Source organism: Reichenbachiella sp. 5M10, assembly GCF_002742335.1.
Classification (GTDB): Bacteria; Bacteroidota; Bacteroidia; order Cytophagales; family Cyclobacteriaceae; genus Reichenbachiella.
Genome location: NZ_MDGR01000007.1, coordinates 1,542,915 through 1,600,585, shown reverse-complemented (window position 1 = coordinate 1,600,585; position 57,671 = coordinate 1,542,915). Strand labels below are relative to the sequence as shown.

General features: G+C 44.4%; 43 protein-coding genes (2 of these 43 cut by a window edge). 17 read left to right on the top strand and 26 right to left on the bottom strand.

Annotated features, from left to right (window positions below; all coding sequences use genetic code 11):
- Positions 1 to 1,225, top strand: partial view of an efflux RND transporter permease subunit gene (locus BFP72_RS06415; RefSeq protein WP_099598350.1) — the final stretch only. Its footprint begins 1,943 nt before the window's first position; only the last 1,225 of its 3,168 coding nucleotides appear in the window; the start codon falls outside the window, past its left edge; the stop codon is at positions 1,223 to 1,225.
- Positions 1,218 to 2,675, top strand: a complete 1,458-nt coding sequence (locus BFP72_RS06410; RefSeq protein ID WP_099598349.1) for a TolC family protein — start codon at positions 1,218 to 1,220, stop codon at positions 2,673 to 2,675. The genes BFP72_RS06415 and BFP72_RS06410 overlap by 8 nt, the downstream gene beginning before the upstream one ends.
- 175 nt (positions 2,676 to 2,850) lie before the next feature.
- Here the strand turns inward: BFP72_RS06410 and BFP72_RS06405 are convergent, their stop codons facing one another.
- The 3 genes from BFP72_RS06405 to BFP72_RS06395 form a co-directional block, all read right to left on the bottom strand.
- A complete protein-coding gene (locus BFP72_RS06405; protein WP_099598348.1) occupies positions 2,851 to 5,538 on the bottom strand; it encodes a CHAT domain-containing protein in 2,688 nt (895 codons plus the stop codon).
- Entirely contained in the window at positions 5,522 to 6,526 is a 1,005-nt protein-coding gene (locus BFP72_RS06400) for a hypothetical protein (protein WP_099598347.1), read from the bottom strand. The genes BFP72_RS06405 and BFP72_RS06400 overlap by 17 nt, the downstream gene beginning before the upstream one ends.
- Positions 6,527 to 6,676: 150 nt before the next feature.
- Complete coding sequence (locus tag BFP72_RS06395) at positions 6,677 to 6,985, bottom strand: hypothetical protein (RefSeq protein WP_099598346.1); 309 nt, start codon at positions 6,983 to 6,985, stop codon at positions 6,677 to 6,679.
- Positions 6,986 to 7,199: 214 nt separating this feature from the next.
- Between BFP72_RS06395 and dnaX the strand changes: the two genes are divergently transcribed.
- Entirely contained in the window at positions 7,200 to 8,321 is a 1,122-nt protein-coding gene (gene dnaX, locus BFP72_RS06390; RefSeq protein ID WP_099598345.1) for a DNA polymerase III subunit gamma/tau, read from the top strand.
- Here dnaX and BFP72_RS06385 read toward each other — a convergent pair.
- Complete coding sequence (locus tag BFP72_RS06385; protein ID WP_143519962.1) at positions 8,272 to 8,670, bottom strand: hypothetical protein; 399 nt, start codon at positions 8,668 to 8,670, stop codon at positions 8,272 to 8,274. The two genes, dnaX and BFP72_RS06385, sit on opposite strands and share 50 nt — an antisense overlap.
- Between BFP72_RS06385 and BFP72_RS06380 the strand changes: the two genes are divergently transcribed.
- Entirely contained in the window at positions 8,657 to 8,896 is a 240-nt protein-coding gene (locus BFP72_RS06380; protein WP_099598343.1) for a hypothetical protein, read from the top strand. The genes BFP72_RS06385 and BFP72_RS06380 overlap by 14 nt on opposite strands.
- Positions 8,897 to 8,964: 68 nt before the next feature.
- Here BFP72_RS06380 and BFP72_RS06375 read toward each other — a convergent pair whose 3' ends face one another.
- The 3 genes from BFP72_RS06375 to BFP72_RS06365 are packed head-to-tail and all read right to left on the bottom strand — an operon-like array spanning position 8,965 to position 11,906.
- Positions 8,965 to 9,360 (bottom strand): response regulator, encoded by a 396-nt coding sequence (locus BFP72_RS06375; RefSeq protein WP_099598342.1) that lies wholly within the window; start codon positions 9,358 to 9,360, stop codon positions 8,965 to 8,967.
- 6 nt (positions 9,361 to 9,366) lie between these two features.
- A complete protein-coding gene (locus BFP72_RS06370) occupies positions 9,367 to 11,268 on the bottom strand; it encodes a LysM peptidoglycan-binding domain-containing protein (protein WP_099598341.1) in 1,902 nt (633 codons plus the stop codon).
- Entirely contained in the window at positions 11,265 to 11,906 is a 642-nt protein-coding gene (locus BFP72_RS06365; protein ID WP_099598340.1) for an O-methyltransferase, read from the bottom strand. Before BFP72_RS06365 ends, BFP72_RS06370 begins: the two co-directional genes overlap by 4 nt.
- Before the next feature lie 142 nt (positions 11,907 to 12,048).
- Between BFP72_RS06365 and BFP72_RS06360 the strand changes: the two genes are divergently transcribed.
- Together BFP72_RS06360 and BFP72_RS06355 are read left to right on the top strand one after the other, a co-directional pair.
- Entirely contained in the window at positions 12,049 to 12,672 is a 624-nt protein-coding gene (locus tag BFP72_RS06360) for a deoxynucleoside kinase (RefSeq protein WP_099598339.1), read from the top strand.
- 65 nt (positions 12,673 to 12,737) lie between these two features.
- Positions 12,738 to 14,744, top strand: coding sequence for a dihydrofolate reductase (locus BFP72_RS06355; RefSeq protein WP_099598338.1), 2,007 nt, complete (start codon positions 12,738 to 12,740; stop codon positions 14,742 to 14,744).
- Between the two features lie 68 nt (positions 14,745 to 14,812).
- On the opposite strand, the gene BFP72_RS06350 is transcribed toward BFP72_RS06355, so the two are convergent.
- Complete coding sequence (locus BFP72_RS06350; protein ID WP_099598337.1) at positions 14,813 to 15,454, bottom strand: peroxiredoxin; 642 nt, start codon at positions 15,452 to 15,454, stop codon at positions 14,813 to 14,815.
- Between the two features lie 467 nt (positions 15,455 to 15,921).
- On the opposite strand from BFP72_RS06350, the gene BFP72_RS06345 reads away from it, so the two are divergent.
- The 5 genes from BFP72_RS06345 (at position 15,922) to BFP72_RS06325 (ending at position 24,149) form a co-directional block, all read left to right on the top strand.
- Positions 15,922 to 19,986, top strand: a complete 4,065-nt coding sequence (locus BFP72_RS06345; protein ID WP_099598336.1) for a pectinesterase family protein — start codon at positions 15,922 to 15,924, stop codon at positions 19,984 to 19,986.
- Between the two features lie 256 nt (positions 19,987 to 20,242).
- The gene (locus BFP72_RS06340) at positions 20,243 to 20,863 is read left to right on the top strand and encodes an AhpC/TSA family protein (RefSeq protein WP_099598335.1); all 621 of its coding nucleotides are present in this window, start codon (positions 20,243 to 20,245) and stop codon (positions 20,861 to 20,863) included.
- A 7-nt stretch (positions 20,864 to 20,870) separates the two neighbouring features.
- Positions 20,871 to 21,647, top strand: a complete 777-nt coding sequence (locus tag BFP72_RS06335; RefSeq protein WP_099598334.1) for a hypothetical protein — start codon at positions 20,871 to 20,873, stop codon at positions 21,645 to 21,647.
- 224 nt (positions 21,648 to 21,871) lie between these two features.
- A complete protein-coding gene (gene mltB / locus BFP72_RS06330; RefSeq protein WP_099598333.1) occupies positions 21,872 to 22,870 on the top strand; it encodes a lytic murein transglycosylase B in 999 nt (332 codons plus the stop codon).
- Between the two features lie 37 nt (positions 22,871 to 22,907).
- On the top strand, positions 22,908 to 24,149 hold the full coding sequence (locus BFP72_RS06325; RefSeq protein WP_099598332.1) for a M28 family metallopeptidase: 1,242 nt from the start codon (positions 22,908 to 22,910) through the stop codon (positions 24,147 to 24,149).
- A gap of 227 nt (positions 24,150 to 24,376) precedes the next feature.
- Here the strand turns inward: BFP72_RS06325 and BFP72_RS06315 are convergent, their stop codons facing one another.
- Positions 24,377 to 25,792, bottom strand: coding sequence for an ATP-binding protein (locus BFP72_RS06315; RefSeq protein ID WP_099598331.1), 1,416 nt, complete (start codon positions 25,790 to 25,792; stop codon positions 24,377 to 24,379).
- A gap of 150 nt (positions 25,793 to 25,942) precedes the next feature.
- Between BFP72_RS06315 and BFP72_RS06310 the strand changes: the two genes are divergently transcribed.
- Positions 25,943 to 26,596 (top strand): hypothetical protein, encoded by a 654-nt coding sequence (locus BFP72_RS06310; protein WP_143519961.1) that lies wholly within the window; start codon positions 25,943 to 25,945, stop codon positions 26,594 to 26,596.
- A 120-nt stretch (positions 26,597 to 26,716) separates the two neighbouring features.
- Here BFP72_RS06310 and BFP72_RS06305 read toward each other — a convergent pair whose 3' ends face one another.
- The 16 genes from BFP72_RS06305 to BFP72_RS06240 are packed head-to-tail and all read right to left on the bottom strand — an operon-like array spanning position 26,717 to position 46,424.
- The gene (locus BFP72_RS06305; RefSeq protein ID WP_099598329.1) at positions 26,717 to 29,728 is read right to left on the bottom strand and encodes a contractile injection system tape measure protein; all 3,012 of its coding nucleotides are present in this window, start codon (positions 29,726 to 29,728) and stop codon (positions 26,717 to 26,719) included.
- Positions 29,729 to 29,731: 3 nt separating this feature from the next.
- On the bottom strand, positions 29,732 to 32,581 hold the full coding sequence (locus BFP72_RS06300) for a hypothetical protein (protein WP_099598328.1): 2,850 nt from the start codon (positions 32,579 to 32,581) through the stop codon (positions 29,732 to 29,734).
- Between the two features lie 8 nt (positions 32,582 to 32,589).
- Positions 32,590 to 32,733, bottom strand: coding sequence for a hypothetical protein (locus BFP72_RS19265; protein WP_185123720.1), 144 nt, complete (start codon positions 32,731 to 32,733; stop codon positions 32,590 to 32,592).
- A 2-nt stretch (positions 32,734 to 32,735) separates the two neighbouring features.
- Positions 32,736 to 33,482, bottom strand: coding sequence for a hypothetical protein (locus BFP72_RS06295; RefSeq protein WP_143519960.1), 747 nt, complete (start codon positions 33,480 to 33,482; stop codon positions 32,736 to 32,738).
- A 10-nt stretch (positions 33,483 to 33,492) separates the two neighbouring features.
- Positions 33,493 to 37,215, bottom strand: a complete 3,723-nt coding sequence (locus BFP72_RS06290; RefSeq protein WP_099598326.1) for a baseplate J/gp47 family protein — start codon at positions 37,213 to 37,215, stop codon at positions 33,493 to 33,495.
- 2 nt (positions 37,216 to 37,217) lie between these two features.
- The gene (locus tag BFP72_RS06285; protein WP_099598325.1) at positions 37,218 to 37,643 is read right to left on the bottom strand and encodes a GPW/gp25 family protein; all 426 of its coding nucleotides are present in this window, start codon (positions 37,641 to 37,643) and stop codon (positions 37,218 to 37,220) included.
- 19 nt (positions 37,644 to 37,662) lie between these two features.
- On the bottom strand, positions 37,663 to 37,956 hold the full coding sequence (locus BFP72_RS06280) for a PAAR domain-containing protein (protein ID WP_099598324.1): 294 nt from the start codon (positions 37,954 to 37,956) through the stop codon (positions 37,663 to 37,665).
- A gap of 3 nt (positions 37,957 to 37,959) precedes the next feature.
- On the bottom strand, positions 37,960 to 39,747 hold the full coding sequence (gene vgrG / locus BFP72_RS06275; protein WP_099598323.1) for a type VI secretion system tip protein VgrG: 1,788 nt from the start codon (positions 39,745 to 39,747) through the stop codon (positions 37,960 to 37,962).
- On the bottom strand, positions 39,744 to 40,412 hold the full coding sequence (locus BFP72_RS06270) for a peptidoglycan-binding protein (RefSeq protein ID WP_143519959.1): 669 nt from the start codon (positions 40,410 to 40,412) through the stop codon (positions 39,744 to 39,746). The genes vgrG and BFP72_RS06270 overlap by 4 nt, the downstream gene beginning before the upstream one ends.
- A 14-nt stretch (positions 40,413 to 40,426) precedes the next feature.
- A complete protein-coding gene (locus BFP72_RS19140) occupies positions 40,427 to 40,591 on the bottom strand; it encodes a DUF5908 family protein (RefSeq protein ID WP_158233313.1) in 165 nt (54 codons plus the stop codon).
- A gap of 2 nt (positions 40,592 to 40,593) precedes the next feature.
- Entirely contained in the window at positions 40,594 to 41,091 is a 498-nt protein-coding gene (locus BFP72_RS06265; protein WP_099598321.1) for a phage tail protein, read from the bottom strand.
- Between the two features lie 15 nt (positions 41,092 to 41,106).
- On the bottom strand, positions 41,107 to 41,544 hold the full coding sequence (locus BFP72_RS06260) for a phage tail protein (protein ID WP_099598320.1): 438 nt from the start codon (positions 41,542 to 41,544) through the stop codon (positions 41,107 to 41,109).
- A gap of 33 nt (positions 41,545 to 41,577) precedes the next feature.
- Complete coding sequence (locus BFP72_RS06255) at positions 41,578 to 43,161, bottom strand: phage tail sheath C-terminal domain-containing protein (RefSeq protein WP_099598319.1); 1,584 nt, start codon at positions 43,159 to 43,161, stop codon at positions 41,578 to 41,580.
- 25 nt (positions 43,162 to 43,186) lie between these two features.
- Positions 43,187 to 44,167, bottom strand: a complete 981-nt coding sequence (locus BFP72_RS06250) for a hypothetical protein (RefSeq protein WP_099598318.1) — start codon at positions 44,165 to 44,167, stop codon at positions 43,187 to 43,189.
- Positions 44,167 to 44,703, bottom strand: a complete 537-nt coding sequence (locus tag BFP72_RS06245) for a DUF4255 domain-containing protein (protein ID WP_099598317.1) — start codon at positions 44,701 to 44,703, stop codon at positions 44,167 to 44,169. Before BFP72_RS06245 ends, BFP72_RS06250 begins: the two co-directional genes overlap by 1 nt.
- Before the next feature lie 2 nt (positions 44,704 to 44,705).
- Complete coding sequence (locus tag BFP72_RS06240; RefSeq protein WP_143519958.1) at positions 44,706 to 46,424, bottom strand: glycosyl hydrolase family 18 protein; 1,719 nt, start codon at positions 46,422 to 46,424, stop codon at positions 44,706 to 44,708.
- Between the two features lie 803 nt (positions 46,425 to 47,227).
- On the opposite strand from BFP72_RS06240, the gene BFP72_RS06235 reads away from it, so the two are divergent.
- The 4 genes from BFP72_RS06235 to BFP72_RS06220 are packed head-to-tail and all read left to right on the top strand — an operon-like array spanning position 47,228 to position 55,295.
- Positions 47,228 to 49,990 carry a HEAT repeat domain-containing protein gene (locus BFP72_RS06235; RefSeq protein ID WP_143519957.1) on the top strand — a complete coding sequence of 921 codons (2,763 nt, stop codon included), beginning with the start codon at positions 47,228 to 47,230 and terminating at the stop codon, positions 49,988 to 49,990.
- A 19-nt stretch (positions 49,991 to 50,009) separates the two neighbouring features.
- Positions 50,010 to 52,964, top strand: coding sequence for a WD40 repeat domain-containing protein (locus tag BFP72_RS06230; protein WP_158233312.1), 2,955 nt, complete (start codon positions 50,010 to 50,012; stop codon positions 52,962 to 52,964).
- Positions 52,965 to 52,980: 16 nt separating this feature from the next.
- Complete coding sequence (locus BFP72_RS06225; protein ID WP_158233311.1) at positions 52,981 to 54,081, top strand: porin family protein; 1,101 nt, start codon at positions 52,981 to 52,983, stop codon at positions 54,079 to 54,081.
- A 23-nt stretch (positions 54,082 to 54,104) separates the two neighbouring features.
- The gene (locus tag BFP72_RS06220; RefSeq protein WP_099598312.1) at positions 54,105 to 55,295 is read left to right on the top strand and encodes a hypothetical protein; all 1,191 of its coding nucleotides are present in this window, start codon (positions 54,105 to 54,107) and stop codon (positions 55,293 to 55,295) included.
- An 8-nt stretch (positions 55,296 to 55,303) separates the two neighbouring features.
- Here BFP72_RS06220 and BFP72_RS06215 read toward each other — a convergent pair whose 3' ends face one another.
- Positions 55,304 to 56,731: an ATP-binding protein gene (locus tag BFP72_RS06215; RefSeq protein ID WP_143519956.1), complete on the bottom strand. Its 1,428-nt coding sequence runs from the start codon at positions 56,729 to 56,731 to the stop codon at positions 55,304 to 55,306.
- Positions 56,732 to 56,848: 117 nt separating this feature from the next.
- On the opposite strand from BFP72_RS06215, the gene BFP72_RS06210 reads away from it, so the two are divergent.
- Positions 56,849 to 57,671, top strand: the 5' portion of a protein-coding gene (locus tag BFP72_RS06210; protein ID WP_158233310.1) for a glycosyl hydrolase 108 family protein. 398 nt of this gene lie beyond the right edge of the window; the window shows 823 of its 1,221 coding nt (coding positions 1–823); its start codon is at positions 56,849 to 56,851; the stop codon falls past the right edge of the window.

Genomic DNA, 57,671 nt, shown 5'->3' with positions numbered 1-57,671 from the left:
CGAAGAGTTGGAAGAAAAAGCCAAAAACATCCCTGGAGCAAAAATCGAGTTCTTTGACCCTCCAGCTGTACCTGGATATGGTGCCGCAGGCGGTATCGCCTTGCAGTTGCTAGACAAGAACACCGACATCAACTACGAGCGCCTAGGCAAAGTCAACGAAGACTTCATGGCAGAGCTGGAAAAACGAAAAGAACTAACTTCCCTCTTTACGTTTTACCGTACAGATTATCCACAGTATGAGCTGGAAATCGACAATGAACTCGCCATGCAAAAAGGTGTCTCCATAGGCAAGGCTATGGACAACCTCTCGATCATGATTGGTAGTACCTATGACCTTGGTTTCATCAAGTTTGGTCGTTTCTTCAAAGTATTTGTCCAATCAGATCCGGCATACAGAAAACTACCGACGGACATCATGAAGCTCTATGTCAAAAACGATATCGGAGAAGAAGTTCCTTATTCGTCGTTTATGCGGATCAAAAAGACACAAGGGATCTATGAGGTCAACCGATACAACATGTACACGACTGCTTCAATCCGGTGTGCTCCAGCTGCTGGTTACAGTAGTGGTGAAGCCATTCAAGCCATCCAAGAAGTAGCTGCTCAGACACTACCTAGAGGATATGACATAGACTGGGCTGGGTTGCAAAAAGATGAAGTCGCTCGTGGTAACGAAGCAGTCTACATCTTCTTGATTGTATTGATCTTTGTCTATTTCGTCCTCTCCGCACAATATGAGAGTTTCATCCTACCTCTAGCAGTGGTACTTTCTCTGCCTGCAGGAGTATTTGGATCCTTCCTCTTTATCAAGGCCATGGGCTTGTCCAACGACATCTATGCCCAAGTCGCACTGGTGATGTTGGTCGGTCTATTGGGCAAAAATGCCGTCCTTATCGTGGAGTTTGCCGTGCAAAAACACCAAGAAGGTATGGCAGTACTCGATGCAGCCATTGAGGGAGCGAAAGTACGATTCCGTCCTATTCTGATGACTTCATTTGCATTTATCGCTGGATTGATTCCTCTGGTACTTGCGAGTGGACCTGGTGCGATAGGCAACAAAACCATCGGAGCATCGGCTCTAGGAGGCATGCTCTTCGGTACTGTCTTCGGAGTGATCATCGTCCCAGGTCTCTACTACATTTTCGGCACGATAGCCGAAGGGCGTCAACTCATCAAAGACGAAGATTTTGAGCCATTAACTGAAAACCATAGTCACCATGATTAAGAGTATAATAAACAAATGTCTCGTAGCGTCGATTTTAGCGGCATGCGTATGGAGCTGTGCTCCGGACTTGACGACTACCAAGACGGAAAATACAGACTCCCTACCTGACACCTTCACTGGTTCTCAGGATTCTACCAACACTGCACAGGTCACGTGGCAGGAGTATTTTGGTGATCCCTACCTCACAGCACTGATCGACACAGCACTGCACAACAATCAGGAGCTGAACATCATGCTGCAAGAGATTGAGATCGCTCGATTCGAAGTACGTGCAAAAAAGGGAGAATACCTCCCTTCTGTAAGCATAGGTGCTGGTGGTGGAGTTGAAAAAGTCGGTCGCTACACCCCACAGGGTGCGAGCGAAGCTACCACAGATATCAAACCAGGCAAAGCCATGCCTGACCCCGTACCAGACATCGGTCTCGGGGCTTACGCGACTTGGGAAATTGATATTTGGAAAAAACTGCGTAACGCCAAAAAGGCTGCCGTCAAACGATACCTAGCATCTATCGACGGCAAAAACTTCATGGTCACCAATTTGATCTCGGATATAGCCAGCGCCTACTATGAGCTACTTGCCCTAGACAATGAATTGGCCATCGTGCAGCAAAACATCGAGATTCAGACCAATGCCTTGGAAATCGTCAAGCAGCAGCAACTGGCCTCACGGATCACTTCCTTGCCCGTACGCAAGTTCGAAGCAGAAGTACTGAGTACCAAAAGCTTGCAATATGGCATCCAACAGCAAATCATCGAAAAGGAAAACGAGATCAACTACCTCGTGGGGCGTTACCCTCAACCTATCGAGCGAAATGCTGAGGTATTCAAAGACCTTGTACCAGGTTTGATCTACGCAGGAATACCCGCCCAGATGCTCGCCAATCGTCCGGACATTCGTCAGGCAGAACTGGAGCTAGAGGCTGCCAAACTGGACATCAAAGTAGCCAAAGCTCGCTTCTATCCATCAGTAGGTATCACCGCAGGGATTGGTTTTCAGGCTTTCAATCCGAAATACCTGATCAAATCACCAGAGTCACTGTTGTATTCCCTAGCAGGTGATATATCGGCTCCTTTGATCAACAGAAACGCGATCAAGGCAACCTATTTCAGTGCAAATGCCAAGCAGATCCAAGCAGTCTACAACTACGAGCAGGCCATACTCAAGGGTTATATCGATGTGATCAATCAGCTATCCAATATTAGCAACTTGGAGCAAAGCTATTCGCTCAAAGAGCAAGAAGTAGAAGCGCTCAACCAGTCGATTGTGATCGCAAATGACCTGTTCAAATCTGCTAGAGCAGACTACATGGAGGTCCTCATGACGCAGCGCGACGCACTACATTCTCGTTTCGAACTGGTCGAGACCAAAATCCAACAACTCAATGCCAAGGTCAATATCTACCAGGCGCTGGGAGGTGGATGGACATACGAAGATGTTACCACAGAATAGCATTAGAATCTAGATTATATCCAGATTGAAGAATATAGATTTTAAGTTTTAACAGTTTAGAAGCCGCTTTGTAGCCATGCAAAGTGGCTTCTTTTTTCCTGTATATCTATTGATATAGAATAAACCGCGTCCCCTCATGGCAACAAAACACACCAAGACATGGCACAACGCCTCTTTATTTCCCCACAAGAACGAAGGGAGCCCAATAATACGGAGCAGCAAAATTGCCCGAACGAATCAACTCTAACTTGGCTTTGCGCAAATCATCGCTATAGCCTGCTCGATCCGAGTGATAGAGGTGATTCTTGTAAAATGATATCATCAAATCTGCCGTAGAGTGATCGTTGACCTGCCAGAGCGACACCATCAAATTTTGCACACCCGCATACTTGAGTGCACGACTGAGACCTATCACCCCTTCTCCTTTGGATATTTTGCCCAATGCTGTCTCACAAGCAGATAAGGACACAAGGTCCGAATCGATGTGCATGTTGTAGATCTCACTACAGTAGAGGCTACCATCATCATGGTCATCTTTATTTAGGTACACTTGCGACAATGCTGGCATGGATTCATTGACTTTTCCGTGCGTAGCGAGATGCACATATTTATAGTTGGATTCGAGCTTGTGTTTCAGATTTCCCTCTGTAGCATTGGTCTCCAACATCATTTCTACGGCAGCATTGTTTCCCTTGAAGAGGTACTCAATCTCCCGCACCTCTACCCGTGTATCTGGCAGACTAGCTACCCCTGCTCTATCCACAAAATCCACCGGAGCAACCAAGAGCACCTTATCCTCAGGCATTACGGTCTGTTGGCTGGTCTGACTCAGTAGCGTCGCAGAATAATCGTAATTGACAGCTACGTCTTCTATCAAATAACGAACGGGATCTCCCTCATCCGACACCACCAGACTCTCAAAAGGTATCACTGACAAAATCCCAGCAGGCAATACCGTAAGAGTCATTGTCCCACGCGGTATCTTGGGAATAAGCATATCATACAACTCACGAGCCAATGGTTCAAAATCACCTTGCATTTGATATTTGATCGTATTCCTGAGTCCCACAATCTTTTGCTCAAACTTGTCACCTTTATCTAGCGTGATAAGTTCATACCTGTCTTGTGTAATCGAAAAGATAAACAATTCTTTGTCTCCCAAGACATATGACAATACCCACTCACCAGGGCGGAGTTGAGCTTGAAGCTGATCCACACTGACCAACTCACGGTTGTACTTGAGCTGATAGTAGGATGGATAGTCCTGTTCGAGTTGTGCTACAAAATCTCGAAGCATGGATTGATTACTAAATAAACGCTCTTTAAAATCCTGACGATCTGCTTCAGAGACTTCCTTTTGCACCAACATCTGCTCTAGGTAGTCTATCTCATCCTTGAGACTGTCCTCAGTATGGAGTGCTTCATCCGGTATGCCCGCAAAATGCTTGGCCTTGGTCTCGTTGATGGCTTCCAAAAGGACTGCCGCTTTGCTCCTCTCGGAAAACTCAAATGCAATATCCAAATAATGTCTCTTACGTAAACTGTGCTCACTCAAGTACTTGGCAATCGTGATACCGTTCTCATACACCTGCGATGCAATGGCCGAAAGCCTCAATTTGTCTACCTCATTGATGCGAGTTTGACGGATTTGTCCAATGAGTTCGTCGCTCAACAGGTACAATTGCAAAGCCCCATCGATATCCCTCATTTTAAGCGTCCGCTCAAAATGATAGGCCTCCATTGCTTTGGCCTTCGCTTGCAAGGAGGACAGCAAGATGTTGGCGTTGTAGTAATTTTCGATACGAGGCAGATCGTACATGGTCAGAGATTCCTGATCAAAAAGGTTGGCATAGATAGATTGCTGATAATGAATGGCAGCAGATTCAAATTCACGTTGCTCCTGACGAATTTGCCCTATCAAGAAATAAGTATTCGCTACATCGGGATGCTTATCTCCATAGAGTCGCACATACATCCCAAGGGCCTGCTTTTGGTAATCCAACGCTTGGTCCAATTCCCCCTTCATCTTGAACACCCTACCTCGACTACTCAATACGAAAGCCTTGTTGGCATGATCTCCAGGATATACGTCAGCCCATATCTGATCGATCTGATTGAGATAGTCCAACGCCTCTGGGTAATGCTGCAACTCTGCCTGTGCGAATGCCAAATTGGTATAACACAGAGCGATCTTTCGATCATTGGTGATCTTACTAGAAGTATAATATGCGAGTGCCCGCTTAAAATAGATAAGACTCTGTAGTGGCTCATCCTTGAGGTACACCAATCCGATATTGTTGTTGGAGTCCCCCAGCGCATCCTCAGAAACCTGCTTTTGTTGACGAATAGTCAGTGCTTTTTCATGATACTGCAGTGCCAACTCGGAGTTCCCATTGTCCCAGTAAGCAATCCCGATATTTTCATAACATTCGGCAATTTCCACGCTCCTAGGCGCTAAACCCGGCTCAGCCAAGAGCAATTGCTCCAAGGCCAGATCGTTTCTCCCAATGTGCAAAAAGCCATTGCCAAGTAGCATCCTAGTATGAGCCATAAGAAACACCGTATCCTCTGCTCGGTCTCGAATAATCTCCATGGTCTGCTGTGCTCTCCAAATACACGCGTCTACCTTGCCGCGTCCTAGATCACACTCTGCCAATTTCAAATTGCACTGAATATATGCCTCGCTCGCTTCACTCGCCTGATATTGTCGAGTCAATGCGTCAAACTGCTCGTAAGCCTCCTCATATCGAGCTTGTAGTAGCAGTTGGTTGGCAGCCTCATAGTCCTGCGCCACAGACTCGATCGTGCAGTATCCCCATAGCAGCAAGATGACAGCACACTTTCCTTTAAAACCTATAGACATAACTTACGCTGGTTACCATTTTTCTTGTCAAACCGTCGGGATTCACGTCGCGTTGCTTCAGTTTGATCCCCCAGATCAACTTGATGCTGTTTTTAACATCAAAACTATACCCCGCTCCTGCGAGTGCAGAAAGGGCCAATCCCGTCGTCCCGTCTATTTTAATACGCTTGTTGGTATTGAAATCTAATCGCTCATCATGTGTGATGCGGTAGATAGGCAATAACCCGACATTGAAATTGAAATTGGTGAATCTAAAATTGCGTTCCAGCCTCACCATCACGTCAATTCCTCTTTTCAAATTATTGGCTAGTGCATACTCCTCGATATATGGATCGATGATTACCTCCCCATTTTCATCGTAGTGAATTTCTCCATCTGGATAACCGGGCCATTGCCCCCACCTGAAATCATTTTGATTTTCCGTCAAGGCAATTTGAATCCCTGTCGCTATGAGCCATTTTTCGTTGATCCATGAGCCTCCCAATATTGCATCATAAGACCCCAGACTCACCTGGTAATACATCGGATAATCACTGCCTTCGGAGAGGAATTCATCCGAATCCTTGTCCAAATCCGAATGATTGGACGGGATCTTGGCGCCTATTGTAGCACTGAGTGACCCTCCGGCCAAAGTCATCATGTGACGTGTCATACTCAATGAGATATCTCCCAATCCTTTGGTATTGCCGAGGTTGCCCTCCACTGCTTGATAGGGTATTTTGCCCTGTACAAACAAACGATCCGTGATGGCAAAGGTCATGTCAGCTGTCAACACATAAATAATAGGAGTCAGTGTGGTCGATCCCCGGTAGGCATTGATCTCCACTGAGCGAAGTTTAAAATCGATGTTTTTGCTATACTGCTGGTCTGGTTTCATAGCACCCATCGTGCAAAACCCAGCATCGCTACAACCCTGTGCCCTTGTCTCCAAGTTGTGCAGTAGCAGCAGGCACCAAACCATGGTGCCAAAAGTGATTTTTCTCAACATGCAACGAGTTAGATTGTTTGCCTCAAATCTACCCTCATTTCTCTATAAAAGAAACAATCCTCTCAAACTCTACCATGATAGCTACAAAGACCGTATTGTCTCCAAACATCCGCAAACATACATTCGGTGCTGACTCCACTGCAAAAACAATCACTTAGAGTACTCCCGCTTTACTTTGCGTTTGGATATCGGTTTCATGTATTTGGCTTTGACTCTCCCCTGTCGGCTACCTCGGTATTCTCTGACCCAGTATTTGTTCTTGGAAATCTGACCATACACAACAACTTCTGTCTGCGAACCATCCTTTTCTACCACCCATGCATGCTGCCTAGTTTGATAAAAAACCATCGTGCTTTCTTCTTTGTTTGCAGTCTGGTCCGTCTTGGAAAGAGCACCACCTACAGACACCCTCCAAAATGATCCTAAAATCATCGCGATTAAAACTCCTTTCTTTAACATAGCTATTGAATATCGGTGAAACAAAATCAGCCTACTCGAGCCATTTTCGAGCCATAGACTGACACCACAAAGGGTTAACAAATTCAATACCAATAATTTAATCAGCACTATACCTTCAACCCTGGACACAAAACATTTGAAAACCTCCTTTCTACTTTCAAATATTTCCTAGGGACATTTATAATATAATGAAGTGGATGTTTAAATTGCACGCATGGAGAATTTCGTAGTATCGGCAAGAAAATACAGACCTCTGGGCTTTGATGAAGTAGTGGGACAAAGCCACATTACGACTACTCTCAAAAATGCCATTGACAACAACCACTTGGCTCAAGCCCTGTTATTTTGTGGACCAAGAGGAGTAGGTAAAACAACCTGTGCACGTATTCTCGCGCGAATGGTCAACAAATTTGAAGACCAAAACAATACGGATGCTGTCAACACACTTAACATCTACGAACTTGATGCAGCCTCCAACAACTCTGTGGAGGACATTAGAAACCTGATCGATCAGGTACGTTACCCTCCCCAGCAAGGTTCATTCAAGGTATACATCATTGATGAGGTTCACATGCTCTCCAATCAGGCCTTCAATGCGTTCTTGAAGACACTGGAAGAACCTCCATCGTATGCGATATTTATCCTTGCGACGACAGAAAAGCACAAAGTCATCCCTACGATCCTATCCAGATGTCAAATCTTTGACTTCAACAGGATCGAGATCGATGACATCACTTACCAGCTCAAAAAGATAGCAAGTAATGAGGGCATAGAGGCTGAAGACGAGGCACTACACCTCATCGCCCAAAAAGCTGACGGAGCCTTACGGGATGCATTGTCGATCTTCGACTTGATCGTTACCTTTTCTTCTGGCAGCAAGGTCACCTACCAAGACACGATCAAAAATCTGCATGTCCTAGATTACGATTACTTCTTCAAACTCTCAGATCATTTGTATCACGAAGACATCTCTTCGTCGCTGTTGATCTTTGATGAGATTTTACGAAACGGATTTGACGGACACAACTTTCTTGTCGGGCTCACGGAGCATTTTAGAAATTTGATGGTCTGCAAAGATGCTCAAACGGTCAAATTACTCAATGTATCGAAGAGCATCGAACAAAAATACACTGAGCAGGCCAAAGCGATCAGCCTCTCTTTCCTCATGTCTGGCCTCAACATCCTCAACCAAGCGGATCTACAATACAAATCCAGTAAAAATCAAAGGTTGCATGTCGAACTGGCCTTGATGAAACTAGGCTACCTCAATCAGGCTTTTCAATTGTCTACCAGCACCGAGTCGCAGGTAAAAAAAAAATTGATAGCGACAGCCTAACAGCTCCAGCTCCGAAAAGTGCAGTTCCTGTCGCTCCTAAAACTGCACCAACGACTCCACCTCCTAGTGCGCCAAAACCGACACCACGAACCCCTCCTACAGGCAACTTATCTCCACAATCCAAAGAGACCCCAAACCTCAAAGACATATTCAAAAAGCCACAAGCTGTAGAAAACACAACTGTACCCGCAGAAGAAACACCTGTCATCGTCGAAAACACACCAGTAACTAAGGAATTGATCTCAGAAAAAATCACAGAATACATCAACAAATTCTCTCCATCTGTCTCCGTCAAAAATGTCCTTAAACGCCCGTTTGTTCTCAATGAACTAACTATGGAGTTTCCCATATCCAACCGTGTCGAGTCAAGCATGGTCCAAAATATCGAAGTACAAATGCTCGAGTACCTCCGAACAGAGCTTAGAAACTCCATGATCCAAATTGGGTACAAATTTTCGGACAAAGTAGAAGACCGGAAGCCCTACACGAGCACTGAAATCTACGCTGCTATGGCCCGAAAGAATCCAACCTTGCACAAGCTCCGAGATGCTTTGGGATTGGATACAGAATTCTAATCATCCACATCAGCAACTGTGGATCTCACATACCTTATCAACAACATGGCTATCTCATGATCATGACTCTACATCCACGCGCCCATGCGTGCACAACTTTCTAAAGTCAAGGGTTTGGTCATGAAATAATTGATTTCACTATTGATCAATAGTCGTTCGAGGTGAGCTACCTCTTTGTTGTAGGTCAGCACAACTATCTTGGTCTTCGACTTCTCTAGATAGGTAAGTGAAGCATACTCATGCAAAAACACTTGCCCCTCTACTACGGGGATTTGTACATCAAACAAGATCAATTCGGGCAATTTAGGCCCATTGGACCGTAGATACTCCATCGCCTCCTTCCCACTCGTCACTACTTTGACCTCCCTGGCCAGCTGTGACTCTACTATCGCCAACTTGTGAGCAAAATTATCCGTGGCATTGTTGTCTATCAACAAGGCCTGCTCACATCTATAATCCCCCATTCTCTCCTACTCCTTTACTCTTATTCTTTCCCCTATCGAAAGGGCAAAATTATCTTTTTGATTGATACGCAGCAAGTCTTCTATTGGCATATTGTACTGTTTAGAAATACTATACATTGTATCCCCAGGGCCTACCACATGAAAATCAACTTGCTCTGGCTCTAACTGAAAAGGGCGCCCCTCTCCATGAATCACCAGCTCCTGTCCAATACGAAGCTCTCCATTTTGTAGATCATTCCATTCCTGAACGTCACTCACGGAGACCCCGTATTTCTTGGATATTCCATATAAGGTCTCCCCTTTTTTGACCGTATGTCGAAAATAACTCCCCTTCTCCTCTTTCTCTAAGTTAGGCTCCACGACTACAGGTTCGACCATAGGTTCTGCTGCAGACTCCCCTACCTCCATAAATTCAGGCAGCTCCTCCTTCTCGACAGGCTCTTCTTCCACTTTGAGTTCCTCTGGCAGAGGCGACTCTACCTCTTCGGGTCCGGGCACATAGGCTTCCTCCTGTGCAGGCTCTAATCGCTCTTGTTCGATCTGGTCCTCTGGTATTTCCTGAAGTTCTTTCGCAGGTATAGTTTCATCTACTGGCATGGCTGGCAGTTCTCTAATCTCTACTGGGACATCCTTTGGTCTACGCTTTCTGAGCCACATCACACGACCTGCCACGAGTGGATCGATAGTCATCATGCGATTGAGTCGAGCCAGTTTATGCATTTTGACACCAAACTTCTGCGACACCTTCCAAAGTGTCTCCCCCTGTTGCACCGTGTAGTAATAGGTCTGTCCACGATTTCTTTTGGACCGTAGGTAGTACACCTCTCCCACTTCCAAACCATCTGTCACCTGAATATCATTGTATTTGGCAAAGCGCTCAGGTTCAATCCCTGCTTCGCGAGAAAGCTTGATCACTCCATCACCTGGCTTGGCCAAAACCGTAGGTAGCCCATTGATTTTGATAAAGATACTCTCGTTGGTATTGAGACCTTTGCTCAGTGACGGAAACATCTTTTCGAACTGGCTCTTAGGCTCATCGGATTTGGCTGCAGCTGGCTTTTCCACACCACCGCTGATTTTCACGATACCTTTCATATTGCCCTTGACGGGAACGATGACCACATACGTTTTCTCCTCAGGTACTTTGCCTGATTTGAGCCATTTGTTGTATTGCTTGAGGTCTGTTTCGCTAACATTCAGCTCACTTGCGATCTTAGACAGTGTCTTGCCTCCCCCTTGCTCAAACTCGATGAGTTGCATCCCTTCACTATGCTTCTTCTCCATCACATGCTCAAACGCAATCTTATGTGCCAAACACCGCTTGACATACCAGTGTGTCTTGCGATCTATTGTCATGCGATTTGCCCCGAACTGGTCCTTGTCCACGTACTTTGCTGCTCCTCCACGCCCAGTCATATGCGCTAGAAGCGTATAGATCCAATTGTTGAAATAAAAATTGTGTCGTTTAAAGTACTTAGAAGCACCTACTGTAGACGCCACTATATTCAATCGCTCGTCCACACTGCGATCAATACGAAGTCCCACTTCCCTTCCAGTAAAATCCTTGAACTGCCAAAAACCAACCGCATTGGCAGAAGAGACAGCATCCGATATCAATGCACTTTCTTGCAAAGACAAGTACTTGAAGTCATCCGGGACATTTTCTTTCTTCAGTGTTTTTTCGATGATGGGAAAATAGAGTCTTGCACGATCCGCCTTGATCTCAAAGTACTTCTCACTGTTGGTGAGCATATCTACATCTTTTTGGATTTCGTTGCGTGCGGCATCTGTGATCTTGAGTTTCATCCCCGCAAACTCCATAGACGATGGGACTTTGGGACGATACGGATCCTCAGCATGGAGCGAAAAACCTATCAAAAAAAGAAGAACAATCAAACTATATCTCATAATACACGGGCAATCATAAGCCCATCTCGCACAGGCATGAGTACATTTTCTACTTGAGGATGTTCCTGCACATATTGGTTAAACGCCAGCAATGCACGTGTATCCCTATCCGTACTTTTAACTTCTTCGACCACCTTGCCACTCCATAGGACATTGTCAGCAATGATGAAACCTCCTCGTCGCATTTTGGGTAGTACCCTATCAAAATACGCTTGGTAATTGGACTTATCTGCATCAACAAACACCAAGTCAAAAGTCTCTTCCAATTGAGGAATGACTTCTAGAGCATTGCCCACTCGATAATCAATCTGCTGAGCATAAGGTGACTCGGCGATGTAAGCACGGACCCGTTCTTCTAGTTCTTCGTTGACATCAATGGTAATCAATCGTCCTTCTGCGGGCATTCCCTCAGCCAGACATAAAGCAGAATAGCCTGTGTAGGTTCCAATCTCCAGTATACAAAGAGGTCTGAGCATATGCGAATACATAGACAATATCCGGCCTTGCATATGTCCCGACAACATTCTGGGACGGAGTACCTGAAGGTGTGTTTCTCGTTCTATTTTCGTCAGCAATGCACTGGAAGGTGAGCTATGCTGCTCGGCGTATCGCTGTATGTCTCTATCTATAAATTCCAAAATAATCTAAGTCAAAAGGTGGAGCAATTCTAGCCTAAATCAATGCCATTCGCAACAAAGAAAAGGGGATTCATCCTATCTCAAATCGCGTCATTCCCTTTATTATTGCTCACGATATACAACCCAAAAAAAAATCAACACCATGATCAAACATGTCGCCATAGCGGGAAACATCGGAGCGGGCAAAACTACTCTCACCAAAATGCTTGCCAAACACTACGGATGGGAAGTAGAACTAGAGGAAGTCGACAACAATCCCTATCTCGAAGATTTTTATGAGGACATGGCTAAATGGTCCTTCCATTTACAAATCTTCTTTTTGAACAGCCGCTTCCGACAGGTCAATCAAATTGCCCAACGAGACAAACCAGTCATTCAAGACCGAACAATCTACGAAGACGCCTATATCTTCGCCAAGAGCCTATACGACCAAGGAGACTTTAGCCAACGAGACTATGACAACTACCTCTCCTTATTTGAATCGATGATACAATATGTCAAGCCTCCAGACTTACTCATCTTCTTGAAAGCGGATATAGATCAACTGGTCCGTAACATTGAGAAACGAGGACGAAACTATGAGAAAACCATACGTATCGATTACCTCCGTGAATTACGGGATCACTACGAAGAATGGATTGGTAGCTACCATGAAGGCAAACTCCTTATTTTGGATATCAATAAGTTGAATTTTGTCGAACGCTCGGAGGATTTTGCTCAGATTGTCTCAAATATCGACAGAGAACTATTTGGCCTCTTCAGTTGACGTTTAGGCATTTTGATCACGAAGTATTAAATTGCCTCAGTCAAATTTAATCACGAAATAATACCATGAACAACCGACTCACGCTCCTACTCCTACTCACTATGCTCGTAGCATGTCAAAAAAATGATATCCCAGAGACCAGCAAAAAGCAGAAATTCAAATTCTGGACAGAGCAATTTGCCGACCTCAAAATCTACCGCTATCAAGTCCCTGGTTTTGAACAGCTCTCCCTCGATCAGAAAAAACTCGTTTACTTCTTGACACAAGCAGGCCTCAGCGGTCGGGACATCATCTATGATCAAAACTATCGCCACAACCTACGGATACGTCAAACGCTTGAAACCATCGTGGAGCATTATCAAGGAGACCGAGAGTCCAAGGACTGGAAACGCTTCATGACCTATACCAAGAGAGTCTGGTTTGCCAACGGCATCCACCATCACTACTCGATGAACAAAATCATGCCTGATTTCTCTTCCGAATACTTTGACATGCTGTTGGATGCCACCCAACAAGAACTTGAAGAAGAAATTCTCAATGCCATATTTGATCAATCCTATGACAACAAAAAAGTAAATCTCGATGAGAGCAAAGGGCTACTCCTAGGTTCGGCCACCAATTTCTATGACTCGGATGTGACAGCAGACGAAGTAGAACAGTTTTATCAAAGCATCATAGACCCCAACACCAATGAACCTATCTCATATGGGTTGAACTCCAAGATTACTCGCAACAAAGACGGTCAGCTCACCGAAGAGCTGTGGAAATCAGGTGGTATGTACGGCAGAGCCATCGACCAAATCATCTATTGGCTCTACAAAGCCGCCTCAGTCGCCGAAAACGAAGCTCAAAAACAAGGGCTACAACTCCTCATCAAATACTACCAAACTGGTGACTTGAAAACATGGGACGAGTACAATGTCGTATGGGCAGCAGCCACCGAAGGAGACATCGACTACATCAACAGCTTCATCGAAGTATACAATGACCCTTTGGGTTATAGAGGTTCCTATGAATCTATCGTGCAAATCAAAGATTTTGATGCATCGGAGCGCATGAAAGTACTCTCAGACAATGCACAATGGTTTGAAGATCACTCGCCGATACAAGATGAGCATAAGAAAGCCAACGTAACAGGAGTCAGCTACAAAGTCGTCAACGTCGTGGGAGAAGCTGGAGACTCGTCACCTGCGACACCTATAGGTATCAACCTTCCCAATGCAGATTGGATCAGAAGCAAACACGGGTCAAAATCCGTCAGTCTGGGAAACATCATCGATGCATACAAACAAGGAGGAAGCAGCGGATTGACTGAAGAGTTTGCCTTCTCTCCTCATGAAGTCAAAAGAGCTGAAGAATACGGTGTACTGGGAGACAAGATGCATACGGCGCTACACGAGGTGATCGGCCATGCCTCGGGCCAACTCAACCCTGGTGTAGGCACTCCCAAAGAAACACTTAAAAACTATGCATCAACCCTAGAAGAAGGTCGAGCTGATCTAGTAGGCTTGTACTTTCTGATGGACCCTAAACTGGTCGAACTTGGACTCATCCCCAGTCTCGAAGTGGGCAAGGAAGAATACGACAGCTACATACGCAACGGTATGCTGGTACAACTGCGACGATTGAAGCCTGGTGAACAAATAGAGGAAGCTCACATGCGCAATCGTGCTTGGGTCTCTCGTTGGTCATACGAGCAGGGAATCGCCAACAACGTCATCGAAAAAATCATCAAAGATGACAAAACCTACTTCGTCATCAACGACTATGATAAACTCCGTGAGATTTTCGGAAGGCTACTGCGTGAGACCCAGCGTATCAAGTCCGAAGGGGATTACAATGCCGCCAAAGCACTCGTTGAAAACTATGGCATCAAGGTTGACCCTGTCATTCACTCCGAAGTCCTAGCCCGTACCGAAAAACTAAATATTGCACCTTATGGCGGCTTCATCAATCCTATCTTGGAACCCGTCCTGGACGAACAAGGCAACATCATCGACATAACCATCGAATACCCAACTGATTTCACAGAACAAATGATCTACTACGGGGACAAATATTCTTTCTTGTAAGGGCTCTTGAGTACAAAAAAAGGTGTGTTTGCTAAGCAAACACACCTTTTTTAAGTATCCCGAAGTACTCACTTCAGATCAGGCTGAGGAGTCATCCTCAAATATGGCTTGATCTCTGTATATCCCTTAGGGAAAATAGCAGGAATATCGGCCGTCTCGACCGCTGGTACGACCACACAATCCTCACCACTCTGCCAGTTGGCTGGAGTAGCTACTTTGTGATATGCAGTCAACTGCAGTGAATCGATCACGCGCAGTAGCTCATCAAAATTCCTACCTGTTGAAGCCGGATAAGTGATGATCAATTTGACCTTCTTATCATTGCCAATTATATAGACAGACCTAACCGTCAAATTGTTGTTGGCATTGGGATGAATCATATCATAGAGGTTAGAGACCTTCTTGTCCTCATCCGCAATGATTGGAAAATTCACAGTCGTATTTTGCGTTTCATTGATATCGTTGATCCAGCCCTTGTGTGATTCGAGTCCATCCACGCTGAGTGCTACCACTTTGACATTTCTCTTGTCAAACTCTGCTTTGTATTTGGCCACCGTGCCAAGCTCAGTAGTACATACAGGCGTGTAGTCTGCGGGGTGAGAAAATAAGATTCCCCAACCGTCACCGAGCCATTCGTGAAAGTTGATTTTGCCCTCTGTCGTTTGGGCAGTAAAGTTCGGAGCTTCGTCTCCAAGTCTAATTGTACTCATGATTTATTTGATTAAATGGTTTCAACAATAATACGGATAAACACCAAAGACATCTGTCTTGACAGTCCTAATTCATCCTAAAAAAATCTGTAATTACACACATGTGTTTTGGCTGTTGATTTGATCAACAACAAGCCATACAATGATTCCGAGTCCCTATTTGCAATAAGACAAATGAATAGATATTGGTCATCTACTTTACTTTGGGTTAATGGGGAATTCAACGGAATCTACTCTCAATGGATTCATGATACCTCAACTATTCTATCATTTTTTTCTCTTCCACCTAATCAAAAGTGTGACAGATACACTTTTTCTATTCACGCTATGAAATTGTGAATTTATGAATAGTCGATTTTCACGCCCCCGATGACCTTTAGACCCTGATTGCAAAGGTCGTGTATACACCTACTCGGTATCTCCTCCTTTCGCATTGGATCGAAAGACCATTAAATGAAGACTAAATTATGAAAAAAACTTACTTCGCTATTGTAGCATTGTTGGTTTGCTCACTATGGGCAAACGCGCAACTCGCAGGGACAGTCACCTACGAGTTTTTGGACGAAACCATCATAGACTCAGGTATGAGTACAGATGGACTAGTCGACTGGACCGCTGGATACCACGGGGGCACTTACGGCATGAACATGAAGCTCGGTGACGAGATCAATGTCAAAGTCTCAGGAAGTAGCACCATTCGATTTTTGGGATCAAAACACTCTGGACTAGAACTCACGGGTACCGCTCTCGAATCTGGAGATTTGGGAACTCTGACCACCAAAGTAGAAACAGATCTATCTGACACCTACTCATTTGTCTATTCAGGACCAGAGACCACACTTAACTTCAAAGCAGTAGAAGGAACCGGTAGTGACATCTACCTGCCCTCTATTGAAGTGATCCCCGCACAATCAGGTGCTACAGCGACTACTGCAGAGACCAGTATCATCTACTATTATGACTTGCGAGATGGCAGCATCATCCCTACAGATACCGATGGTCAGTCGGATATCAATGCTGGTTTGATCGGCGTGATCGTGGGGACAAGCAACGCATTCGGATACAATGGGGATGATCACGGTTCGGTTTTGAAAACGGGCAACCAAATTGTACTAGATGTAGCAGGCAACTCCTACATCAAAATAGGGGGATGTGTCTACTCTGGGGGCACTATTGCGATCTCTAGCGAATCAGGGGAGTTTGACATCACCGAATCTGACAATACCGCTGGTGAATATGACAATGACAACTATACGCTAGACATCCTGTATGTAGGCGAAGCAGGGAGCGTAACTTTGGATTTTACAGGCACCAATTACGTCCCCTATTTAGAGGTAGCTCCGATTCCATACGAAGTGCAAATCGGCCCCTCGTACCCGAATTCGAACGGATTGGTTGACGTATGGGATTTCGGAGCGGCACAGCTAGACGAAGCTACTTACAAAAATAATCTAACCGTCGACATCATCAATGCTTGGTATGCAGATACCGAAGCAGGCACTGCGGGACCTACACTACCAAGCTTCACGGCAGATGTACTGAGCTGGGTCGGTGGAGGAAATGACAGACTCCGCTCTACCAACGAAAGCCTGACACGATACGATGACAATATCGCTGGTGCAGAAGAGTACACGGGACGAGTCTACGTCAATGCTTCTGCAGCGACCACCCGATACATGAGTTTGACTCTCTACGAAGATGATGAAGTCACGATGATTGTCAAAACCGACGCAGGTGGAAACCTAAACTTCGACTATGCAGAAGACCCTACGCTCCAATCCGATCAAATCGAACTCGGAAGTGATATCGTCGAAGTAAAATTCGTGGCTCAGCACAAAGGAATTTACCACATCTACGATGACTTAGGCAAACCAAGCTACTATAGGATCTACCGCAAGGATGCTACGTATGCAGACTTGACAGGTAGCATAGACGTCACAGCCGCGACAGACATACCTGAGGGATACTCGATCTCCTTTACCAATGAAGTCGGCAAAACTTGGATTGCAGATCAATCGAGCAACAGCTACAGTGTTTCATTGCCGGCGGGCTACAGCTATACCTTGGGACTGACAGATGCCAATGGGTACGTGATCAGTACGGAGAGCACATTGGCTGTGACAGCAGAAACGACTACTTATGATTTGACACTTGAGAAAGTAGAGCTCTACACCGTGACAGGGAGTATCACTGGTCTCGACGATCAGCTCATGGACTTGGAGTTGAACTACAGCGCAGATGGCAAAATCTACCAACCAGAACCAAGTATAGATACAGAAGCTGGTACATACAGTGTGCAACTCGAGCCCAACACGAGTTACACGATTACAGCCAAAGGAGTCAACGACTATGAATTGACCGAAAGTACAGTATCTATCACGGCAGATGCGACAAAAGCCATTGCTTTCACAGAGAAGGCGCTCTTTGATGTTGTCATTACTACAGAAGGACTGACTGACGACCAGGTCGCCAAATTAGGCCTAGTATTCACCAACCTCTACGAGGAAGGCTATGAATATGATTTCCCATCAGCAAGTGATGTTCAGCTAAGAACTGGGACTTACTCGGTAGCCTATACAGGACTGGACGAGTCGCCAGTGCAATTGGCTCCCACTTCGAATCTGACAATAGAAGCAGCGGATGTCAGCAAAACACTTTCGTTCACCACTGTGACCCAATGGAACTTTGACGATCAAGTCATCGAAAGTGGTACAACTACAGCCTACAAGGGGCTGTTGTTCTCAGGAGTCATCGCGAACCAGATCAGCAAAGGGCACTTGACAGCAAAAGCAGACGCCACGATCCAAGTCCCTGTCAACGCGGGAGACAAAGTGACTATTACGTATTACTACGAGGCGGACTTTTCCATCGAAGGGGGCGAAGCAATCACGACTACCAGTGGCAGTACGAGCACCTTGGAGAGTGTGAACTACAACTACACAGGTTCAGAATCTGGGCACATCACGCTGACCATCGGCGCAAGTGTAGGGACGACATACATCACGCAGATAGCGACACAGCAAGCCGTAGACTATAGCGAAACATTGACGGTCGGCGCAAACAAGGATTTTGAAACGATCAATGAGGCTTTAGACGCAGTCTCAAAAATGGCTCGTGAAAGTGATCAGCGCGTCACCATCATGATTGATCCAGGCAACTATGAAGAGATGTTGGTGATCCGTGTGACTAATGTCACCTTGAAAAACGCAGCAGCTATTCCAGATATCTCCCTAACCAACGCAGGTGTGGATATCTCTGATCAAGCCGTCAGAATCACTTCTTACTATGGGCACGGCTACAGCTATTACAGCATGGGCAATGACCAAAAATGGAATGAAGACGTACTCCGTGTCAACAAAGCCAACGGTTCACTCTCCTATGAGAATGCTGGAAGTGGCACCACCAACGGTTCGTATTGGAACGCTACGGTGGTCGTGAGTGCAGATGGGTTCGAAGCTGAAGACATCATCTTCGAAAACTCATTCAACCAATACATATCCAAAAAAGAATCCGAAGACAAAGTCGTCATGTGGGCATCAGGTAGCAAGGGAGAGAGACCTACTACTGCTGGTAGCACAGAGGTGCAAAACAAGAGTTTTGTAGAAAGAGCCGCTGCGATAGCCATTACGAACGACGTAGACAAAGTGGTACTCAACAAATGCCGAGTGGTTGGTAGACAAGACTCCTTCTATGGAGGTACAGGATCAAGAGTAGTCGTCTACAAAGGTGCTATGATGGGTGCTACAGACTACATCTTTGGTGGCATGACAGCCGTATTTTACCAAACTGACCTGGTCATGAATACCAGCGAAGACAAAAATGACAGATGCTATATCACCGCCGCCCAACAAAGCAGTGGTCGTGGGTACTTGATGTACGAATGCACCATCACCTCAGCGACTCCAGGCTCAGAAACTGCCTCAGCGTATCGCTCTAAGCCTGGGTACTTTGGGCGTCCATGGCAGGGAGCAACCAGTGAGGTAGTCTTCTACAACACGACCATCGAGACCACCAACTTCCCAGACAACGACGGAGAATCGTTGATCGCTGCAGAAGGCTGGTTGAGTACGCTGGGAGGTGAGTCTCCAGGTATGTATGAGTTTGGGACGACCGAACTATCAGGTGCTGACAATTCGGGTAGTCGAGCGAGCTGGTCTACACTCTTGACCGAAGCAGTACTCAGTGACGATAGTGAAATCTCGAACTTTACCTTTACCAAAGGAAATGACGACTGGGATCCCCTACCAGGGCTAGTGACTGCCGAGGAGGAGGAGGAAGAGGAAGAGGAAGAAGAGATTCTGTCCACACCTGCCATTCCTGTTTCTGATATTCAAATCTATGCTTATGAAAACCAAATACGAATCGGCAATGTCACTTCCAAAACACAAGTAAAAGTGTACAACCTGATGGGACGAATGGTTAGATCTTTGGAAACAAACACGAATACGATTTTTAGTCTCAACAACGGGCTTTGGATAGTCATGGTCAACTCAGCTGACGGTCAAAAAGCTGTGAAAGTGTTAACACGCTGATCCTATATTCGAAGTACCACCTCAAAAGGATGTCTAGTCATAGACATCCTTTTTTTTGTAAAAAAGAAGACAGTACAAGCATTACTCGGCTCTACACCAGATTAATTCACAATTTCTTAACTCCATATTTCGAGGAAACAACCTATTTTTGTGTCTCCTCCTGTATAAATTCGGCTAGCTACTATTTCTGTTTCAATCTTTAGACTATTAATTCATTTGCTCAAAGTGTTTTGACAGTTTAATATTCTAGAAAATAATGTTGAGAAAAATCCTAGCTGGAGGGCTACTTCTGTTTGTTTTTACCACGATTGGTCTACTGTTTTGGCAACAAGAACTACAGTACTCCTTACCTACCCCTGTTCCTTCGGATTATCAAGTCGTCCCCGTCAACGAGGTGTTGACCATCGCAGACTCTACGCTTGCTCCTATTTCCAAACCAGTCTTGTACCACTTTTTCAAACCAGGCTGCCCTTGTTCACGGTTCAACATCCAGCACTTCGAAGCACTACGCAGACAATTTGGAACTAAGATTGATTTTGTAGTTGTCGTCCCTGACGGGAGTGATTACGAATCTTCACTGGACTATTTCGACACGAACCTCATCGTCACCGAAGACAAAAACCAACTACTCGCCCACGAGTTTGGGGTATACTCCACCCCTCAAGCCGTGATCGTCACCACTGACCGAAAACTATACTACCGAGGCAACTACAACAAAGCCCGCTACTGTACAGACCCTGGGAGCAACTTTGCCCAGATGGCGCTAGACTCGCTCGCGCTGGGCCGCCGAGCTCCAGACTTTGGTCTGTTGTCCACTGTAGCCTACGGCTGTGGTCTACCCAACGAAGAATTTAACTTATGGAAACTTTCACTTTGACCTCAATATGAGCAACAAATCAAAACTACTGAACAAGGAACAAGCAGCTAAAATCCTAGCTCCTCACTACGCCAAAGCAGACACCTACATGACACGGGTCCTATGGGTACACGCAGGGATAGGGTTATTCTTAGCCATTTTTTACAATACTTGGGTTTTGGCTATCGCTATAGGAGCACTCTCTTTGATCGCTTGGTATGGCATCAAAGCTCTCCTACCCGAGGGCAACCTACATCGTTACATTGCCAGCACCATGCTCGGCGTATTCGTAGGGCTCTTCATCTATCAGATGCACGGTATGTTTGAAATGCATTTTTTCGCATTTATCAGTGCTGCGATTCTGATCATCTACCAAGACTGGAAAATGCAAGTCCCGCTCATCTCATTTGTCGTGGGGCATCATGCTATCTTTGCCTATGCACAGTTTGCAGGTGTACCGGACGTATACTTCACTCAACTTCAATACATGGACTTACAAACTTTCATTTTCCATGCTGTACTGGCTGCCGCTATCGTACTGATCTGTGGCAAATGGAGTCATTCGTTCAGAATCAACACACTCAACGATGCAGTCACCAAACTCCAACTCCGTGCATCCAACAAGAAAATGGCGGACATGAACAAAGCTCTCAACCGAGCGCGTACAGAACTTAAAGAAAAAAATGATGAGCTCAACATCAGCAACGAAGCACTCAATCAGCAAAACGACGAGTTGATCGCTACCACGCAAAAACAAATAGAAATCAACGCCAAACTGACCAATATCGACTGGAAATTGTTTTAAACACAGTATCAGTTGGATTCAAACCTTGTGTAGAATCACAAAAGGAGGTCTTCTTATATGAGATGACCTCCTTTTGTTTAGTTTTTGTCTCATCCTCATATAGCGTCACACAACAGGTTGATTTCACTCAAAATATCTTCCATTCTCCCCTCTATTGTCACCATTGATGTTCAACTTTGTATTCAACAAGTACATTCCATTCACCCTAGCGATACGCACGCCTTATGATGCCATCATGTATTCTTCGGATTTTGTCCCCTCTCCTTTTTCTGCTATCTAGCCTGAGTAGTTTCTCTCAAATCGACCAAACTGATGTAGATGATTTTGTGCGAATCTATGCTATGCAAAATCAGCTCCCTCTCGAAGACATCCATGCCATTGTGACGCAAGCCACCTATCAACCCTCGATCATTGAGAAAATGAACAAGCCTGCCGAAAAAACCATGACATGGACCCGCTATAGAGGCATATTCATGACAGATGACCGGATAGATGCAGGTGTTCAATTCTGGATCACCAACGAGACTACCCTCCAGAACATCAGCCAACAAACAGGCGTACCCGAAAAAATCATCCTTGGAATTCTTGGGGTAGAAACCTTCTTTGGGGCACGTACAGGTACTTACTCTGTACTAGACGCACTGTACACTCTGGCCTTTGGGTACCCCAAACGCTCGAGCTTCTTCAAAGCAGAATTGGGCAAATTTCTAGAACTATGCTCTCGTGAACAACTCGATCCCTTGAGCATTCAAGGCTCCTATGCAGGTGCCATGGGCTACTGTCAATTCATGCCTAGCAGCTATTTGGCCTACGCCAAAAACTACGACGAATCAGGCAGCACAGACTTGATGAACAATGTAGATGACGCCATCGCCAGTGTAGCCAACTATCTCCAAATACACCGATGGCAAACTGGCAAACCTGTAGCGCTCCAAGCCATCGCCACAGGTACCGCCCAACTCCCTCTAGCCAAGCAGTCCCTCAAACCCAAAGAATCATACAGTACTTACCAAGAAATGGGCTTTCGTACTGCCAATGGCAGCAGTACAGACGAAAAAGTCACATTACAAGAGTTCACTCTCGATGAAGGGAATGAATATTGGTTTGGCTTCACCAACTTCTATGTGATCACTCGCTACAACCACAGCCCACTCTATGCACTCGCGGTGTATCAACTCGGTGAAGCCATTCAATCCAAAATGACAGAAAAAAAGAAGCTATAACGTGAAACACCTCTCTTGCCTGTTCATAATATTTGCTATGCTCTCCTACCAACGTGGAGCAGCTCAAGACCTGCCCTATGCTCAAGCAGTGATCAAACAACTCGCTTCTCCGGCCTTCAAAGGCCGTGGCTATGTAGGACAAGGAGACAGCATCGCAGCAGCTTACATTCGAGAGGCATTCGACTCATTGGGTTTGGAGCCTTTCGGCAAAAGCTACCTCCAGCCTTTCACCACCTCAGTCAACACCTTCCCCAGTCAGATGGTCCTCCGTATCAATGGACAGAATCTAACGCCAGGCTTGGACTACCTCATCGATCCAGGCTCCCCTAGTACCCATGGTCATTTTGAAACTGTCACCCTAGACCTTCATGATTTCATCCACCGAGAACACCTCTCTGACATACTCCAATCTACGGCCGGACGATTTCAGATCATCCCTGCCTACAATCCAAAAGACTTTAGTTCAGAAGAACAACAATTGATTGACGAAGTAGTCCACTTCATCAAATACCATCCGGACAATCCTGCAGCAGGCTCCATCTTCCTCACCAGCCAAAAACTCACCTGGGGAGGCTCTACACGACTCCTTGCCAAACCATCCTTCGCACTCACCCAAGACAGTACAGACATACAAACCCTCACCGTCGAGGTAGACAACCAGTGGTACACAGACTACAGTACCCAAAACGTCATCGGCTACACTCCAGGGCACACGACGGACTCTCTCGTCGTACTGACCGCCCACTACGACCATCTAGGAATGATGGGTAGTGAGACCCTCTTCCCAGGCGCCAATGACAATGCCAGTGGGGTTGCCATGCTTCTCAACCTTGCACGACACTACCACGATCATCCTCCTGCCTACACAACAGTATTCATCGCCTTTGGGGGAGAAGAATTGGGGCTATTGGGTTCGAAGTATTTCGTAGAGCATCCCCTTTTCGAACTAGAGCGAATCAAATTCCTATTGAACTTTGACATCTCCGGCACAGGAGATGATGGGATACAAGTCGTCAATGGCTCCATCTACCGTGAGCAATTTGATCGACTGTCGAAGATCAATCAAGAGCAAGATCTACTCACTCAAGTCAAGATCCGGGGAGAATCCTGCAACAGCGACCACTGCTTCTTTTATCAGCAAGGTGTCCCTAGTTTTTTCATCTACACACTCGGAGGGATCCAAGCCTACCACGACATCTATGACCGTTCGGAGACTCTCCCCTTGACCGAATTCGAAGACTATTTCCAGTTGATCACACAGTTCATCGACGGATTATAAATAAAGAGCCCACTTATCACAAATTAAACCTTTAGTATTACCCTGTGATACAGTGGTATCTACATACGGTCATCAAAACCAAATCATAATCATGGGTAAATCACAAGACAGCAAAAAGAGTGTCAAAAAAGAGGCCGTCAAAACACCAAAAGAAAAGAAAGCAGAGAAACGACTAAAAAAATCCAAGCGCAGTTGAGCTCACGTGATGGATTGATAGATTGAGTCGATCAACTATTCTTCTCCTTATGTTGTTCGAGCTTGATGATAGGCGTAAGGATCGCACTAGTCACCACATTGGGGTTGTTCACATCATGGTGTGCTTTGATACAGCCTAGCTTAATAATGTTGGCTATGTTTGCTCCTGTCAACATATAATCCTTAGCCAATTTTTCGGGAAGATTTTCTGGTTCAAACTGATAATTCGTTGGCAATGCTTTCTTCCATAATGTCAATCTTTCTTCCACTCCCGGAGGTGGCATAAAAATAGAGCTCAAGATTCTTCTTCGAAATGCACTATCCAAGTTTTGATTGTAATTACTCGTGAGTATGACCAAGCCTGGAAAGCGCTCAATCTTTTGGAGCAAGTAGGCTACCTCCTGATTGGCGTATCGGTCTCTCGCATCCTTGACCTCCGTCCGTTTGCCAAAGAGCGCATCTGCTTCATCAAAAAAGAGGATACAACGTTTGTGCTCCAATCGCTGAAATATCTTTTCTAGATTTTTCTCTGTCTCCCCGATATATTTGGATACCACTCTAGACAAATCGATACAATATACGTCTATCCCTAGCTCCTTGCCCATGACAGATACAGTCATTGTTTTTCCCGTCCCAGGAGGGCCATAGAGCATCGCTACATAGCCCTTTTTTACTTTGCTCGAAAATGACTCATCACTATACATGGCATCCTGATGACGAACAAAATCCATCAAAAATTTCAACTGATCTGTCACACTTTCTTTGAGGACCAGATCTTCAAATGTCAAATGAGTATCCAATAGCACAGCAGGAAATTCGGTACTAACTCCTACATTGACTTTGGTTCCGGTCATCATCCAGCGATAAAATTCATCATTGAGTTTTAACTTCTGATTGTCCAAAATCTCATTGCGCTCCTCTACAGCTACCACCACCTGCTCTCTAAAAAGTCGAGAATCTACCAACAAGGAATAGTAAACGGCATGGTTGAGGCCTTTGTCTCCTGCGAGTAGATACACTACCGTCCTAAAAGTAGGTGACATAGAACCTCCTCCTTCCTTTTGAACTCCCCCAACCCTGTATGCCAACGAATCTTCTGTCCACAACTGAGACACACTATCCGGCCGAAACTGTGAGAGGTAAACAAAGGCAAGTAAGAACATCTCTCCCTCCGAAAGATTCATTTCTTGCTCCATCTTCAACCACGCAGAACCTTCCAGCCATTGAGGACATGGCGTGATGTCGGAAAGTTTGAGTGGTTCTGAATTGTCGGCGATCTCCCGAATACGCTGATCCATCACTGTTACCACCCAGTCTCTTGCTTTTTGGAACGAATGAAAACCAATCGCTAGGAGTTCTTTCTTGGATTTCTGAAGCTTTTCTTTGTCGTTATCTACTAGAATAGTCGTGCCATTGGACACTGGGGCCACCGATGTGTTTGGATCCATAAAGTATGTTTCGGTATGGGGTTGATTTTTTTATTTCAAATGTAATTAAACTTATATTAAATTGAATTCCTACATCATTGCGCAATAGATAAACTTCGCTTAAAATTGCAGCCACATTACAACCTACTTCTATATCATAACACCAGCCAAATGACAAAACTTATTACAATCCTTCTTGTCTCGTTCGTAACCTTATCAGCCAATGCACAACGTAATGAATCTCAACGCGAAGTTGTCGCAGCACTCAAAACATTAAACCCCAGTTTTAGTGGCAATGCCGAAAACTGTATTCGATACGATGTGTATGCATTCAAATACAAAAAGGTTTGGATAGTAGCACTCAATGAAAGTGAAAATGTTGACTCTTTCATCATCAATGCTCCTCGTACAGAAGAAAGTACTTACGTTGCTTCGTTTCACTTTACTCAAGGACTTGGCAAAATCATCCCTAATCCATTTTATTACAAACAGAAAAACAAAAGAAAAGAGGTCAACGATCTAGAACTCTATCCATACTACAAACTCAAGTGGTCCGGTAAAAAGGCAATGAAAGGACTGCTCTACACCGAAATTACGGACAAGACCGTTCGCCCGAAGTTCTTTCTCTGGAGAGTCTTTGCTAAAAAACAAGACGAGCTAAAAACAGAAGCAGGTTCGCTAAAACCAGGTTTTGAAAACTCAATAAACGGAACCAATGACGAACTCGAAAAAGAAACCAGTGAAGCCATCGAAACTCCTACGGCCCAAGAGGTAATCACAGAAGAGGTACCTGAAAAAAAATCAAAACTCTTTGGTAAAGACTAAGGGGGTAGTGATGCTTGCTGGATTAAGCACGCATCACTACTCCAGTACGAACCAGGAATCATCGAGAATTGAGAGAGGCACAAGTCTCGATGGAACAGCCATATTGAAACAACAGAGACCTCACCTCCATTCGACTTGCACTGGTAATTCCATCCATTTGAATTTTATGATACGGTAAGACCATGGCAGTTTGTCCAACAACATATCGTAGGGTTTTTCTTGCACATGCAAAACGTAGGAGGACTTGTCCAACAATAGCTTTGCCTCTCGAATCAAAAACGACCCCCGCAAATTGCCAATGGTAGAACCTTTGAGCATAGACCAATTGGAAATAACTGCCTCCAGCAAGCCGTCGCAAATCTCCCGTTCTTCCTCTGACAATGAAATCTTCTCAGGTGTAGGCAGGCTAATAGGCATATCTGCCAGGATTTTGAACAAAATCGTGTGCTGCTCGACAACCTCATCCACCCCAAACACCAAATAATGCATCAACTCAACCGCCTTCTGCTTATGCCTAGGCTCCACGAGGTTCTTTTGCTCATCCAGCAACCCCAAACGTCCAAAGAGGCGAGTCAAATATGGGCCTAGCAGCACAATACCCGCGCTGGTAAGAAAAATAGAAGCTTCCAAAGCACCACGTGCCTTTTTCTCAATCTCTCTGTCCACAACCTCTTCCTCTTGAAACAGATCAAAATCTTCCACATCCATTTCCTCACTACCCAACCTTAGAGAGTCATCATAGTCTTGCTCCCCCGCTGTCTCCTTACTTTCTACAATTTTTGCTTCTTCCTCTTCGGCACTACTCCTCGCTCTATCTAATTGTTTCTCAACATCTTCATCCTCTTCGATTGACGACCGAACATCCTCCTCGGTAAGCCTGTCCCCTTCTTCGTCCTGTCCTTGCGGATCACTTCCCTTTGGTTTCGTCTCCGCTTCATCACTCCCCTCCTCAACTCTCTGTTCACTCGCCTCCTCGCTTGTCTTCTCTCCTAACTCCTCTCCTTTCTCTTCATCTCTTTCTTTTGTGAATTCATCGCCACCCTCTTCTTGGGGTACTTCTCCTGTTTTGACAGTCTCTTTTTGCCCCCTTGACTCTTGAGTTTCCTCGTCCGTTCGCTTAGAGATGTCTTCTTCGTTCTGAACTTTATTGTCTCTTTCAATCGATCTATCTACTTCATCTCTTAACTCTTGGTCCCCCTCATCACTGACTATATTTTTTTTGCCATCAACATCTTCTTGTGCATTGACGCTCTCATCCTGTGCTTCCTCACCCTCCTCTCTAGGTTGAGTCCCCTCTCTTGTCTGTTGGCTTAATTCTTCCTCCTTAGCTTGAGTCTCCTCCTTTGCTTCTTGATGCTGTTTCTTTTCATCTTTTTGACCGACAAGCCTCTCCTGGGCATCCTTGGATTGCCCTTTCAGTTGTGTCCCATGTCTCTCACGTGTAACCACTCCAGTCGCAAAATCGGGCAAATCCTGTAGATAGCTATGTCGATCCGATAGATCAAATAATTCATCTACATTCAGCTGAATACCTTCCTCTGTAATCTCTATGAGTCTACGGATCATTCGGTAGAGTCTCACCACTTGCGACTCAGTGAGCAAATCAATAAGGGAAACCAAAACAGATCTATGACTCCTACCCATTTCCAATAGGTAATCGCGCACAGACATTTGAGGCCGGTAGGGCACCTGATCTCTTGAAAGAACCCCCTGTAGGACATACTTCATGATCTCGTGATCTTGGTACAAAGCAGTCGTAAAACTCACCTCTCTCCAGTTTGAGATCAGTGCATCGTCGTATCGTACAGGAGCCATGATTTGTTCGACCTCAATCATAGGTACATTGCTACGTACTATTCGAATCATGACCAACTCGATCTCTCGAAGGCCCATGAACGCAACTACTGGCTTGACTGATTCGGCAAACTGTACCACATCACCCAAGATCCTTTGCACCCACTCCTCGATACTCTCTTCATTTGTCAGTACGTATTCAGGCAGAATCCCCCACATCCAATAAATCAACACCTCCCTCGACGGAGAGTGACTGACTGGAGGTGCTGTAGCAGTTTTTTTGACCACTTCAGTCTCTACTGCCTCTGTCACTTCAATCATCAGATTGTCTGAACTCCCTTTCCACATCTCCTCTACGAGTTGCACAAAATCTCTAAACTCCTCTGTGCTCAACGTATCTGGCTGATCAAGAATTCGTGATTCCTCTATTTTCAATCCTTGCAAAAGCAAACTAATACTAACATGGCTTTGCAACGCCCCACCTGTCAACAACAAGGCGGCCTGCTGCCGAATGATATCACTAGATACTGGTCTATTGACAAGGTATACTTGAGCCAACCGACGAATCAAAGCCTCTCTTTCGGATTGACTCTCTGTCGAGCCCAATCTAAATATCTTGAATGTACGCTGCGCAAAACGTGTCAAAGTACGCGATGCAACGATCGCCTCAGGAAAAAGCCACTCAAAAAAAACAGCCTGATCTTTTGATGGCACCTTCTCCCAAAACTCAGGCGTACCGACCCTGAGCGCTTCTCTGACATATTGTACTCCAAGCAGTGCCGTCAAACGTTGGCGTACTTGTGCCGTCGCACCATAACGTCTGACTACATCAGCAAACTTCACGTTCTCCCTTTGAACCCAATTTTTGAAATAACTCTTCAGCTCAAGGACAACTTCATCTTCCACCCACCATGGCATCACTCCTGTCTGCAAGTAAACCACTTGCCAGTTGGCGGTACGGACATCATACACTTCTCTTGTCTCAGATGCCTTGGTTGTATCAGTATCTACCCCATGACTACTGACCCTTGCTATACTGACCTTCTCTTTGGCTTGATAGTCGTCTAGGGACACAACCAGCGCTTGCCTGAGCTTCTCCTCTAACACTTCTTCGATTTCGTCTACACCGACCACTCCCAGATCAATGGTCAACTCGTTCATGACTATCAACTGGCTATGAGACTTCTGACTAAACACTTCATCGATAACATGGACGAGTCTGGATTTAATCTTATTCTCCACCTGATTGAGCAGTTCCTGTGCGACAGAAGGATCATCTCCTGCGATCTCAAAGCTAAGTGTCCTTACTTTGTTGCTATAATTGCCGCGCGCTTTCAACGATTATTGCTCCCCTGCCAACCGAAAAAGCAGATTGGTCAGTTGATCCACATTTTGTCGATATGCCTCATTTTGAAAGGCAAAATCTAACCCCTCATTTTTCAACTCATAATATTCGAGCAAGAGATTTTCGAACACTCTAAATTCATCAAAATTTAACCATCTCACATTGGCATCTACCGAGGCTGGTTTTTCATTGTTAATCGTGTCTTCAGCCAGTCTTCGGTACTCATCATCCAAAAATCTAGCTGTCCAGTTCGGAAATAAAACACTCAATCTATGAGAATAGAAGTTTTCAGGAATTCGAGGACTTTCTTCAGTATTTCGGACAAAATAATCAAAACATCGTCCTTTGGATCGTTCCGAATTGAGGTATTCTACCAAAGCATTTAGGTCTGCGTGAGTTTTCTCTACAGAAGGGTCGGGAGAGATACTCTCGAATGTAATGTCCAATTCCTTGGATTGAAAATGAATTTCAAAATCCCTATCCTTGTTGATCTCCACACTATAATTGCCTACATCTCTCAAGTAGGGTTCTATCTTTTCAGACATCATGATACGGTCTTGAAAAGTAAACGTTTGACGACTACCCAACATGTATTCTCCTCTTTCATTGAGAATAAACAGCCCAAAACTTTCTTCCTGATGATGTGGTCTCAAAAGTAGATGCTCGACTAGATGCATTCCCTCACAGGACATATTCAAGTCACGAATCAATTCTCGCTGAGCCATCACAAACTGCTCCGCTTTGTTGTAAGATCTAAATTTGCCAAGAACTAGCCATTGATCGTGTTTGCTACTATAAAATGTCACAGTAATCGATTTGACCGAATCACTCATCGTCCCTATTCGATAATTCTCTATATCCAGTCCATCAACTAGCACTTCAGGAGTTAGTACTTTTTGCTCAAAAAACAATGAACGCTGTAGTAGTTCGGTACGATCCTTTTCTTTAACCTCGGATAGATCAACTTCCTCATCATCCACAATTTCAAACCTCTCTTCTACGACATCACTTGGTACAAAAAGTACTCTATCCAAATCTTCGTCTAATGATACGTCCTCCAAAGTAGCCTTGTGCTGATCAAACACTGAAAACATAGATCGCTTCTTGTACACGAGCTTATCTCCATCTCCCACCAAAAAAGCATTCAACCCGAGCAGTATTGAGACTTTGACTTCCAGTCCAGAAACGTTGTCCTGCTGGAGTGCACCTTCGGTATAGTTGTAGCCTTTTGAACGCCCACTGTTGATAAAAGGAATCGCTTTGAGAAAATTCGACTTGTTCTTGTTCAAAAACTGCTCAAACTCCTCATCATCAAAGTAATAATTGAATTGCCTCAAGGAAGTATTGTAGGTCTCTCCATGCAACGACAACAAGTAATCCAACAAACGCTGTATGCGATCAAATTTGTCCTCGCTCATCGCCATAATCTGAGGCAGCCCCTGCTCATAACCTGTCGTCAAGTCATCACTTGGAGACACTACGGATGAGCCCCCAAGATTGGAGAGGTTCTTTTTCAGTAAAGGATCCACATTGGGTACACTACTCAACTCTTGCGTAAAATAACTCTGTTCAAAACTCCCATGAAAGGATAGTAAATCCTTGACATGAGCCAGTTGAGCTAGAGAATTAGCAATGACCTGTTCAAACAACAACAAGTAGCCCTTCAGCTGATTGGCCTGTGCCCTTCGCTTTATACTTGGTTTCCCAATCACACCTTCTTCCCCGATTCCATAGACGGCAGGAAACTGATTTTGTAGAGAGTAGTAGGATTTGACGTCTACATGCTGCGCTGGAGGAGCACCTATAGATTTTTCATTGAGACGATAGACTCTCCTACCTGCAGATTTGAATTCATTGATATGCCGGTTGACCTCTTCTGCATTTGGTTTTCTATACAGGACATCCCCCTTATAGATTTTGATGGCATGATTAGGTTGGCCTTTGGTCTCCAAGACCTTCAATCTAGGCAACTCCTTTTCGTCCAACGACACATGGTTATCGTATTCCTCATTGTCAATCAGAAACCGTAGATTTTTGACACTCGACACTCCCTCTACCTGCATGATGTGCTTCATGACCTCTGAAACCAGCACTCTGTTGGTCTTGCTAGGCAAGTCCTGAGACTTTATGAATCCATGTTTGAGCAAAGGACCATTAAAAACATCATTGAGTTGATACCCCTCTTCGAGAAGTTCATCCAATGAATAAAATTTAATCTCTGGACACAAAAAGTTATCGACATCAAAGAAAACTCTAGCCATGACCTCCTCTACGGTATATGCTCCCGATATTTCAATATCGACAGACAAACCAATCTCCACATGTTTCACGATATCAATACTACCGATATCTTCACAAATATTCCTAACCGAATTGTAGGCTTTAATTGTATTGCTTTTGGCGACTTCTCTTAACTCGTCCGTATTGATATGATCTTCTGTGTCGATGAGAACTTTGTAGAGCCCTGTCATGTTGGAGGCAGACGTAGAAATAGGAAAGATCCACACGTTCTTTATCTCAAACACAGAGTCAAAAAGTATCTTCCTGTAATCATTGGTAGTCAAAGCATTGCCAGGTAGTACTTGATCGGGTCTAAAAAAAGACTGTTTTTCGTCACTCGAGGAGTGCAACAAGTCTTCAATATCTACTTGCGCCTTGTAGGCTACTTCGGTCAATGCATAAGCAACTTGCTCGAGGATAGTAACCCCAGGGTCGTGCTCGTTGTAATCTGTCCAAAATTTACCTGTCAAATTCTGAACGATCCGAATACCTTCTTCTCTAAGATAATAAAAATCCGACCCTTTGTTTTCGGGTAAATTGGTCTCGATGTAAACTGGTTTTTCCAATGGGTAGGTTACTTTTTACTATTTGATAAATTCACTTGGTCATTTAGTTTTCCTATCACCTCATAAACTTCCTCAAAGGGCAGTTTGCCAAGCGCCTTAAAGACAAGCTTTAACTCTTCTACAGTCAATTGAACTTCTACTTCATTATTCATAATCATTTTTTTACTTCATTATCCAAGCATTCATTCATCAAAGGGTCATGCCACAGTTTTGAAACATGAAACTGTATATTGAACCCATCACCATAGTTGATGCGTGACCTGATTTCTAAGCGTTGGTCATAAATATCCCCTCTCCACCTCAATTGAAGCTTGTTGCCCCTTGATCCGTAGTGAGCCTGCAAAATCTTTATTCTACTCTTGGATTTACCATAGGTAGTCAAAGCACTAGCTACAACCAATGCATATTTACCCGTCTTTTGTTTTCCGATCCCTGCCACAATCTCAAAGGCATGACAGCCTCTCAAATTTTCGATCATAGGATGCCAGTTGCCATCTCCTGGGATTTTGCCATCGTATGCTATCCCTTTTCGTCCGTGAGCACCGATCACCCCTCCTACTTCTAGAGTGGTTTTGGCATTTTTGGCATTGATACCTACGTGACCATTCTCACGCAGTGACAACACCTCATGTCCTCTATGGTTCTTGATATGCAAGTCGGTGGTTCCTCGCTCTATATCGATACTCCAAGCGGCACTTTTCTCTTCGATACTACGGTAGAAACTCATCAGCTTTTTTGAATCACCAATGGGAGAGAGCATCAGTCCATCATCGATCGACTTGGACACTCCATCATCTACTTTGTTGAGAAAAGAATCGATCAGATCGTTGAAATTTTGCTCTGATGGCAAATTCCCTTTCTTAAAGTATTTTCTTAATGTCTCTCTATTCTGTAATGACATTTATATTCTATTAATCTTCAATGATAAAATCTTGTCCCAATTGTAGGTAATCTATACCCGCCTGCCTAGATCTTTGATCTTCGTGATCTATCAAAACAGAAATCTGATGCTCAGGCGCAGGCACCAATATAGACCATGGCTTGGTTGCCTTCAGTGCCCCGATAGACTTACCTTCACGTGCTGTATCTACCAGGACGTATGTCCCTTGTACGTTTCGAGCTACCTGTATCATGGAAAACCGGGTAACAAACTCCACGTAAGACAAGGTACGTATATAGCTCAGTATATCAGAAATATGAATGGAACCACCTAACCCCATTTTCTTGACTTGTGACAACAGTGTGCCGCGCAGATATTTATTAATATCTTCATTTAGCTTTTGAAAATAGTACCCGTGATTGTGCCCCTCCGTAAACTTGACCGCACAGATGATTTTAATCCTCTCATAGGTTGGGTTGCGTACCTCGACATTTACAAACGAAGACCCAAATTCAACCAGTTTGTTTTTGATTTTCATCAACAACTCTGTACTCGCCATAGGCTCGGTGTTGGATGCAGAAAATTCTTTGACAGGACTCACCACCATGAGTACACTTCCGGGTACATTGGTACTCTGCGAATTCATATTGGACAAACAGGTAGCATGATCAACCTCAGGAAACTCTTCGAGCGTGATTCGCTCATAATCCCACGTGGTGATTGCCCTCCCCTTGTGTCTGAGTCGCTCTCCTACTCGTGTATAAAACTGACTCTGTGATTCCGCAGCCCTCCCGTCAAATGACGGCAAAGGTTGCAATACAGATCTGACACCATTGATGTGATTCGCTGTACGATCAATAGAGTGCTTTGCTAACCTTTTGGTCAGGTAATTGCGAGGCAATTCTTCCGCATTGTCCAGCGTCACGACCAAGGCATTGGTAGCCAAGGTGCGAAGTGCGGACACAGAGTTGATGTTTTTCCGCACACTGATTCTCAACCAATACTTGTTGGCATCCAACACCTTACTATTGTTGGAAATATCCCCAGGCAAGGACAGTTCTACAATACCAGTTTTTAAGAAACTACTGGTTTCATCTCTCAGGATTCTAGAAGTCGATAGTGGCCTCCATTCATCATCCACCAAATAATCCCAATCCAACTCTGGGATCCCCTCTTCTGAAGATTCCGAATACTCATCCACCATCTCGAAAAGAATAGCCACTGATTCTGGAGGATTCACACCTTCCAAACCAATATAAGCGGCACCTTCAAAATCATAATGAGGGACAACATAGTTGTCAATGCTCTTATTGCTTGGGTATTTCTTTTGGGAGCCAAAGGGATGAATATGGAATATCTGTCCATTTTCTTCATCCACATTCTCAGCAGAATCCTTCAGAGAAATAACGGATGACGATTGATAGTTCATCGATATTGACTTTACCTGCGGAGCATAAGGCTGCATAGGCATGTCGATTTTTTTGGATGATTTGAGCAAACCACCCTTAGCATTCTCAATGATTGCCTCTGAAAGCACCGACTGGTATACATCATGTGCAAAGCCATACACGGGGTTGGTTAACTCAAGCTTCATAAACCCTCGTTGAGTTGTTGCTGACAAGGAGATTTTCTCTGATATCAACTGATTGGAAGGTGATTGCGCTATTTTTTTTAGATCTATATCATCAATCATCGTTTCGTTGATCAACGCATCCTCAGCTACCGGGTCATCTGAGGGGCCTCCAACCTTTGACCTAAACAGCTTGATCACCTGTTGATCCACGTGCGTTTCGGGCTTCCAAGTACCATTATCCAATACAGTCACGGATACCTCAAATGACGTATTATCCACTCCTATTTTGTAGGCATCATAGTGATGCTTGAAGCCTCCCTCTGCTTGAGGCAAGCCAAACCATTCAATATTCAAGCTGAGTCCCTCAAGAGATTTACCAAAGACCTCGGTGTTGCCTACTACAAAATATGCCCCCTTTTGAGGAGTCGGTCCAAAAGGCAAAAAAGGAGAATCTGGACTCAACTGGCCTATGTTATTGTATAGCAATAACTTTTTTAGCCGAGAGACCCCTACGTTTATTTGCACTTTCTCAAGCTTGAGAAACGACATGAATGTGTAACCATAGAGAAATGAATCAGAGTTAAGTTCAAATCGTATCACAGGGAGATGAGTTTCAAAATTTCCTTCATGCAATACTGAATCATACGAGACTATTGCAGACACACTGCTATTGACATCAAACAAAAACGTCAGGCTGTTTTGTTTAGGATTCTTTCGAACCACATAGTGTCCAACCTGATACCAACCTGTCTGAGTGGTCAGTGAGAGTCGAAATGATTCGGAAAAAACTTTCACAAAATAATTCTCCAATTTCTCCTCTTCTTCCACTTCTTGCTCGGCCTGATGACTCAACTCCTGAAGTACCTGCATCATGGCACGGTACGAGTCCTCTTCAAAGTAGAGGGTCACTTCTACCTCTCTATCCCCTCCTTGCAAATGCAGGACAGGTGAGCTAAGTGCAAAACCAACACTGGCATTGTCCATGGTTTTTTCCTCCTTGCCTCTCTCCGCCTGGTCCTCTCCAAACAATGCCAAGGTACTATGACTACTCTTTTTTGCAGACAACGGGCTTAAAACCTTATCCAAGGCCATATCCGAATAAAAGATGCCATTTATTTTTAGTGCTTTTTCATAGGTCTCCCTTTCTACTATCTTATTGATATAGACTGAATACACCTTCGCTATCTTCACCTTATTGGCGAGTAGATTTTCAAGTGACCGATAGTAGATATCTTCACTCGACTCACGGTCAAGTCCAAAAAATCTCGTGCCAGCAGGAATCATAGTTGGGCCTGCACCCGCGTCCAACTCGATCTGTAGATAGGTTTTATCCAATCGATGACCCAGCTTGGACTGCCGCAATATTTTTTTGTAATAGAAATCTACATGCTTATCAATCAAGGCGTTGATATTGTCTTGTGTATGGGCATACAACTTTAAGAAAGCCAAATGCAAGGATACTTCCGGGTAATGAATATCACTTTGCATCGATTGCTCCAAATACTCTGGAGTTTTGGTACGCAAATACAACAGTGTCTCGTAAAAATTCTGAAATATCGCCTCCACTCTATTCATCACACTGTCATGATCGGAACGAATGGCCTCCAAAGGCTCGTCTAATTTCCATATGGAACCAAATCGATCAAAATTGACCTCATCAATTCCATGGTTTTGAACGATCGATTTAAACTCTCGGATAGAGTCCGCTAACTTAACGGTGATCGCACTTTCTATTTCGGCGCGTATCAGCAAGTTACTCTGCGAAAAACTTTCCACTTTCTTCAACCCTGTATACCAATGATCAAAATCAAGTGCCATTTGATACACTTCCACACAGCATTTCGAAAAATACTTGCTCTTTTTTTTCTCTTGACGAAAGAGCGCTACCTTCTTTAGATACTTCTTGAACTTTTTCTCTATACGATTGGGCTCTGACAAAACAATGCTCGATAAAATAACTGTTTCATCTGAAAAAAAATGAGACCAATCTCCCTGGACCTTATTGTCTGGACCATAGTAATTGATGAGACTAGACAAACGAGAGGTGTATACGAGCAATTCTTCAAAACTTCGTTCATCAATCTTGACATAATCTCCATTCAGCGCTTCGAAAAACCGATTGGCCTGTTTCGTCCCTAGCTGGGAAGACGTTCTATTATTTTCCACTACGTCTTGACTCATGGTTATGCCTTTGGTTTATATCTAACATCTGTTCCCTCGATGAGGTAATATGGGTACACCATATTGCTTCGGGTATTGGTCCTACGGATCGTATAAATAAGATCTATATTCAATCTTCCCATATCATCATCATCCTGCCCCACATTGATCTCATCGATGATGATCCTTGGCTCGAAGTACAAAATGGCTCTTTCGATGACATCTTGCACTCTAGTGATCAATGTTGAATCTAGGCTTTCAAACGCCACAAATTTGAGATTACACCCATACTCCGGCATCATGACTCGCTCGCCAGGTATCGTCGATAGAAGTATGTATAAGCTTTCACGGATATCTTCTTCCTCAGATACCAATACCACACTACCATTTCGCTGCTCAAACTCTGGTGGAAACTTCCACCCTACACCCAAAAAGGACTTATCACTCATTATTCTTCTTTCTTATCAATTAACCAATCATGACTGTCGCCACACCCGGGCCGACAATAGCACCGCCATGGGCACAAGTATCTCCAATACGAGCAGCAGGTTTGCCCCCGATCAATACTGTAGTAGACCCCATAGCAATCGTATCGGGAGGACCAGTACATACTGCCATATCTCCCACCACTGCCGCGGGCATCCCTCCTATCAATACAGTAGGGCTACAAGGCCCTACTATAGGACCTCCTACATGAGGCACTGGGCCTGAGGCCATTGGACAAACATGGTTGTCTCCCATTACTGATGCTGGTAATCCCATATGCTAGTTTATTTGTACAATTCCTCCTTTGATTACTGTCATTCCAGACCCCTTGATTTCTGCTTGAGCACCTTCGGCTGCAAACTTGGTTTGCCCTGTAAGTGTCACATTCATCCCCTCACCTGTCAAGTCACCCGTAGCAGTCATTTCGACATTGCCTTGTGCTGACATGGTGATATTTCCTTGTGCATTGAGCACGATATCCTTAGCCGAGTCCACCAATACACCATCAGCATTCATATAGACTTTATTCGAATTCGCTTCGTCAACCAGCGTCAGTGATTTATCTGTATCATCCAATATCACCTTCTGCCCCTCTGGGGTACTAATTGTAATGATTTTATCTGTTTCGTTAAATTGAATCTCCAATTGACTTTTCGTCTTGATGGACTTGGTGTCATTCTCGGCATTGGCTATATAAGCTGGGACAGAATTCTTATTATACATGGAGCCCAGGATCACAGGATAATTGGGATCGTCATTAAAAAAGCCCAATACCACTTCATCTTCGATCTCTGGCATAAAAAAGAAACCAGACTCAGCTGTACTGTATAAGTTTGAAATCCTCGCCCAAACTGGAACATTGTCAGTCTGCAAAGTAGGAATCACAACCTGCACCCGATAGTCGCCGCTCGGGTCTTCGTCTATCTTTTTGACGACACCAATCTGCAAACCGTGAATAGGCGAAGCGAGACCAGAAGCAGGAGCCGCACTGACCTCGGGGGTTTCTTCTACATACCAGCCTTCTCTCAGTCCAATCTGCAAATCTGTTACCCAATTTCCATTCTCAATGATGTGATGAACACCAGAGACATATGCATTGCCATCGAAGGTCTTGCTCATACCCTCTAGCTTGAACCATGTATTTATTTCAGCACGAGACGTACCACGAACCGTGACAGTCCCTTTTATTTTGGCCAATTCAGATTTAATCAATTTGGACTCTCCCCAAGACTTCAAATCTGCCATGGCTACATTCCCTCCTGTCTGTAATATATAAGGGTTCACCCCCAATACTTCGGACAATTTCTTGGAACGCATGTTTCCCTGCTTTTCTGCATTTGGGGCGTTCACCGATGAAACAATGAGCTGTTGATTACTTCTATCCCATGCCGTCGCCTCTACATTGCTCAGCTGATGCTGTGCATCCACTACAGCATCTACTCCTAGTACTGTGCCGTCAAATCGAGCTTCAATATCAGGTTGAGAGCTCGTTGGTTTTTCTACTATGATGGTATTGTCCGAATTGACCACAATAAAGCCATTGGCCTCTGCTCTCAGCATTACAAAATCCCAATCTGAGATGTAATGTTGAATCATCTCGGCATGGTCTGTACTAGTAGTCGTCACAGTAGCCGAACAACCAGACGCACCAATCAATTCCTCTATAATATCGCTATCCTTTCTTTCCGTATATATAGCATTTTTTCGCCCAACCGTCATCTTTACGGCCTTGTCTTTGCATTCCACGACAAGCTTAAACCCCTCTACCTCATTGACACTGATGGCATTCCGAATGACTATTCCTTTAAAGATGGTTTCTTCACTAGAACTATACCCGACCTTTATCTCGACCTCTTTGCCCAATTCAAAATTTCCTGATTCTGCTATACGAAATTCATCTTCTTCGCCCAGCCCACCATCAAAAAACTCAATCCGAGCATAGGCGACACGATTGACCTCCTTGGATACACGAAGTTTATTGACAAAAAAACTACCTTCTATTGGTGTCCCTCCAGACAGGATTTGGTAGGTCACTACTGATCCCCCATTATCGTTTCCTTTCTTCATTTCTTCAATGGTGGAAATAGGAGTTGCATACCGGGTTCGAGACTTCGGAAACTCATTAACTTGTTAATTTTGGCTACTTGCAAATAGTACTTGCTATCGTTGTATATCCTTTGACACATCATCGGTAGCGTATCTCCATTTTTCACAACTACCAAATGGCTGAGATCCGGCGAACTCCTCTTCATACTCTTGGCCATCTCCATCTCGCTTTGGCTACTTACCACAGAGATAGACACCTTCGTTCTCAATGGTTTTCCTCCTGGTTTGAAGAGCGTGTGTGTATAGTCTAGATCCGTCACACGTCCATAAAATTTAGTATCCCCCCAAAAAATCTTGATTTGTGGAGCTTCGTGTGTTTCTCCATCAAAAGAGTAAACCACACTTTCGAGCTTATCCAACTCCTTCTTGACGTCATTAACCATATGAGCCAACCCAGTAGCACCCGTCCCATCCAAAACAATCTCAAAAGTAATCGTAGATGGTAGCGTCCTATTGTATTTCATTACCCCTCCATCTACTCCTGGAGGCAAACCATCGGCATACTCTATCCTTTTGGTCTGCTTGATGGATGAGGGGTTTATCTTAACTTTGTATTCTGTGTTTTTTGTTTGATTGACAAACACCAGTTTGGTCATCACCTGGTCAATGGGGTTAGATATATTCATAGGTTAACAGTTGACTATCGTTCTGATTTTCTATTGACATGATCAATCACCTGACTTGCAATTTTCCTTATCAGGCGCTCTTCCTCTCCCTTGCTCATTCCTGTCCCTCCTGTTACATTGACTTGTTTATGTTGAGATACAGTCATTTTTATCTTGAGTTCTTTAATTTCTATTGACATAATTAAAACACCATTTCCATAACCCCTTGATGACAAATCTCTACGGTCTGAATGAATATATCTCCTTTCTGAGCATCCAATGCAGAGTACTCTATCTTCACAGGATATGCATTCAAAAAAGTCCAACCCAGCACGGGTTTATTCGTCTCATCCATCAACTGTACAAAGACTTGCTTGAGCTCAATAGGCATGGCTAGCCCCGAGTTCAAAGTGGTATTGCACCAATTGGTGAGTTCACTGGCTTTTCCAACGATCCCTCGTTTCAATATCAAATTCGAATGTTTGACATGAAGAGGTAAATGGTGGGTAAATCTATTTTCCCCACCTTCCTTGTACTCTTCTACTGTCATCTGCGTACTAATCCCAGAAATCTCCTGAAAACTAGCATCTCCAGCTCCAGCAGCTTGCTGGACTACTGACGTAAGTCCAGCAAGCGTCAGCTGAAACCGGTATCCCGTCAAGGGATACTCATCAATTCCTGCTATCTGTCGCTTTTCCATTAGATGCAGTTACAATTACCCCGCAGACTGCTCTATGCCTTCGTGGGCCAGTTCGATCGTTTCTAACGCGACCTCATTGGCATCAGCTTTAAGGTCTGGACCAGAAATCTTCACCGGGAAAGCATTCCTCACCGTCCAAGTCATCACGGGTTCATGCTCTTCATTGAGCAAAGAAATAGTGATATCCTCTCTTCTTTCCGTATTGGTCTGTACATCTGCAAACCAATCGTAGAATGTGGTATCGTTTTCAAACACACCTTTCTTCAAAGTAATGTTTCCGTGTTTTTTCAATCCTGGTAGCTTCTGAGTAATCAGCTCAGGATCATTTCCTGCTCTGTACTCAATAAACTGTGTTTCCATTTCCAATCCAGTCACTTCCTGGAATCCTAAATCTATATCTCCCCAAGTCACTTCAAAATGAAACTTAGGAATCGGCCATAGTTCTTCTGCCATGTCTATTTCTATTTAATGTGTTAAAAAAATAAATTAAGATTCCTGCATTTTTTGCTGGAATGTAATCACAATGAATTCGGCGGGTCTAGACACTGCTACTTTGACAGTGATATTCATGACACCATCCAATACATCATTTGGCGTCATGGTAGAGCCCATGCCTACTTGCACCTCAAAAGCTTGATCTGAAGTCAATCCTACTAAGCCTCCTTGTCTCCAAATATTGCTCAGAAAAGAACTTATCATGCTTCGAATTTGCACCCATGTATTCGCTGTATTGGGTTCATACACATACTTCTTCGCGGCGTACTTGATCGACTCCTCTATAAAAGTAACCGTTCGACGTACGTTGATGTATTTCCAATCTTGACTGTTGCCATTCAACGTTCTAGCACCCCAAACGGTGGTTCCATCACCTACAAATGCTCTGATCGCATTGATAGATTTTCCAGATACCGTCACGTTCAAATCTTCTTGGTCCTCATTGGTCAGCCTCACAGTCGGAGCAACAACCGAATTGATGCTTACATTGGCTGGAGCCTTCCAGATCCCTCTTTCATTGTCCACCATACAGTAGACACCTGCCATACCTGCAGCTGGTGGAAGTATATTCAAGTAGGTTCTTATAGCGGCCTGAAACTTCTTGAATGAAGGACTTATAACACCTAGCATTTGCGTAGCTTGCTCCGTGTTCATGGTTCCTTGAGATACTTTCTTCAACTCAGCCTTGACCTCTTCTGCCTTTTTGGGTGAGTCCGCCAAAACATCCGCCTCAGCTCCTAACACAGATTCCAATACATCTAGATTGGTGATATTGCTCACATCAATCTCTTCTGAATCCACAACTGTACTGTGTACCCATGGATAATATGCCGCCCCAAAAGAAAGTTGATTGAGACCTATACCTTCTCTGAATTTAGCAATCACATCATTTGCATCATATGATCTTGGCTTGGTACCATTATGGACATCCAATAAGGCAAATCTATCTCGCATCTTGAACCCACAATGCGTCAACATATCTTGTTGCACTGCCGAACAATCCCCCTCAGAGAGCATCACTGCTTCTGGGACCAACAGCATGGACGGCTCTGATTCTGCGACCAATGCCTCCACTCCTTCCAAAAGCATTTTTTTAGAAATAGTATTGGGTTTAGCAACTTCCGTTGCGGCAGCAGGTTCTTTCCCCTCTTTGCCCTCTTTACTTTTCGCTGGTGCAGGAGCTACAGTACTCGTGGTATACCCACCAACACTCACTACCCAACACGTACTTCCCCCATTTGCAAAGAAAAGTCGAATACTATCAAAGAGAATAAATCGGGTAGCCGAATCTGGCACCAATTTGTACCCTCTACCAGATACCTCCACTACAGCTTCATCCGAACCTTGCGCTTCTTGAATACTGAAAGTAGACTTGGCACCTGTACCAAAATGTTTGATGTAATCAGACAGGGAGTTGATCCTTACTGGTTGATTCACAAGAGACTTCCCGTCTCTTTTTGTTTTTTCCGTATAGCCTACAAAAGCTGGTACAGAAGTCGGAATTCCTGCTACAGAATTCGGAAAGGCGTTTAACTCTTCAATGTAAACACCAGGAGTAGCTAAATTTAATGCCATCTTCTAGATTTTTGTTAGTGGTTATTTACAAATTAACATTTATTTGAGCGAGCAGTTTATTACTCGTATTATCCATGATCAAAGAATCTACTCGTGGTACGGGCAGCCTTTTAATCAATATCTTATCGGCACTTTTGCCTGATTTTTCTGTCAATTGGAAATGAAATTCCGAAAACTCGGACAATTTCAATGGCACTTTGGATTGAAAAGAAAACGTCTCCATACCCGATCGATGAGGCTCTGCATCCGGTCCACTGAATGTGACCTTATGGGACTCAGACTTGATATGTGTTTTCTTTAGGTCAATCGAATATTTGGACTGCAGGATATACTTCCAGGTCACTTCTCTAGCTTGAAAAGCCACCTCGTAATCATACCCTGGAATCCCTTCCCCTCTTCTAATACTCGTCCCTATCGATTCTATTTGGTCCTTATCAAATCGCAGAAAGACATAACCTATGGGGTACCTAACCCCTCGGTCTGGCAACTGCAACTTCTTTTCAAGCCCAGATTCGGTCTTTACATATACCAACCCTTCAGTGAGGGTGTCCAGTGAATGGCCCGAGGCATCCTGCACCTCTGCATCTATACCCAGTTCGTCCGCACTATCCATCCCATCTATCCATTCACTCTCTGAAGCAAAATCGCTGGCATGTAGCTTGTTGCTTTTAGTATTCGAGTTGTCCAACAAGAAAAATTGATTCAGCTCAAGTGAAGTATTGGCTGTGACGTTTCTGAAGTAAGGGGTCTTATATGATATCCAAAACCCCAAATTCAGTTCGCTTAGGTGCTTAACCTTCATCCAAAACGCATCTTGTGCCGTATGATCTACCAACAATTTGAAGCTATGCGCATCACACTTAAACACCATATTGAGCTTCCTCAGCCAATATTCGGTACGAGCATCGGGCACTACATTCATTTGACTCAATACTGAGCTGTCAAAAAACTCATGTCCGATGGAAACATCGATAAATGGACGATATTGAAACTGAAAGCTAATCATCAGAATCGCGTAGTAAGTCCTGTCAATGGAGCACTCAAACCAAAGTCTCCTTCTTTGAGTGTAACCATCCTCATTTTGTAGATCACAGACGGCATGTATTTCGCTCCCAAGGCTCCCCACAAGTTGCTTGCATCTTGCAAGTCCTGAGCAAAAATGTCAAAGGTCAGTTTTTCCAACCCACTGTCTAGATTCGGTGCATTCGAATGATTCAATACATTGTTGGCATGAAAGAATGACATGACTCCAGCGATATAATCCAAACCTTCTGCATAATTCAAATCTGAAAATGTAGACGAAAACAAGACATACAGATTGACATTCAAAACACCCTTGTTCGACACTTGGCCTCTTTGAGCAATTTTTTCCGGTTGCAGATTGACAAGACTCAATACCAGTTTATTGGGTTCGGTCACTGCGACATTCCCTTCCGAATCGACCAAATTGGACACAACGACTTTATCCTCACTGATTGAGTACCTGTTGCTCAAGTACTCATTGATTGTATCTGCTACAGTATTTAATGCTGATCCTATCATAGTTATGGTAATTCTACTTCTCTTAAGAACCTTCTACTTATGAGCATAATGATCACTCCTCCAAGCACAAAACCTATGGTCATATAGAGTAGCTGTCCAGCCACCGAAAATTTCATTGCCAAAAAAATCAACCCTATCAAAACCAAGACGAGGAGTACAATGGTGCCTTTGATGGCCACATTGAAAGAACGAGATATTCTATACCCGTATCGGTAGATAAAGAAAAAACCTAGAAGACTCACTCCCGATATAGCTCCAAAAATAGACAGCAATGGTCTCGGGTTTCTCGCCAGATACGTGGGGTCCTTGATGATTCGCATCAACATCATCATGATCCTTCTCGGAGAATAGCGACTAAAAAAGTTCCCCATTCGAGCCGTTTTTTCTTCCAAACCAGTATGAGCAAATTTGGCTGCTAACAATCTCCAGAGCTCGTCGTGACCATTGTCATAGCCAAGAGCCCATATACCGACTCCCCCAAGTCCCTTTTCGATGATCCAATCATATTTTTTACTCAGGGACAAACTGTCTTCATACCATAATTGACGATAGTCATTGTCCGCATCCCTATAGACATAATACTTACTCTTGCTACCCTCATCTTCGCAGCACGGCAGATCTCCATATTTTCTTTTCACATCCCGATACATGGGATACTTCATAAACTGCTTCACCTTGGAAGGAAACTTTAAACTGTGCGTCTTCCACTCGGCTCCATAATACGGCAACCCCATGAGCGTTTTGCCAAATGGGATACCCTCAGCACTGTATTCATCCAGAGCACTCTGTAGGTTATAATCCCACCAATAGTTGCCACTACCAATGGGAGAAACAGGGCCCGCCTCACTGCTAGTGATACCATAAAACTCGTACCCCATGATGATAAATAGGTCTATGTAGCCATTGATATGCGCAAATTCATACACATGAGCATGATCAATAGGTGGCACGGCCAAAGTGACTCGATAGTCCTTATTCGCTAGCTTCAATTTATTGGACAACTGGATAAGAAAGGAAGTAAAGTTCTCTCTCTGATTGGAGGGGATATTTTCAAAATCAATATTGACACCATGAGCTCCTCTCTCACTCAGCAAGGATATCAATTCATTGATGAGACGATCCTGAGCATTGGGTGAGGAAAGAAATTTCCTATTATTGGATGCTCCAAAATTGGTTACACTCAACAGCACCCTCGTATCATGTGCTTTGGCAGAGTCAATCAAACTTGTCGTTTTCCAATCATGCACCGTATGATACCCTCCCGTTTCCGGGTTCAGTTCATAAGAAAAGTAGGCGATGGTCGAGAGCAATGAGAAGTTGTACTCCTTGTATGCAGATCCCATCCAATAGGGATGCCATCCAAACACTTTGAATTCATCCTTAAGCAGATGTTCTTTTTTGTAACTCTCCGCCTCTGTGATCCCATAATATGTATCCCATTGAGACTCTTTTTTGTACCGTTTGCTAGGCTTTCTTTTTTTGACAGCATTGGCTCGCTGCAAGAAAGAGGTCGTGTCGATGGCATTTTGCTCACCTCCACCAATGGCATCTGCCGAGAGAATCGCAGAATCCAGCTCTTCTTCTGACAACTGCGGATCCAAGTCTCCCTCTTCCCTCTGAACCGTCGGAATGGTATCTGTCTCTCTATACTCCTTGACTCTTTCGCTAAAAAAAGACTTGAGAGGATCATTTTGAGCTTGAGCAGTACATGCTACAAACAAAAACAAACAAAAAAGATAGCTGGTAATCTTAGGGGTAAGCAAGGCGGTTTTGATTGGTAATAGTTTGGTTGATTAATAACGGTTGATTATAACATCATTTCTAATCGCTAGAACTGATTTGGGCGTAAGTAAAATATAATTACACAAACTACCAACAATCTTTTATCACAATTTCAATATTTAATAGGAAATTATATACATGTATTATTTTGCTTGTTTCTTAAAAGACTTATTGTATTTTCACGTCTTGAATTGCAAGAAATACCTAGATCTATAGATTTGGGACTGTCATCCACAACCTAATGAACCCTAAAACCAGCCAACCAACTAAAGCATACTCTAGAGATAGCCTATCCAGCCTCAACACGATTGAATTTGCATTTGGCCTTATTTTTTGCTGCCAAATCATTGTAAGTCTGTCTGTAATTTCTACTTCTCTCCTCTTTTCTGAATTACCCAAGATCCTGCTATTGTCTGCAGGAGTTGGAATTGCTGCCAACACGTTTTATAGTTTTTTGCAACGGAGACTTTCTACGGACCACTCTACCTCAGTGATCCTGTTCACGGTGTCTGTGTTACAGTACTTCTTATTTTATGTAGGTACTACCAAAGCCACTTTTTATTCATTGGGCTTTCACGAACTTCAACTTATTTGCTTTACACCTATTTCTTGGCTAGTTCTTAAGTCGGCCAGACTCATCGTCCATGACCTACTGGACCTCAGGGCATCAAAAAAATATGTCCTTTATTCCCGCTTAGGCTTTTACTTTTCTGTCATCATTGGGGTGAGTCTATACGTGCTAATGTTGCAAAAAGGAAACCTCCACAACGATAGCGACTTGTCCATACTCCTTCTCATCGGAGTTGGTGCGTCATTTTTGGCACTACTGCTGATACAACTGACCTCACTCAAACATAAGACACTCAATGAGCTGAAATGGAGCAACCAGTACTTGCGCTATCAAAACCGCTTCTTCAAATTGATTCGCAACAAGTACTACCGCAACCTATTTGCTTACATACTGCTCAGTCAGCTTGTCCTATTCACATTTGGCGCATGGTTTCTCCACACCCTCTTGGAGCATGGCAGACTCCAATCCAGCCCGCTACTCGGCATGGGTGTATTTATACTGGTTGCTGCATTCTTTACTTGTCTGGCTGTATCCCAAGTATACTCCCAGCGAGTGAGGACATACGGAATCTCAAAAATCCTGTCGCTAATCCCCTGGATAGTCGTACTAAGCACACTGATCTGTATCGGCATAGGTGTTTTTTACTCCTTTGCGGGTCAAGACAACTCTAGTATCAGATACTATATTGTTTGCAACATTTTCACTATTATCGTTTTGGCGTTTATTCTTGGGTTTCAAAACACGAGTATGGATGCTTATTTCAGTCCGCTTGACAAACGGCAAAAAAACAGCATTGAAAACATCGTCATAGGCTACGGTCTGTTCATTGCTGTAGCGATCACTTCAGGGGTTGTATACTTATCTACCACAAACATCCAACTGCATCAGATGCTCCCAGCACATGGCACCACGCCTATTGCGCTAGGTACTACGATTGTCTTATGTAGTGTAGCGTGGTTCATTGTTTACAAACGAATGCACCGAAATTACACCGCTCTGTTGGAAAAGAACTTGGACAGGCAACGAAATTTAATCAAACATGACCAGGCTTTTACAGAGAGCCTGTCGACCATACTCTCCTCCAAAGTACTAACTTCGGACTTCCCCCACGTAATCACCCAACTTAAGATCCTAAAAATAATCGATCCCTTAGCCTACCGAGAGAGTTTGACCTTGTTGGTGGATCACAACCACGAGGGAGTGCAAGAATACGTAGTAAAAGAAGTACAAAACCTACACCTCATTGCTGCCCTGCCCAAACTCAATCTCGTACAAGAGAGCCGGTATTTTCCGATACTCAAAACACAAAAGCTGATTGTAAGAGCGGCAAAGACACTTTCACAAAGCAAGACTATCTCCAACAACACCAAATATGTAACCCAACTTACTTCAAGTAAACTAGCCAACGAACGCCTGTATGGAGCCTTGCTATCTCCAAATATTTCTGTCTCAAAAAGGGGAAAAATACTCGCCAACCTATACAGTGATAGTCTGCCAGATATAATTTTCAATGCCATTTTGGGAGCGAAAGATCTTGCTGAAACCGAAACCCTCAATCAGGTCATCAATCGCATCGCTCAACCCGAACATGCCAATGCCGTCATCTCAGCCCTAGCGACTGACAACAACAAAATTGTGGACCTTCTAGAGACTGCATTTGAACTCAATCGAAAAAACGAACAAGTGCAGCAGCGCATACTGTTGGCTTATGGAAAAATAGGGAATGAATATGCTGTAAGTAAGCTCCTCGATTACCTACAGTATCCCAATCACAATGTGGTCTCCGTCGCACTAGATGCTTTGAGCAAATGTGGGTTCACTGTACAAGATTCCAAAATGTCGCTACGCGTTAGAACAGAAATTTCGGATGTCTGTGAAGCTACTGTTTGGAACATGTCTGCCCTATCAGATGCCAAAATTCATCACTGTTCATCCGAGTTGATCCGTGCTTTAGAAATCGAAATTGAAAACAAATACGAGACCCTCTTCAGATTGCTATCTCTACTGCATGATCCCAAATCCGTAGAATCCGTAAAGAACAACATCAACAGCAGCAACATCGATGAATCTGAACTAGCTTCGCAACTGTTGGACCTATTTATCAACGAGGAGCTCAAAACATACCTCATACCTATACTGCAAGCGACCACCTATCAAGAAAAGATCCACGATCTTAGAGGTTTTTTCCCTTGTCAGAAATTCAACAAAAAAGAACTCCTGACCAACATCATTTTTAGAGATTATAAATGGATCAATGGCTGGACAAAAACTAGAGCGCTGTTGGATCTAGGGGTATTTACAGATGACAAAACAGCCGAAATCCTATCTGCTCAACTGGTCAACAAACACCCGATACTTCGAGAAGCCGCTGCTTATTCTCTCTTTCAAAACCACACAGCACTCTTTGAAGAACTCAAAACCAGGTACAACCAAAATGATCGCTTTTATTATGTCTATGAAACCCTCGTAGAGATCGAAAACAAAAACACTTCCAGCCAATCAGCCATTTTAAGAAAAGAAATTGCAGAGTTTTTGACCAAAGTCACTGAATTCAAAGACTTGTCTGGTGTCACGATTGCCAACTTGACCAAGATGATCACTGTCCAACACTTACAAAAAGGAGATGAGATCAGTTCGCCATCGATCCAGTCCATGGACTACTACTTTGTCTATGCGGGAAGTGTAAACGTAACCTCAGGAGAGCACAAGGATGTCATGACGGTCTACGACATGATACATCCCCTAAATATCATGAACAATTCTCACGCATTGAGTATTACACCCAACACTTCATCGATTGTACTCACGATTTCTAAAACGGCATTTAGCGAAGCACTGTACATGGACGAGTCCATCCCCAAATCAATCTTGAAAAACACTAAATATGAACACATAGGAGTCACAATCGACCCTCTCGTGTTCGACCTAAGTTAATATGAACCAACCATTCACTATGGAATCAGAATTGCCAAACCAAGCCAACGACATCTCTACAAATCCCTTTCCTGGTCTTCGCCCTTTCAAGCCCAGCGAAAGTGACTTATTCTTTGGCCGTGAGCTTCAAATCAGCCTGGTCTTCGAGCAACTCATGAAACAGCGTTTCATTGCGATCGTAGGTGCCTCAGGCGTCGGAAAATCCTCCTTCATGTCCTGTGGCGTAGTTTCCGAAATCACTCAAAACCAAGACCGCTCTTGGAAGGTACTCTCAATGACTCCCGGCAGGAATCCCATCAAAAGCCTGGCAGACAGCATGATGCTACAAGAAGCACACTGGACAGCTGTGCCCGAAACAGAAGACATCGGAAGTACTTTGTTGCATAGCCCCGAATCCTTCAAAGCAATACTCAAAACTCAAGCAGAAACCAGCAAAGCAGATTACCTTCTTTTTATTGATCAATTCGAAGAAATCTTCCGGTTTTCGCCCGACGATGAATCAGGAGCCAAAGCGGCAAAATCCATCATTGACATCATCGTATCGACACTACACGATGCAAGCATCCCTGTCTATATCGTAGTAGCTATCAGAGCAGACTTCATCGGAGATTGCGCGAAGTTTCCACGACTGACTGAGATCATCAACAAGAGCCAATACCTCATCCCAGAGCTCACACGCGAAGAAAAGAAAGACGCAATCGTAGGCCCTGTCCGATACAAGAACGCAAAAATAGAAGATGAACTCGTAGAGCACATCCTAGATGAAATGGGTGAAAGTGCTGACCAACTCCCCATCATGCAGCACGCAATGATGCGTACTTGGTCACAATGGAAAAAATTTAAATCACCATCGGATGCCATCACCTTCGATGATTACAACGCCATAGGCGGAATCAAGAATGCACTTTCAGAACATGCCCGAGAAGCCTACAAGGAACTCAACAGAGAAGATCAAATTCTCTGTCAAAAAATCTTCAAAACACTCACTGAAAAAGGAGATGGAGGCCGAGGGATCCGTAGACCAACCCGACTCAAGGATATATGTGACATAGTCGATGCAGAACAAACAAAGATCACCAACATCATTGATTTTTTTAGAAGCCCATCTAGGTCACTCCTACTGCCGCCAGCAGGTACAGACATCAAAGACGATACAGTCATTGATATCTCGCACGAAAGCTTGATGCGCAACTGGATAGAACTCTCCGACTGGGTAGAGGAAGAAGCCGAATCGGTCAAACTCTATCTGCGCCTGGCAGAAGCATCCCTCATGCACCAAGAAGGCAAAGCAGGACTCTGGCTCCCTCCTGACCTACTCCTGGCGCAAGACTGGTACAAAAAACAAAAACCCAGTTTGGCATGGGGACTCATGCACAACAAGGCTTTTGAGAGCACCATGCTTTTCTTAGAGCAAAGTGAGTCCGAATACGAAAGAAGCCAAATACTAAAAGAAAAGGTTCAAAAAAGACGAATTGTCATTTTTAGGCGAATTGCAGCGGTCATGTTTTTGCTCACTCTAGCAGCAGGATGGTCCTGGATCAAGGCGAGAGAAAGTGCCAAAGATGCCGAAGAGAAAAAGATCCTCGCCGAAAAAGCAACCGAAAAAGCCAATGAACAAGAAGAACTGGCCAGAATCAGTGCAAATGAAGCAGTCCTCGCAAAGGAAGATGCCATACACAGTGCAAAAATAGCTCGAAACCAAGAAAGGATCGCCCGACAAGCCAAAGTAGAAGCAGATACCAATGCCCTGAGAGCTCTACGACAAGAGCAACAAGCCAACGACCTTCGACTCCTATCGATTGCCAAATCTATGGCCATCAAGTCTAAGGAAATCGATGCAAATAAGCCTGAAAAAAAAGCGCTCGTAGCAAAACAAGCCTACAACTTCTATGAATCGGTAGAGAGCTCAGGGAAAACCAAAAAACTTGAAAAGGACCCAGACATCTATGATGGACTCTACTATGCGCTCATTTCATTGGGCGATGACAATGCCTTTACGCTCAGTGAGCACGAACAAAACGTCAGAAGTATCATCACTTCAAAAAAGGGGAACATCTATTCGACTGGTAGTGACGGCAGCATCATTCAATGGAAGAACAACCAATTTCATAGTTTCGTCAAAGAAAACAAATCCGGTACGCGAATCAACAAATCACTGGCCATCAACTCGGATGAGTCCAGGTTGGCCTGCAGCGGCAATTTCAACTTTATCGAGATCTATGATATCAAATCAGGAAAAGGACTGGTAGAAACCATCCCAACGACTTGGACAGATACGTGGCATATTGCTTTCACTCATGATGGCAACCTGATTTGTATCGGTACCAACGACCAACTGATGCTCTACACTTTTGACACGAAAACGTTCACTCCAATCACTGAAGTCATTGGTAAAATAAATGCCGTCAGTGCACACCCTGCAAAAAACGAAGTAGTCGTTGGCCTAGACAATGGCGCTGTAGAACAATACAACCTGGCTACCAAAAGTGTCACGACAATCATGAGAAGCAATTCGTCCATCTATGCGGTCAATTACAGCCACGATGGGAGTCGTCTGGCTGTAGGGGATGAAAAAGGAAAAGTCTACCTCATCACTGCTCACCAAATGATGGAGCTGCCAGGCCACAGTGCCCGTGTCAACCAAATTGCCTTCGACCACAGTAGCCATTTCTTGGCCACTGCGAGTTTTGACAAGACGGTGAGAATCTGGAATGTACGATCCAGCGATGATGCCCCTATCATCTTGCGTGACCATCAGGACTGGGTGTGGTCCATAGCCTTCACTCAAGATGACAATCACCTATGGGCCGGCAGCAGAGACTACCTGATCCGTACCTGGCCACTAGACATGGACGACATGGCCAGCCTGATCTGCCCAAACCCTAAAATCACTAGAACACAACTCAACGAAGAAGAATGGATTCACTATGCTGGAGAAGACTTTAGTTCGGTTGTCAACGCTACATGCAATTAATCCTAAACCAATCACAATGTATAGCTATCTCAAAACCAGCGCAATCATCCTACTATTGCTATCCATCATACCCTTTGTGGCACACGCCCAAAGACCAGATGATAGTGACGAAAAAGGATGTAAACTCAACCTCAATCTAGCGGAAGACAAATACAAAAATGGACAAATTGATGAAGTCATCGATCTGATCAAACCTTGTGTGCAGGGCAACAGCAACCTCAACAAACAAGATAAAATCAGAATGTACAAATTGCTGATCATCACTTACCTCTATCTCAATGAACACGAGGAAGCGTCCATCTACATGAAGGACTTCCTATCTCTCAATCCCGAATATCAAGTAGAGCCCAACGTGGACCCGTCAGAATTCATCGACCTATTCTACCAGTTCAGAACCCGCCCAGTAGCGATACTTGGACTCAAAGTAGGAGTCAACAGCTCTCTGGTCAATGTACGGGAAAACTACAGCCTGGACAACTCCAACACTGCTCTCGGTACATACAGTACTGTCTTGGGATACAACGCCACGTTTTCTGCAGAATTCCCCCTATCCAAACACTTTTCGGTAGCGACTGGCCTGGTCTTTTCTCACAACAGCTTTGATTACACAGCCCGACAATTCGGTTATTCGGTCGTTGGCGTCAAAGAATCCATGCTATTTATTGGTATACCGCTCAATGCCCGCTTCAATTTCACCAAAGACGATTTCCGTCTGTACTTCCAATTAGGAGCTACAGCCAACCGTTTGCTGTCTGCCCATGCTACTCTCGCCAGACTAGACTCTCTCAACCAAGACCTAGGAATCCAATCTGTAGTAGGCCCGACTGAGGAGGTACTCGATCAACGCGAACAGTATAGTTTTTCGGCACAAGCCGCACTGGGTTTTCATTGGAAAAACCTGATCGGAAAGGGGTACCTGATGTTTGAAATAGGTTATTCCTATGGGCTCAACAACCTCGTCCGCACCGAATCCAGGTACGACAACACCAACCTGATTTACAAATACAATTACATCCCAAACGATTTCTCTCTCAACCAACTCACCATAGACTTGGGCTATGCCATTCCGATATACAAGCCAAAAAAACTGAAGAACAAGAAATCTAAAAATCTCTAACGGTTCCCAAATCAACCTTACTTATGAAGTCATTCAAAATACTCATGATAGTCATGATCACTGCTTCTCTTTTCTACAGCTGTGAAACAGACGAACCCAACCAATCAACCCAACCAAACATTTATCAAAAATTCATCGGAGGTGCATTTGACGAAGACTTTGTCACTTTAGCACCCAGCCAAGATGGTGGTGCCTATATATTGGCCACCAAGGCGACTGGTCAAGGCGATGAGAGTCACTACTTCTTATGCAAAACCGACGCCTACGGCAATACCGAATGGACCAATGAATTGGGATATGGGACACATGGTCAGGCCTCAGATATGATCGTAGAAGAGGATCGCATCTTGACACTAGGGCATATGACTCTGCCGGACCAATCCGTAGATCTCGTACTATGGAGTGTAGACTTGACCGGCAATGACTTGGACAGTGTCTCCATTGATGTCCCTGGACAAAACGAAAAGAATGGGCATTTTGTCAAAATGAGTGACAACACCAGCTACATGATCGCTGCTGAAATATGGGAAAACAACACCTTGACAGACAATGTGCTTATCAAAGTATCACCTCAAGACTTTGATGTCATGTGGTCGACCAACTACAACATCCCAGAGATAGCCAAAAACATCGTGGATATCCTGCAAGTGAGCAGCAGCGAAATAGTTTGGCTAGGATCCAACAACGACCAAACCACAGGGACCAGTACGCTATCCATCAACCTAGCAGACACCATGGGATTGAAGGTTGAAACCGTCTCCATTGGACAAAACAACAACAGCCTCAATCAAGCCTACGGCCTCTACCAAGACCGAAATCACTACGTCATCACTGGGGGATCCAACGAACAAGGTGCCTTTCAAGGGTTCGTATTGCCCTTTTTCGTCCATGGAAACATCACGATTGGCAACAAAGTCACTCTCTCCCGAAGTACCGAATATGTCCTCTATGGCTTCACTCGCTCTGCCGATGACAACTTCCTCGTCTCAGGCTACCAAAGCACCGGTATCGACAACAAGGATATGCTCGTAGCAGAATGGACTAGTACAGGCGAAGGCATTTGGGAAAAAGTGTACGAAAACAGCTATGGAGACGACATAGCCCATCAACTCTCCACTACCGCAGATCACATCATGCTCTACGGTACGGCCAATGTTTTCACCAATCAATCCTTGACACTGATGAAAACCTCTATAGAAGGTGAGCTGTTTTAGACGAGCGCCTACATCGACTTGCCTTCCTTTTGGCGCTCACGCTTGATGCCGCGCAAGATCAGTTCATGATTGATGGATGCGCTCCCTACACGCAAGGCAGCCAAAGCACAGTAGCGCAGCACGTTGCTGATCGAAGACCCTGTGAGTTCATAGTCTTTGGCCAATTTTCGAAAATCAACATCCTCTGCAAGCTCAAACTCATTGTCAAACGCCTTGGTCCAAAGCTTGAAACGCTCCTCAGTCGATGGTATAGGAAAATGAATCATCGACTGAAACCGCCTCAAAAAGGCCTGATCCATGTTTCCTCTAAAGTTAGACGCCAACAAAATCATCCCAGGATAATCCTCAATGCGCTGCAGCAAATAGGACACCTCTTGGTTGGCATAGCGATCATTGGAACTGCTCGTGTTGGTTCGCTTTCCAAACAATGCGTCTGCCTCGTCAAAAAACAAAATCCAGTCACGGTGCTCCGCTGCATCGAATACTTTCTTGAGGTTTTTTTCGGTCTCTCCGACATATTTGGACACCATCATCGACAAGTCAACATGGTAGACTTCTTTGTCAAACTGCTTGCCAAGCAGTGTGGCCGTCAAGGTCTTGCCTGTACCCGAGGGACCATAAAATAAAGCACGGTACCCTCGCTTGATCTTCCTACTCACCCCTTCCAATGCATCCAAGCGCTCATGACAACACAGCCAGTTTTCTACCTCATCCAACCCCTCATGGGTTTCATACGGCAGCACCAGGTCATCCCAGCTCAACCTAGAGACCAACTGCTGTGCAGGAAAATCTTGGCCATAGGAGGGCTGATACCTGCGATTGAAAAGCAATGCTTCGCTAGTCTCCATTGTAGGAGAGACAATGGATGAAAGCAAAGGGGCTGAATTGCCCGTTTTTTCCAAATTGATAAGGCCATGACTCAGGAGTTTGCCACCTGGAGACAAAGCCTCCTGTACTTGACGTCTATGCTGCTCCCCTACCAAAAAAACCACCAAACCTCCTACAGGAAGCAAAGCCGTTCCTCCTTGACGTATACTTCTTGACATCAATTGCAGGTTGTGATCGCTCTGACAAGCTCGCTCTAGAGACTCCAACCCGACGGGATAAATATCCGGCAACATCGCCAAAATCAAAACAAGTCGCTCCAAGTCACTCAAGCCATGTTTGAGCAAGAGGTCAGCGTACTCCCCTCCATCCTTCACTACGGGCAGGGAGAAGCCCGACCAATGGCTATTGCTGTTGTTCGTCACAATATTCTCACTGAGCTCCTCGATATAAACCACAACCTCCTTGACGTCTTGTACAAAGGCCGTATCGACAGTATTGATCATTTCTTCCATGCTGACACTAGGTCTAAAAAACATACACACGACATACGGTGCAATTGTCGTCAAGATAATCTCATACACGGATATTGCCGTCTGATTCTGCTCCAAAATTGACGATGGACAGGAGAAAATTCATCCAACACTCCGTTGTCTGCAATTTTTCTTTGCCACGGTACCCAAAATATGTATTTTACACCCCAATATAATAGCCAAATCACCAGCCCTATGTACTCACACGCCAACAAGACCAATACCAACAAGTACAAATCCACCAACAAGCAAAGCAACGAGCAGACCGATCTCGATTCGTTCTCTCCGGAGTTTATCCTACGAGCCAAGCAATCCCTCGGTAGTTACAACCAACAAGGGCTCGAGCAACCCCTCCAGAGAAAAGAAAAGGACACTGCCCTGCCTGATCATATCCAAGCACGTATCGATGCACTATCGGGATACAACCACAGTGAAGACAAACTACCAAGCCCCAAACAACAAAACACCACCCCACTACCCGATCCCGTCAAAGCAAGAATACAAGCCCTATCGGGGTACAATCAGTCAAACACTACTGAACATAAGCGTCAACAACCTGCACGTACAAAGAATGCTAAACTGGATAGATATACAATCAAATCTGGAGATACACTGAGTAAAATTGCTAAAACCAACAACCTGTCATTGGATCAATTGGTCACGCTCAACAAAGACCTTCTTAAACATGGCTCCAAAACGATCATTCACCCAGGGCAAGTACTCCTTCTAAAACCTCAAAATGCGCCCGAAACGCTCCACAAGACCTACCTTGAAAAAAAACACAAAACGAAAATAGACAACACCTTGGTCGCCCTTCAACATCCAAAACTCAGCTCTCCAAAAGCTCAACCCCAAGATGTGCTATCAGAAAAGGATTCTAGCCTTTCCCCTTTTGCAAAGAAACAACTAGAGCACATTTTCAAATCTGAAGGGGGGTACGTAGATGACCCGAAAGACCCCGGAGGAAAAACCAAATATGGAATCGCTGAAAAAAGAGAATGGCCATCTGCAGCGAGAT

Bases quoted from the DNA above. Each gene is read 5' to 3' on its own strand.
- BFP72_RS06285 (WP_099598325.1), bottom strand. From the start codon at position 37,643: ATGAGTGATAAGTCCTTTTTGGGTGTAGGGTGGAAGTTTCCACCAGAG.
- BFP72_RS06220 (WP_099598312.1), top strand. From the start codon at position 54,105: ATGAAGTCATTCAAAATACTCATGATAGTCATGATCACTGCTTCTCTT.
- BFP72_RS06360 (WP_099598339.1), top strand. From the start codon at position 12,049: ATGATCAAACATGTCGCCATAGCGGGAAACATCGGAGCGGGCAAAACT.
- BFP72_RS06260 (WP_099598320.1), bottom strand. From the start codon at position 41,544: ATGGCAGAAGAACTATGGCCGATTCCTAAGTTTCATTTTGAAGTGACT.
- BFP72_RS06235 (WP_143519957.1), top strand. From the start codon at position 47,228: ATGTTGCAAAAAGGAAACCTCCACAACGATAGCGACTTGTCCATACTC.
- BFP72_RS06315 (WP_099598331.1), bottom strand. From the start codon at position 25,792: ATGGATCCAAACACATCGGTGGCCCCAGTGTCCAATGGCACGACTATT.
- BFP72_RS06265 (WP_099598321.1), bottom strand. From the start codon at position 41,091: ATGGAAAAGCGACAGATAGCAGGAATTGATGAGTATCCCTTGACGGGA.
- BFP72_RS06355 (WP_099598338.1), top strand. From the start codon at position 12,738: ATGAACAACCGACTCACGCTCCTACTCCTACTCACTATGCTCGTAGCA.
- BFP72_RS06325 (WP_099598332.1), top strand. From the start codon at position 22,908: ATGCTCTCCTACCAACGTGGAGCAGCTCAAGACCTGCCCTATGCTCAA.
- BFP72_RS19140 (WP_158233313.1), bottom strand. From the start codon at position 40,591: ATGTCAATAGAAATTAAAGAACTCAAGATAAAAATGACTGTATCTCAA.
- BFP72_RS06295 (WP_143519960.1), bottom strand. From the start codon at position 33,482: ATGTCATTACAGAATAGAGAGACATTAAGAAAATACTTTAAGAAAGGG.
- BFP72_RS06370 (WP_099598341.1), bottom strand. From the start codon at position 11,268: ATGAGATATAGTTTGATTGTTCTTCTTTTTTTGATAGGTTTTTCGCTC.
- BFP72_RS06335 (WP_099598334.1), top strand. From the start codon at position 20,871: ATGAGCAACAAATCAAAACTACTGAACAAGGAACAAGCAGCTAAAATC.
- BFP72_RS06395 (WP_099598346.1), bottom strand. From the start codon at position 6,985: ATGTTAAAGAAAGGAGTTTTAATCGCGATGATTTTAGGATCATTTTGG.
- vgrG (WP_099598323.1), bottom strand. From the start codon at position 39,747: ATGAAGAAAGGAAACGATAATGGGGGATCAGTAGTGACCTACCAAATC.
- BFP72_RS06340 (WP_099598335.1), top strand. From the start codon at position 20,243: ATGTTGAGAAAAATCCTAGCTGGAGGGCTACTTCTGTTTGTTTTTACC.
- dnaX (WP_099598345.1), top strand. From the start codon at position 7,200: ATGGAGAATTTCGTAGTATCGGCAAGAAAATACAGACCTCTGGGCTTT.
- mltB (WP_099598333.1), top strand. From the start codon at position 21,872: ATGATGCCATCATGTATTCTTCGGATTTTGTCCCCTCTCCTTTTTCTG.
- BFP72_RS06270 (WP_143519959.1), bottom strand. From the start codon at position 40,412: ATGAATATATCTAACCCCATTGACCAGGTGATGACCAAACTGGTGTTT.
- BFP72_RS06385 (WP_143519962.1), bottom strand. From the start codon at position 8,670: ATGGGAAACTCCATAGTTAGTTCATTGAGAACAAACGGGCGTTTAAGG.
- BFP72_RS06380 (WP_099598343.1), top strand. From the start codon at position 8,657: ATGGAGTTTCCCATATCCAACCGTGTCGAGTCAAGCATGGTCCAAAAT.
- BFP72_RS06375 (WP_099598342.1), bottom strand. From the start codon at position 9,360: ATGGGGGATTATAGATGTGAGCAGGCCTTGTTGATAGACAACAATGCC.
- BFP72_RS06280 (WP_099598324.1), bottom strand. From the start codon at position 37,956: ATGGGATTACCAGCATCAGTAATGGGAGACAACCATGTTTGTCCAATG.
- BFP72_RS06400 (WP_099598347.1), bottom strand. From the start codon at position 6,526: ATGTTGAGAAAAATCACTTTTGGCACCATGGTTTGGTGCCTGCTGCTA.
- BFP72_RS06350 (WP_099598337.1), bottom strand. From the start codon at position 15,454: ATGAGTACAATTAGACTTGGAGACGAAGCTCCGAACTTTACTGCCCAA.
- BFP72_RS19265 (WP_185123720.1), bottom strand. From the start codon at position 32,733: ATGAATAATGAAGTAGAAGTTCAATTGACTGTAGAAGAGTTAAAGCTT.
- BFP72_RS06225 (WP_158233311.1), top strand. From the start codon at position 52,981: ATGTATAGCTATCTCAAAACCAGCGCAATCATCCTACTATTGCTATCC.
- BFP72_RS06255 (WP_099598319.1), bottom strand. From the start codon at position 43,161: ATGGCATTAAATTTAGCTACTCCTGGTGTTTACATTGAAGAGTTAAAC.
- BFP72_RS06345 (WP_099598336.1), top strand. From the start codon at position 15,922: ATGAAAAAAACTTACTTCGCTATTGTAGCATTGTTGGTTTGCTCACTA.
- BFP72_RS06290 (WP_099598326.1), bottom strand. From the start codon at position 37,215: ATGAGTCAAGACGTAGTGGAAAATAATAGAACGTCTTCCCAGCTAGGG.
- BFP72_RS06245 (WP_099598317.1), bottom strand. From the start codon at position 44,703: ATGATAGGATCAGCATTAAATACTGTAGCAGATACAATCAATGAGTAC.
- BFP72_RS06230 (WP_158233312.1), top strand. From the start codon at position 50,010: ATGGAATCAGAATTGCCAAACCAAGCCAACGACATCTCTACAAATCCC.
- BFP72_RS06250 (WP_099598318.1), bottom strand. From the start codon at position 44,167: ATGATTAGCTTTCAGTTTCAATATCGTCCATTTATCGATGTTTCCATC.
- BFP72_RS06410 (WP_099598349.1), top strand. From the start codon at position 1,218: ATGATTAAGAGTATAATAAACAAATGTCTCGTAGCGTCGATTTTAGCG.
- BFP72_RS06310 (WP_143519961.1), top strand. From the start codon at position 25,943: ATGACAAAACTTATTACAATCCTTCTTGTCTCGTTCGTAACCTTATCA.
- BFP72_RS06405 (WP_099598348.1), bottom strand. From the start codon at position 5,538: ATGTCTATAGGTTTTAAAGGAAAGTGTGCTGTCATCTTGCTGCTATGG.